The organism is Nonomuraea sp. NPDC048892 (genome assembly GCF_040649735.1).
In the GTDB taxonomy this organism is placed as follows: Bacteria; Actinomycetota; Actinomycetes; order Streptosporangiales; family Streptosporangiaceae; genus Nonomuraea; species Nonomuraea maheshkhaliensis.
Window position 1 is genome coordinate 1 of sequence record NZ_JBEZFZ010000043.1, and the last position, 54,351, is coordinate 54,351.

Below are 54,351 nucleotides of genomic sequence, written 5' to 3' on the forward strand. Positions count from 1 at the left end.
CCCCAGCCGCGATTACCAACCTCAGGCAAACCCCAGCAAGACGAAACCCCCGAACCCGTAGGTTCGAGGGTTTCCGATGTCCTGAGACATCACAACCGTCGGGACGACAGGATTTGAACCTGCGACCCCTTGACCCCCAGAACGTGGAAGTATGCGTTTCCGCAGCTCAGCCACTATCTGGGAGAGCGGCAACACGTTCATCGACCTGCAGCTTGTTCAGGTGCGCGCACACCGTGTGGTCCCAATCTGGTCCCAACACCGCTGGGCTCACCATGGCCGTCAAGCTCATCGAGACGGCGAAGCCCCCTTGCGCAGTCAACGCCCCCGTCTCTCGCTCTGGTCCGAGCCGGAGCGAAGTTCCGCGAGACCAAGCTCATCGAACGCCCCGAGGAATCATCGGCCGTCGAGGAGCAACCCACAGCTGTATGAAAATGATCCACAGGTATCGGCGATGGGTGCAGCTCGTCAGCTCGGCTTCAGGTCCGCGGCCAGCTGCGGGATGGCCAGGAACAAGACGGTCAGCATCATGAACAGCAGCATGGCGGGCAGGACCAGCACGGCCAGCCCGAGCCAGGCTCTGGCGCCGGTGTGCGCCCCCGGGGTTGTCTGAGCGGACGACATGAGCGTCCTCCTTCGGCGGATTCGGACAGTGGAAGATCCGGCACAGTGTGCGTTCGGCCATGTCCCTCGGAAGCGAACGTTCGCGTCCATGACGGCATGACGTCGCCAACAGTAGGAACGCTCAGGCCGTCGCCGAATCAGTGAAGTCGCCAGTCTTGGCCGGTGTCAGGCTGGGCGCTCGGCAAGGACCAGCCTCATGAGCTCGGCTCGCGAGGTGACGGCGGTCTTCTGGAAGACCTTGCGCAGGTGGTAGTCCACCGTCCGGGGGCTGAGGAATAGCTGGGCGGCGATCTCCCGGTTGGTCAGCCCCTCACCGACGGCCAGCGCGATGCGTAGCTCCTGTGCGGTGAGCGTGCTCAAGGCTCCTGCTTCGGAGGGCCGTACCGACTCCCCTGCCGCGCGAAGTTCGCTCAACGCACGATCGGCCCAGGTGAGCGCGCCGATGCGGCGGAAGGTCTCCAACGCGCCTCGCAAGTAATGCTGCGCCTGTGAACGTCGCCGGGCACGCCGCGACCACTCGCCGGCAAGGAGCTCGGTCCTGGCTTGCTCCAGCGGGGCGTCAAAGCCGGCGTGCAGTCTAAGGCTCTCCACGTAGTGATTGTCGGCGGTGCCGCCACTGCTGATCAGCGCCCGGCAACGGGCCGCGAGCGCGGCCGGCTCCGGCGAGATCGCCTGCTCGGCCCACCGGACGTAGCGGGCTGTGGCCGCTGCCGCTCGCTCGTGCTCGCCAGCGCGGACCAGCGCTTCGACGAGGTCGGGGACAGTTGCCGCGATCAGGTCGGCGGGCGTGTCGGTGTCCCAGTCACCGACCGCCTCGAAGTGCCGAGCGGCCTCGCGGTATCTGCCTGCGCCCAGCTCGATGAGGCCAAGTGCGCGCAGGGCATAGGACCGCGCGTCGGCCAGCCTGCGGCTACTCGCTTCAACCAGGACGTCGGCGGCCAACTGGGCGGCGTCGGAACGGCCCTGAACGGCCGCGCACCAGGCCAGCAGCCCTCGATTACGGCAGGCTGTACTCGGCTGGCCCACCTCCACGGCGAACTGGTACCCCTCCTCCGCGTACGCCTCGGCGAGCCCGAACCTGCCCCGCGCGATCTCATCGGCTGCCTTGTACTCGAGATTCCAGGCGAGCGCACCCAGCGATCCGTTCGTACGCGCCAGCCGCCCGGCATCGCGGTACAGGCGCCTGCTCAGCTCGTACTCGCCGAGCCCGCGAGTCAGGGCCCCGGCCAGAGTCATCAAGATCGGATCGGTGAGCGACTCGATCGCGGCCTCCTCGTCCGCCGTGGCAGGTGCCACATCACCGCCGGAACGGGCCTGACAGGCACGGCGCAAGAGCAGCAGCACCGCGTCCTCCGGATCGTCCGGTTCCAGCGCAACGTCCTCCAGCCAGCCCGCGAGCTCGGACCAGGCCTGCGGCCGGTTGGCACGGGTTCCCAGGTCGCCGTACATCGCGATGGTGGGCGTGAAGCGGCGCCGATCAAGGCGCAGTACGCGCGGGATCCAGGGCCTGATGAGGTCCATCGCGTCCTCGGGCGAGCCGGCGAACTCGGCCACGATGGCGCGCATCACCACCAGCGGTATCCGATCCTCCTCGCCGAGCTGAGGTTCGCGCTCCGCTCGGTCGAGCAGTCCCACCGCCTTCTCGGTGAACCCGCCCAGGGCGGCTGCGTGCGCCGCGGACCACAGCCGCCGTCCCCTGCGCGGGCCGTCCGCCGTGAGCTCAGCCGCTCTCGCCAACGCGGCCATGGCCGCGGCGGGGCCACCGCGCAGGGCCGCCTGTTCGGCCGAGCGCTCCAGCTCTTCGGCTGCCTGCTCGTCGGGTCCCACTGCGGCCTGGCCGAGATGCCAGGCACGGCGATGCTGGTCGGCCGGGCTGTCGAAGGCCGCGGCAAGCGCTCGATGGATCGCGGCCCGCCGATTAGCCGTGGCGCTGTGATAGATCGCGGACCGGATTAGCGGATGCCGGAACACCAGCCGCGTCCCGTCGTAGGCCAGAAGCTCGTCAAGCTCGACCCGGCGCAGCGGGCCGGTGTCGACCTGCAGGGTCGCAGCCGCCTTCTCGAGAATGTCGACGCCGCCCGTGCCATGGGTGGCGATGAGCTGCAGCAGTGGCAGCGACTCGGCATGCCGCGTCCGGATCCTGGCCAGGAACGAGCGTTGCAGTTCGTCGGTCATGGCGAGCGGCTCCTGCGTGCCCTCCTGGGGTTGTGGCCTTGCGGCAAGTTCGATCAGGGCCAGGGGGTTTCCGCTCGTGGCGGTCAGGAGGCGGTTCTGCTCGCTATCGGTCAGGCGCTGCTCGCCCAGGCACTCGGCGAGCAGCGCCTTGGCCGCCTCTCGGTCGAGGCCCATGAGCGGGACGCGGCGCGCGTCGGGCAGATCGGCGCCGTGCCCCTCATCGGCCCGCGCGGCCAGCGCCAGCGCGACGGACTCGTTGTGCAGACGGCGGGCGACGAACGCCAGCGTCTTCAGCGTCGGCTGATCCGCCCAGTGCGCGTCGTCCACGACGCACAACACTGGGCGGGTGCCGGCCAGCAGGGACAACAACGACAGAGTGGACAACGCCACCAGGAACGGATCAGGTGGTGCTCCATGCGCGCGTCCGAACAGGATGTTCAGGGCTCGCGCCTGGGGGCCCGGCAGCTCGTCCACGGAGCCGAGCACGGGGAACAACAGCTGGTGCAGGGTCGCATAGGCGAGATCGGACTCCGGCGCGGCACCAACGGCGTGCAGTACCAGGAAACCGGCCGCCCGCTCCTCCGCGTGGGACAGCAGGGTGGTCTTGCCGATTCCCGGCTCCCCCAGCACGATCACCCCGCCGCCGCGGCCCTCGGCGGCGTGCCGCAGCAACGACTCGATCAGATCCGCCTCGTCGTCTCTCCCCAGCACACGCCGAGCATAGAAACCCCTGGCACTTGTGACAAAGCGACCCCGAGACCGGCGACTTCGCCGATGCGCCCGCCGCAGTGCTCCGGCCCGCTGACCCCTGTCGAATGCTTTGTCGATGTGCGGCGGCCGAGCCGGGCTCTCGACGACACCTCAGTGTCCGTGACCGTGCCCGTGTCCGACGAAGGCCGCCGGGGGCCGACCCGGCGGGACGAGGCCGAGCGACACGACCGCCGCCACTCCGGCGACCACCGCGCACAGCGTCAGCCCGGAGACGAACCCGCCGACGTCGGCCGCACCGCTGGGCGCCAGGCTCGCCGCGGCCACAGTCGAGACCACCGCCACGCCGATCGAGCCGCCGAGCTCGTGAAAGGTGTTGATGACGCCGGAGGCGACGCCGTTCTCGCCGGGCGGGATGTTGGCCATGGTCGTCGTGGTGGCCGTCACGAACGCCGGCCCGATGCCGAGCGCCGCCAGCGCGAAGCCGGGCAGCAGCGTGACGTACGGATCGGCGTCCGGCGAGATACGGGTCATCAGCGCCGCGCCCGCAGCGGTGAGCACGAACGAGGCCACCGCCACCGGCCGCCCGCCGAGCCGGCCGATCAGGTGCCCGCCGGCCTGGGTGCCGATCGTGATCGCGATCGCCACCGGCAGGAACAGCAGCCCGGTCCGCAGCGGCCCGAACCCCATCACCCGCTGCAGGTAGAGCGAGCTGAGGAAGAACAGGCCCAGCATGAGCCCCGTGGCGACGAGCATGACGAACGTCCCGGAGATCACCGGCCGTCGGGCCAGGGTGACGGCACGCATGAGCGGGGCCCGTACCGACCGCTCCACCAGCACGAACAGCACGTAGAGCAGCCCCGCACCGGCCAGCGGCAGTACCATGCCGGCCGCGCCCCAGCCGGCGTCGCCCGCGGTGACGAGCCCGTAGATCAGCAGGGCCGTCGCCGCCGTGACGATCAGTGCCCCGGGCACGTCGACCGGCTCCGCCCGTCCCGGCGCGGCCGGCACGACGGCGGGGATGGCGGCGAGCACGAGCAACCCGATCGGTACGTTCACGAAGAACACCCAGGTCCAGCCCGGACCGGCGGTCAGGAGCCCGCCCAGCAGTACCCCCAGGGCCGCTCCCGTGCCGCCGATGGCGGCCCACACGCCGAGCGCCCGCCCGCGCCGTGGGCCATGGAACGTGGTAGTGATCACGGCCAGCGCGGCGGGGCTGAGCAGCGCGGCCCCCACCCCTTGCAGCGCCCGCCCGGCCAGCAGCGTCGGGCCGGTGGCGGCCAGCCCGCACAGCAGCGAGGCCGCCGTGAACAGCCCCAACCCGGCGAGCAGCGTTCGCCGCGCGCCGAGCGCGTCGGCCAGCCGCCCGCCGAGCACCATCAGACCGCCGAAGCACAGCGTGTACGTGGTCACCACCCAGGTCAGCGCCTCGCGGCCGAGTGCCAGGTCCGTGCCGATCGCGGGCAGCGCGATCTGCACCACGGTGATGTCCACGATCAGCATGAACTGGGCCAGGCAGAGCAGCACCAGCACGGTCCACCCGCCGGTACGCGCAGGCGCGTGGGGGGACGTGTCGTCAACCATCCGGAACTCCTTAACTCGAACAGCGATGTTCAAGTTAGCACGCACAGGGATACCCGGGTAGGGCATAAGAGATGTTCAGGAGGAAGCGGACACCCCGTCCGTCAGAAGCGACACCATGCTGGCGATCAGTACGCGCTCCACGTCCTCGGGAGCCAGCCGGCCCGCCTCGCGCTCCTGAGCGGCGCTGTGAATGAGCGAGAAGAACGTCGTCACCAGCCAGGGAAGCGGCAGGTCGGTGCGGAAGTCGCCGTCCCGTTGCCCGCGCTCGATGAGCCGTTCCACCCGGCGCAGAGGCCGGTCGTGATGCTGCCTGATCCGCTCGGTGGCCATCATCCGGTCGGCGGCCACGAAAAGCCGGCGGTGCCGGTCGAGGATCTCCCACGACGACCGCAGCAGGGCCGCCATGGCCTCCGGAGTCGGCGCGGTCTCCAGCGCCGGGTCCTCCAGCACCGCGTCCGCAGCATCGACCACGTGGTTCAGCACCGCCTCCACCAGCGCCTCGCGCGACGGAAAGTGCCCGTACAAGGTCACCCGTCCCACCCCGGCGGCCTTGGCGATGGCGGCGACGCTGGCGGCCGGGTCGGAGCTCAGCAGGCGCGCACCCGCTGCGAGGATGGCCGCGATGTTGCGCTCGGCGTCGGCCCGCCGGACGGGCGCGGACTGTCGTGAGGCGGCTTTCACCATGCGATCACCCTACGACGCCCACCCGCCGCGGCCGGCAGCATGCCCTGACCTGCGAGGTTCCTCAGTGCCAGAGATCGCCGGCCTTAGCGGCGCTGCTCAGTGATGGTAGGCGTGAATCACCGCATGCCCCTTGCCTCGCCCGATGATCCACTTGTTGATCGGAGTGGTGACGAGAAAGGCGACCAGCAGCGAGAAGGCCAGTGCACCCCAGAACAGCAACGAGGTCAGACCGGAGTCCATGGCACCAGGGATGATCAGCATGACGCCGTTGTCGACGATCTCCATGACAAGGATCGACAGGGTGTCTGCGGCCAGGGCGAGACGCAGCGCCGTACGCCAGTTCAGACCTGCACGGAACAGGCCGCGCAGGGTGAGCGCGTAGCCGAAGATGAACGCCAGGACGACCGCCAGGATGATGCTCGGCACGTTGTGCCAGCCGAGCGCGGTGGCGATGACCATGCCGAGCACCTCGCCGATGGCACAGCCCGTAAGGCAGTGCAAGGTCGCCGAGGCGGCCACTCCCCATGTCGCCTTCATCGGCCCGTGGTGGCCGTGCTCCTCGGATTGCTGCGCGTGACTACTATGCGGGTCGGTAGCGGGAGCGTGAGAGCCGTGGTCGTGCATCTCATGCCCACCATGGTGCATCGATTCAGACATTGGCACCTTCTAGTTTGATCAGTCACATTTGACCCGGCCAACCTAAACCCCCCGCCCGTATGGTGGCAATGTCAGACGAGCTTCCGTCACCCTCGTCTCCTATGCGGCATAGGACATGTGACAGACGCTCAGCCGTGCTGCTGGTCCCCTCTTTGACCCGCGGTGGTCATGCGGAGAACGGCCTCGACGAGCCGGCCTGGTGCCGTGGCGAAGTTGAGGCGGACGAACCCGCGCCCAGGCGGCCCGAACCTTCGCCGGACGGCAGCGCCCCGCATACCTCTATAGGGTATCGTGCAATAAGTCGTACATGTATGTACGAGATTGTCGGAGGCGTTGATGAACAGCCACATACCCATCCATTTGGACGTGAACGGACGAGTTCACGATCTGTCCCTGGATCCCCGCACCTCGCTGCTCGACTGCCTGCGCGAGCACCTGGGTCTGACCGGCACGAAGAAGGGCTGCGACCAGGGCGCCTGCGGCGCGTGCACGGTCCTGCTTGACGGCGACCGGGTCAACTCCTGCCTGACGCCGGCCGTGCAGTGCGACGGCACGGAGATCGTCACCATCGAGGCCCTGGCCGACCACGAGCTGGGCAGCCAGGTGCAGCAGGCGTTCCGCACGCACGACGGGTTCCAGTGCGGCTACTGCACTTCCGGGCAGATCTGCTCGATCATCGGCATGCTGGCCGAGCACCGCGACGGCCGGCCGAGCGCCGTGACCGAGGACCTCACCCGGCCGGCGCCGCTCACCCGCGCCGAGATCAGGGAGCGCATGGCGGGCAACCTGTGCCGGTGCGGCGCCTACAACGGCATCGTGGCCGCCGTCCGGGAGGTGGCCGGGGCATGAGGGAGTTCGCCTATGTCAGGGTCGCGTCGGTGTCCGAGGCGATCGGGCTCGCGGGTCCGGTGAGGTATCTGGCCGGAGGGACGAACCTGTTCGATCTGATGCGGGAGGAGGTGGAGCGGCCCGAGCGGGTCATCGACATCTCCCGGCTATCGTTGTCGGCCATCGAGGACCTGCCGGACGGCGGGCTGCGCCTCGGGGCACTGGCCCGCAACGCGCACGTCGCCGCCGACGACCGGATCCGCCGACGCTACCCGGTGCTCGCGCGAGCCCTGCTGAACGGGGCTTCCCCCCAGCTGCGCAACCGCGCCACGGTGGGCGGCAACCTGCTGCAGCGCACCCGTTGCCGCTACTTCTACGACCTCGGCGCGGCCTGCAACAAGCGCTCCCCGGGCACGGGATGCGACGCGCTGGACGGGCTCAACCGAGGTCACGCCATCCTCGGGGCGAGCGAGAGCTGCGTAGCCGTCCACCCGTCCGACATGTGCGTGGCACTGGCCGCGCTCGGCGCGACCGTCAATCTCACCGGCCCCGAGGGCGACCGGAGCGTACCGGTCATGGACTTTCACCATCTGCCCGGCGCGACACCGGAGATCGAGACCGTGCTGAGGGGTGGTGAACTGGTCACGAGCGTGGACCTGCCGCCGTGGCCGCCGGCCCGGGGCGCCTACGTGAAGGTACGTGACCGGGTCAGCTACGCCTTCGCACTGGTGAGCGCCGCCGTGCTCCTCCGCATCGAGGGCGGCCGGATCGCCACCGCCCGTATCGCGCTCGGCGGGGTGGCGCTCAAGCCGTGGCGCGCGTACGCGGCCGAGGACCTGCTGACGGGTGCGCCGCCGGACGAGCGGATCTTCGAGGAAGCGGCGAGGGAGGCGGTCGCGGAAGCGCGACCCCTGCGCCACAACGCGTTCAAGATCGAGATGGCCGCGCGGCTGATCCGCCGTACCCTGGTGGAGCTGGCATGACGTTCACCTCACGCGCCTTCGGCCTCGGCACCAAAGTCCTCGGCAAGGTGGCCCGGCTGCTGCCCGACGGCCGCCACGACCCCCTGTCCACCCGGCCCGGCGAGATCGGCCGTGACGTGAACCGGCTCGACGGGCCCGCGAAAGTGTCCGGCGGAATTGCCTACACCGCCGACCACGTCCCCGCCGGGCTGGCTTACGCCGTCGCGGTGCCCAGCACAATCGCCAAGGGCCGCGTCACCGCCATCGACACCTCCCGGGCGCTCGCGGCGCCCGGCGTGCTGCTGGTGATGACGCACGAGAACGCGCCGCCGATGAGACCTACGGGCGCGTACGCCACGCTCAGGGCACCGGTCGGCGCCGCCGCGATGAGCCTGCCGATCTTGAATACCGATCGCGTCTTCTGGCACGGCCAGCCGATCGCCGTCGTCGTGGCCGAGTCGCAGGAGCAGGCTGAACACGCCGCCCGGCTCGTGCAGGCCCGCTACGCGCCAGAGCCCGCCGTCCTGGCGATGTCGGATGAGGCCGCCTACACCCCGGCTCACTCGGTGCTGGAGGAGTCGAGGACGGTCGTTGGGAACGTGCGAGCCGGACTGGCTCGGGCCACGGCCACCGTGCAGGCCGTCTACAGCACGCCGGCCGAGCACCACAACGCGCTCGAACCGCACGCCACCGTGGCCACGTGGAACGGCGACGACCTCACCGTGTACGACACCTCGCAATACCCCTACGGCGTCAAGGAGATGCTCGCGAAGAAGTTCGGCCTGCCCCGCGACCGGGTGCACGTGCTGGCGCCGTACATCGGGGGCGGGTTCGGCGGCAAGACGTGCGCCTGGCCGCACGTGGCCCTCGCCGTCGCCGCCGCCTGGCTGGCGGGGCGGCCGGTCAAGCTGGCGTTGTCGCGTACGCAGACGTACCTGATGACCGGCGGCCGGGCGCCGACGCGCAGCCGGGTCCGGCTCGGCGCCGACGAGCAGGGCCGGCTGACGGCCATCGTCCACCACGCGCTGGCCACGTGTACCGCCGACGAGTTCGCCGAGGCCGCCATCGCCGCCTCCCGCCACCTGTACGCCTGCCCGAACATCTCCGCCCACCAGAAGGTGACCCGGGTGGACCGCATCCAGAACGCGTTCTTCCGCGGCCCCGGCGTCGCCCCGGGATCGTTCGCCATGGAATCGGCCATGGACGAACTCGCCTGGGAACTCGGCATGGACCCGCTCGAACTACGCCTGCGCAACGAGCCCGACCGCGACCCGGTCTCCGGCAACCGCTTCACCAGCCGCCACCTGCGCGAGGCCTACCTGCTCGGCGCGGAGACCTTCGGCTGGCACGAACGTGCCCCGCTCCCCCGGGCCACCCGCGACGGACACTGGCTCGTGGGACACGGCATGGCAGCAGCGATCAACCCCGACGCCATGCTCATCGCCGCCGTCCGGCTGCGATTGGACGCCGACGGCACGTTCACCATCCACAGCAGCACCAACGAGCTGGGCGCGGGTACCTCCACCGCCCAGACCCAGGCCGCCGCCCAGCGCCTCGGCGTGCCCATGGGCAAGATCCGCTTCCTTCAGGGCGACTCCGACGTGGCCAGGACCCGCATCCCCGGCGCCTCGGCGGCCACCACCACCCTCGCCTCGGCCATCTGGAACGCGTGCGACCAGCTCGTACGAGAACTCCTCAAGCTCGCCAAGGACACGCCGCTGGCGGGGCTCCTGCCCGGCGAGATGGAAGCGCGCGACGAGGGACTGTTCACCAGGGACGGCCGCGGCATGACCTACCGGCAGATCCTGGAGTTGGCAGGCCGCGACCATGTCGAGGTGACCGGCAAGTCGGCGCCGCCGTACCAGACCCTCAAACGCACCACCAGCACCTACGGCGCGCACTTCGCTGAGGTATGGGTCGACGAGGACACCGGTGAGGTCCGCGTCACCCGCTGGGCCGGCGCCTTCGACGGAGGCCGCATCGTTTCCCCCAAGCAGGCCGCCGGCCAGATGCGCGGCGGCATCATCCAGGGCATCGGCATGGCCCTCATGGAGGAGACCCTGCTCGACGAGCGCTCCGGCCGCATCGTCAACGCCAGCCTGGCCGAACAGCACATCCCCACCCATGCCGACGTGCCCGACATCGACGTGCGCTTCGTGGACCGGCCCGACCGCCAGACCCCTCTCGGCGCCAAGGGCATCGGCGAACTGGGGATTGTCGGAGTGGCGGCGGCCATCGCCAACGCGGTCTACCACGCCGCCGGCACCCGCGTCCGAGCCCTCCCCATCACTCCGGACAAGCTGCTCCCATAAACCTCTGGAGAGGATCACTCTCACTCGGGCCCGGCTGCTCCAGGCCGGCCAAGGCTGTCTGCGCGGCGAAACTCAGCTATCCGCCCCCTGGTCCGACTCCCGGACAGGGGTGACGGTCGGTGCCGCGGCGGGCGTGAGCGAGGGCGGGGCGAGTCTGCTGGCGACGGCCGCCAGGATCGCGGCGGCAGCGGCCGCTGCCGCCGCGGCGCCGAACGCGGTGGCGCCGGTGTCATCGGGGCCGGTGAGGTGACCGGCGACGGCGGTGCCCAGGCCGTAGCCCGCCCACATGAAGGTGTTGAGCCAGGCGAAGACCTCCGTTCGGTAGCCGGCAGGGGCGTGGTCGGCGAGCAGGGCGGGCACTGCGGCATCGCGTGGGCCGGTGACCAGGCCGACAAGCGTCATCAGTATGGCGAGCGACACGAAGCCGGGTGCCCAGGCTCCGCCGAGCAGGACGGCCGCTTCGGCGAGTGAGAGCAGGACGAGCAGGCGTCCGCCGTTGAGGGGCCAGGATCGCGCGCCGTACCCGAGGGTGCCCAGGAGGGCGCCGGCCGACAGGAGGCCCATCAGCAGGCCGGCGGAGGCGGCCGAGCCGAAGGCGGTGGCCGAGGCGACGGTGGCGATGCGCAGGCAGCCGAAGGTGAACGTGCCAAAGGCGGTGATGGTCAGCAGCAGGAGGGTGTACGGGTGGGTGAGCGGCCCGGCCAGGCGCAGTCTGCCAGGCGGAACCGGCTGGGCCTGCCGGACCGCCGGGGAGGCCAGTAACAGGGCGGTGCCGGCCAGGACCGTGGCGCCCGCGGCACTCACCACGGCCTGAGCTGGGACGATCCAGACCAGGACCGGCACGAGCAGCGGGCCGACGATGAACATCAGCTCGTTGACGGCGTTGTCGACGGCGTAGGCGGCGGGCAGGATGGCGGTGGGGACGAGGCGTGGCCAGGCGCTTCTGATGACGGATCCGGCGGGCGGGGTGGTGGCACCAAGGAGCACCGCGGCGCCGATCATCAGGGCGGGCGGGGTGAGCAGGAGCAGGGTGTAGGCGAGAGCGTGGGCGGCCAGGTAGCCGGTCAGGGCTGGGCGCGGGCCGTACCGGTCGGCGATGCGTCCGCCGAGCGGCGCGCACAGGGCCAGGGCCAGCGCGTGGCCGGTGAGGACGAGTCCTGCGGTGGCGTAGGAGCCGAGCCGGTCGACGGCGGCCAGCAGCAGGGCGAGGCTGAGTATGGGCGTGCCCAGCTTGACGAGAAGGGCGGCGGCGAGCAGGCGGGAGACGCCTGAGTGGGTGAGCAGACGGCGATAGGGCGCGAACATGACGGCTCCGTTACTATCTAACTGGATTACGCCTATGACACACAGAAAGAGTGTTACCAGTCAAGTGGAGATAGCCTGTAACGTCACCCGCCAGGCCCCGCTGATCGCCGAGCTGGTCAACCTGGCCACGGCACGCCAGCGGGGCGGCACCTCGGTACAGCCATCGACGGGCGAGGATCTGGCGGCGACGATCGCCGCACAGCTCGGCGACCGCGCCGGCGCCGCCCTGCGCGCCGATCCGGGCGCGGGGCGGCGCCTGGCCGAGCTGGCCGCCGAGTTGCGGCAGGCACTGCTGGCCGAGCATCCAGCCGACCAGGCCGCCCGCATCAACGCCATGATCCGCAGATACGGGGCGCAGCCTTACCTGGTCGAGGATGTCGGCCAGCCGTTTCACCTGCACTTCCACGGCTCGGGCGGCACCCAGGTGGAAGCGCTGGGCGGCGAGTTCGCCACCGCGCTGGCCCTCATCGTGGACGGCTACGGCCCCGACCGCTTTGGGCAGTGCGAGGCGCACCAGTGCGAGGCCGTTTACATCGACCTGACCCGCAACGCCTCGCGCCGCTACTGCAGCCCGGCCTGCACGGCGCGCGCCAAGACCGCCGCCTACCGCAGCCGCCGTCACGCCTGATCACGCCATCACGGATATCGCCATGTGGGTCGAAGTGGTGATCTTCACTCGGCTGCCGAGGGCAGGCGCCGGTGCCGGGGCGAGCCGTCCGCCGCCCTTCCCAGCAGCTGTGCAGGCTGTATCCCGGCAAACACAAGCCGCGCCACGGGACCAGTCGCCTACATCAGAGCCGGTCGAGGATCTTCTGCAACTGCTCCACCTCGGCCTGCTGCGCCGTTTCGATGGTCTTGGCCAGTTCCTTCGCCTCGGGGTTCGAGCCGCCCGACTGCTCGGTGCGAGCCATCTCGATGGCGCCGTTGTGGTGGGCGATCATCTGCTGCGCGAAGAGCTTGTCGAACTCCGCCCCCTTGGCCGCCTTGAGCTTCGTCATGTCCTCCTCAGACATGACGCCGGGCATGTCGTGCCCCATGCCGCCCTCCGGCGCGGCCTTGCCCCACTCGGTCAGCCAGCCCTTCATGGTCTGGATCTCCGGGTCCTGGGCTGCCTTGATCTTCGCCGCGAGCTCCTTGATCTCCGGGTCGGCCGCGCGCTCAGGCGCCAGCTCGGCCATCTCGACCGCCTGCTCGTGGTGCGGGATCATCATCTGCGCGAACATGGCGTCCGCGTCGTTGAACGTGGCCGAGGGCTGCGCGCTTGCGGTGGTGGCGGCAGGTGCGCTGCTGCTGCTCATTCCTTCGTGCCCGGCCATGGAGTCGCCGTTGCCGCCACAGGCGGCCGCCAGCGTGAGTGCTCCTGCGGCGATGGCGACGGACGTCTTGCGGTTGATACGCATTGCTCGTTGTTCTCTCGATCGTGTTGGAAGTCCGGACCTGTTCGCGGGCAGGCGGGACACCTGTTCCGCACGGGCCGTCGGCCTATATGCGCAACATCGAGAGAATCGCCAGACGCCGGGACGTGAGCTTCGGCGGAGGTCTGGCGACCTGGCCGGCGGACGGGTGCGTCGCGGCCTTGTCGACGCCGCGTCTTCCTTCCCTGGCCCAGGTCGCGATCAACAGCAGGATCACGAACGTCATGAGCACGGCCAGGCAGACGTCTGTCGGGTCGAACCCCGGCATCTCCCGGTCGGGAACAAAGGACTCCATGCCCGCGGCAATCACGGATGTGACGGCAGGAACGGCCTCCATGCCATGTGTGGAGGAGGAGCCGCCGTGCCCGCCGTCCAGGTGTCCGAGGGTGTGCATGCCACAGACGCCCAGGGCGAGGGCCATGAGCAGGACGGCCCGCAGCGCGTGCACTGCACGGCGCTGCCACATAGATCCCACCGCCCCTCGCAGATCATCGGCACGTCACGACACTTTTCAGTGTACTAAGGCGACTCGTAGCACCTGCCAGGAACCGGCCGGGTGCCGCCACACAGGGATGTACGGCACCCGGCCGTCAATCGTTCAACGAGAGCACCGGCGAAGGCGCTCTCGTCCAGGTTCGGTCAGGCGGAGACCAGCTCGTAGCCGGCTTCCTCAACGGCGTCGCGCACACGAGCTTCCTCGATGGGCTCGTTCGCCGTCACAGTCACGTTCCCGGTGGCCAGGTCGACGTCGACGTCCGTGACGCCGGCGGTCTTGCCGACTTCGGACTTCACCGAGCCCACGCAGTGGCCACAGGTCATCCCGCTCACGGTGTAGGTCGCACTGCTCATCATGACTCCCCTCGATCAATACCCCTCATAGGTATAAGGCAGCTGGACGATGTGCCACGGATGTTCGCGATGCAACCCCCAACCCCCTACAGGTATATGAGACGTAGCCCACGTCAAGACATATACCCCTCGGGGGTATTGTCTCCCGTATGAGAAAGCTCAACTCCATCGCCATCGCCGGAGCCTCACTGGCCGGTCTCCGCGCGTTCCAGGCTCTGCGGCGTGAAGGTTTCGACGGCACGATCACCCTGGTGGGGGCCGAGAAGTACCTGCCCTACAACCGTCCCCCACTGTCCAAGAGCATGCTCACGGGCGACGACGAGGTCACGCTTCCCGGTGCCGAGGAAGTCGGCGACCGATGGCTCAAGGGCCGCCATGCCGTGCGGCTGGACACCTCGGAGCGGCGGCTGATCCCGGACGACGGCTCGGACGTCCGCTACGACGGCCTGGTGATCGCCACCGGCGCGCGCCCGCGGCGGCTGCCCGATGCCCCCGAGGGGGTGTACACCCTGCACACCGTCGAGGATTCCCTGGCGCTGCGCGCGGAACTGGCCGCGGGGCCCGGCAACGTCGTCGTCATCGGCGGCGGCTTCATCGGGGGCGAGGTCGCCTCGACCGCGCGCGCCCTCGGGCTCGGCGTCACGCTCGTGGACGCGTCCCCGTCCCCCATTGCGCAACGTCCTGGGCACCGAGACCGCACGCTGGCTGGCCGGCCATCACCGGGACAACGGTGTCGAGCTCGTCAGCGAGACCCGCGTGACCGGGTTCGACGGCCATGGCAGGGTGACGGGGGTGCGCTTGAGCGACGGCCGCACCCTGCCCGCCGACCTGGTCATCGCCGGCATAGGCGTGGTCCCGAACACCGACTGGCTGGACGGCAGCGGGCTGACGGTGAACGACGGAGTGGTCTGCGACGAGCGCCTGTTCGCCTCGGGCACGCAGGACGTGGTCGCTGCCGGCGACGTCGCACGCTGGCCCCACAGCCTGTACGGGGGCGCACTGATCCGCGTCGAGCACTGGTCGAACGCCAACGACCAGGGTGCCGCCGCGGCTCTCAACCTGCTGTCCGGCCCGGAGAACGCCAAGCCCTTCGCCGACCTGCCCTCCTTCGCCACCAACGTGCACGGCGCCCGCGTCCAGACCGCAGGCCTGCCACATCTGGCGGACGAGAGCCTTGTTGTGACGGGAGGCCCGGACGAGGGACGCTTCGCCGTCGCCTTCGCCAAGGACGGCACCCTCACCGGCGCGGTCGCGGTGAACGCGCCCAAGGACCTGATCCGGATCAAGCGCGCCATCGTGGCAGGCGATCGCCTGAGCTCCCTGGCGTGACGAGCAGGCACTGCTGGCCACGCATCTACGATCGCCGGTAGCATTTGTGCAGACTGCGGGTGGAGGGGGCTGTCTCATGGTGCGTGGCCTAGGGGAGCTCGAGTCCACGATCATGGATCGCATGTGGGCCATCAAGCGTCCGGCCTCCGTCAGGGATGTCCTGGAGCACCTGCAGCAGGAGCGCACCCTCGCCTACACGACGGTCATGACCGTGATGGACAAACTGCACACCAAGGGCCTGCTCAAGCGCCAGCCGGTCGGCCGCGCCTACATCTACGAGGCGGTGTCGTCCAAGGAGGCCTACACCGCCGACGTGATGCGCGCGTCCCTGGCCGCGAGCGGCAACAGGGCGGCCACGCTGGTGCACTTCCTCGAGCGCCTGACCCCGGAGGAGGCCAGCGCCTTGGAGGCGGCGCTCCAGGTGTACCCGCCCGGGGGACGCAGCTCGTGATCGTGGCGATCATCCTGGCCCTGTACGGCCTCTTCGCGGCGCTGGCGCTGCCGAAGGTGCTCAAGCGGGCCTCCTGGGCCGACCGCGCGCCACGACTGGCGATCGCCATGTGGCAAGCGGCCGGAGCGTCGGTGGTCGCCTCGGCGCTGCTGTCGGCGTTCGCCGTCGCCGTGCCCGCCTCGGTGGTGGGGCACGGCCTGGCCGACCTGTTCGAGGCCTGCGCCGCACTGCTTCACGACGAGGCGGCCCTGAGCTCGGCCGGCACCCGCGCGAGTATCGCCGTCGCCGGGCTTCTCCTGATCAGAATCGCCTACACGGGCGCCGCGGTCCTCCTACGTGCGCGCCGCGAACGTCGCCGGCACGCCGAAGCGCTGTCGCTGCTCGGCCGGCACGACGGCGACCTCGACGCACTCGTGGTGGACTATGAGGAGCGCCTGGTGTACTGCCTGCCCGGCAGAAACAGCCATGCGGTCATCACCACTGGCGCGCTGCACTCGCTCGCCCACGAACAGGTCGCCGCCGTGCTCGCCCACGAACAGGCGCACCTGCGGGGGCGGCATCACCTGGTGCTCGCCGCCGCCGAGGCCCTGGCTCGGGCATTCCCTCGCGTGCCCCTGTTCGAGCAGGCCCGCGTGGAGGTCGCGCGCCTGGTCGAGTTGCTGGCCGACGATGTCGCGGCACGCCGCCACCCGCGCATCCACATCGCGACCGCGCTGGTCGGGCTCGCGACGGGAAGGGTGCCGGCGTTCGCGCTGGGCGCGGGCGGCGAGACGGCGCTGACGCGCGTCCGCCGGATGCTGCATCCGCAGGCGCCGCTCGGCCGGCGGGAGCGGATCGCCGGGCTGGTGGCGGTCACCGCGCTGCTCGTGGGTCCAGCCACGCTGGCGGTGGCGCCGGGCGTGGCCTCGTTCCTCGCCCATCACTGTCATTCCTTGCTGACCCTCTAGTCGCTACGAGTGGCGATAGTAGTAAGCAGTAGACTCGCGACATGAAGTTCGCGGGAAAGCGGCTGTGCACAGGTGCTGCCGGAATCGCACTAGCTAGTAGCACGCTCGACCGGCAATTATACGGGCTGGGGTGATGTCGTGATCTTCGCCGCCTGTACGGCGGCGCGCATCGGCGAGGTCTCCGGAGTCCGCGCAGGCGACATCGACACGGACACGTGGACCTGGACCCTGCGCAGGCAGACCACGCCGAGCCCCGGCGGTCTCGTGGACAAGGGGACGAAGGGCAAACGAGCCCGGAAGGTGCCGATCATCGCCGAGGTCCGGGATCTGGTCGTACGACGGCTGGAAGCCGCCGGTGACCCAGCTGCGCGGCTGTTCACCGGACCGAGGGGCGGCCGCATCACCACGGCCGTTCTGAGAGACGCCACGCACTGGGACGAGGTCGTGGCCGCCCTGGGCTACGAACACCTCCGTCGCCATGATCTACGCCACACCGGCCTGACGTGGATGGCCGACGCCGGTGTCCCCATCCATGTACTACGCAAGATCGCCGGGCACGGATCGCTGACCACCACTCAGCGCTACCTGCATCCGGACGCCGAGCTCCTCAAGGCCGCGGGCAACGCTTTGAGCGCGCACCTATCGGCAAGCTGGTCCCAAAGTGGTCCCAAGCTGAGGGCTGTCTAGATCATTCGCCCTGGTGGGCACCCAACGCAAAAAGGCCAGTCGACCTGGAGTTACTCCAAGATCGTCTGGCCTTTTACAACCGTCGGGACGACAGGATTTGAACCTGCGACCCCTTGACCCCCAGTCAAGTGCGCTACCAAGCTGCGCTACGTCCCGGTTGTGTCGGCCGCCCCCTGCGGGGCGGGACGTCATAACCTTAGCGCACATCGGAGGTGTACGCGTACACGGAGAGCGGGAGCGAGGGGGTCAGGTGGGGCGCAAGGCGACCATCGATCGCAAGGAGCTGGCCAGGCTCGTCGCCGAGGGCAGGAGCGTGCAGGAGCTGGCCGCTCACTTCGGGGTGAGCGAGTCGGGGGTGCTGCAGGCCAAGCGGGCCGCCGGGCTGGCCAAGCCGATGATGGACCACAGTGCCGCCCTGCCGTGGAAGCTGGCCCGCGAGCACTCCCAGTCCGGGCCGGCCACGAATCTGCGCAACCTGTCGGCGGCGGCGCAGGGCAGGCCGCCGGCGGCCGATCGGCTGAACACCGCGCTGCGGTGGGCCGAGCGGTTGGTCGCCGCGGGGCTCGACGTGCGCTACGACCCCGCCGAGGGGTTCAGCGAGGTGGCCGCTGAGGAAGGCGGGTCGCACGTGGCGTCGGTGCTGGCCGCGGCCAGGAAAGCGCTTGACGGCCGCTGAATCCGGCGTTTCGACCCGCTGGTGGAGGGCAGTCGCTGGTCTCAACACGTAGACCGGAGGCGAACAACATGACCACCTGGGCATGGGTGGCCGTCGTCGTGGTCGCGGTGGTGGCGCTCGCCGCAGTGGGTTACTTCATGCTGCAGCAGAAGCGCCGTTCCCATCTCCGCGAACGCTTCGGCCCTGAGTACGAACGCATAGTCGCCGAGCACGACAACAACCGCCGGGAGGCCGAGCAGGAGCTGCTCGACCGTGAGCAGCGGCACGCGGAACTCGATATCAAGCCTCTGTCGGAGGAGTCGCGCGACTCCTACGCCACCCGGTGGACCGAGGTCCAGGAACGCTTCGTGGACGCCCCGGGGTTCGCGGTGACCGAGGCCGATCAGCTGGTCACGTCGGTCATGGCCGAGCGGGGTTACCCGACGGAGGACTTCGAGCAGCGCGTCACCCATCTGTCGGTGGGGCACGCGGCGACGCTCGACCACTACAGGAACGCGCACGAGATCAGCGGGCGGGCCGCCAGGAAGGAGGCCTCCACGGAGGATCTCCGCCAGGCCATGGTCCACTACCGCGCGCTGTTCGAGGAGCTGCTTCACGAGACCAGCCGAGGACGGTGAAGGATATGAACAGCGACGAGCTGAAGGTGCCGTCGCAACGCCACGACGCCAACGACATCGACGACGAACAGGCCGACGAGAAGAGGGTCCATGAGGATCGTCTCGTGGCCGGTGACCGGGATCCGCTGCCCGAGGATGACGTTCGGGACGACGTTCCCGTAGCGGACGGTCCGGTTGTTCGCTCTGACGGTGCCGCTCCCCGAGACGGTGCCGCCCCGTACGACGAGGACGACGCGACCTACCGGGACCCGTACGCCACGACCGGCGGCGACATGCTGGCCGACCCCGACCCCGACCCCGGGCATGAGCCCGAGCAGTCCGTCCCCTCAGCCCCCGGCGAGGTTCCGGCGCACGCGGCCCCCGACGACATCATCCTGTTCGAGCAGGACCCCACCCAGGTGCAGGCCCGCTGGCGCGACCTGCAGGCGTCGTTCGTGGACGATCCCGGCGAGGCCGTCCAGCGCGCGGACGGGCTGGTCGGTGAGGTCGTGGACTCCCTGACCAGCGCACTGAACAACCGCACGGGCGCCCTGCGCGACCGCTGGAAGGACGCGGGAGGCGGCGACACCGAGCAGCTGCGCCTGGCGCTGCGCGAGTACAGGACCGTCCTGGAGCGGCTGCTCGCGCTCTCCAGCCAATCCTCTGCGCAGTCTTCTGGGCAGTCTTCTGGGCAGCCGTCCACGCCCACCCCGGTTTCGAGTGAGGGAATGAGGTGATCTGACATGCTCGCGATCGTCGCAGCGATCATCTTCGGGCTGGGCTTCCTGCTCGACCTGATCGGCGTACAGATTCCCGGCGGGTTCTCCGGCATGACGTTCGTCCTGCTGGGGCTGACCCTGCTGGCCCTGCATCAGGCAGGCGTCGGCACGGCCGGCATCCGCACCGGGTCCGGCAACTGGCGCGGCAGGGCCCGCCGATAACAGGCGATAACAGCCGATGAACGGACAGTGCGCCGTCCCCCCTCAACGGGCGGGGGCGGCGCTTTGTTCGCGTGGTCGCCCGGCCGTCAGGACTTGCCGGGGAAGCGCATGATGACCGTGCTGCCGCCGTTGCCCACCCGCAGCGTCAGGTCGGAGGAGAGCAGCCGGGCCACCCACAGGCCCATCCCGCCCACCGCGCCGGGCATCGGCCCCGGCTTCCAGGTGCCCTCGTCGTGCACCTCCACGACCAGGTCCCCGCCGCTCACCCAGGTGCGCAGGGCGGCGTGGTCGGCTCCGTGGGTGACGGCGTTGGTCGCGACCTCGTTGACGGCGATGACGAAGTCGCCGATGGCGTCTTCGGGCATGCCGGCGGCGCGGGCCTCGTCCTCGGCGAACTGCCGGACCTGGGGCAGGTCCGGCAGCCGGAAGTCGAGGTCTTTCACGGGCGCGCCGGGTGGCGGGCTCGTGTGGCCCGACTGAGGCTCGACGTCCTCGTTCACCCGGCGACCGTCCTTGTCAGCCGACCAGCTCGGTGCGCAGCTGGTCGAGAACCTTGCGGAGAATACGTGAGACATGCATCTGTGAGATCCCGAACTCGGCCGCGATCTCGGCCTGCGTCATGTTGCCGAAGAAGCGCAGCAGCAGGATGTGCTTCTCACGGGAGGGCAGCGCGTCGATGAGCGGTTTGACGGCTTCCCTGTCGACCATGTTGCTCAGCGTATCGTCGTCCTCGGGGATGACGTCGCCCAGCGAGGCGGCGTCGTCGTCGGTGCCGAGGGGCGCGTCGAGCGACAGGGTGCTGTACGCGGCGGAGGCGTCGAGCGTGAGCAGAACGTCCTCCTCGGTGATGTTCATCTTGGCGGCCAGCTCCGCCACGGTCGGGGACCTGCCGAGGTCCTGACTGAGGTCGGCGACGAGCCGGTTGAGCTCGGAGCGACGCTCCTGGTAAAGGCGGGGCACCCGGATGGCCCAGGTGCGGTCGCGGAAGTGACGCTTGACCTCGCCGGTCATCGTGACGACGGCGTAGCCCCTGAAGGCGTGGCCCAGGGTCGGATCGAAGCCGTTGACGGCTTTCATCAGGCCAACATACGCGGCCTGGAGGAGATCCTCCAAAGGTTCGCCCCGGTAGCGGTAGCGCCGGGCGATCTCCATGGCGAGCGGCCGGTGCATCTCGACGATGCGCTCACGCAGGCGCTCCCTGTGACTGCCGGGCGTGTCTTCCCTGACCATCTCGGCTAGGAGCTCTTCTGCGGTCATCTCCTCGAGGATGTATTGCTGCACAGCCATCGCTGCTCCTCATATGGTCGCAGGCGGGCCGCTACACGCGAAAAAGCCCATGCAGAGGCACGCCTCGCTCGACTCTCGAGACCGAAGCCCTCTGCTGGACTTCGGATCCAGTGTCCCCCATCTCGCGGGAAGTATTCCTCGATCGCGCGGTGACAGTAGGGTTGCCCCGTGACAATGCCGGAGAACGGCGGGGAGCCCGTGGCCGCCCTCAGCCTGACGTCGTCGACCGTGGACGAGATCACCGTGGTCAAGGTCGACGGCGTGCTCGACGCCACGACACGCGAGCAGTTCGCCGACTATCTCGTGATGGCGGGCTCCGACCTGATCCTCGATCTGGCCGGGGTGACGTTCATGGATTCGCGCGCGCTCGGGCTGATCGTTCATCACTGGCAGACGAGCCTGGCCTCGGGCGCCAAGTTCGCGCTGATCGGCGTCGAATACTCCAAGTCGAAGGTGATGTGGATCACGGGGCTGGCGCAGCGCCTGCCGCTCTACGACACCCTGGACGAGGCGCTGGCCGCCATCAAGTAGAGAGCCGTCAGCGTTTGGCGGACTTGCGCTGGTGCTCGTCGACCAGGAGCCGGGCCAGGTCGGCCACCTTCACCTGATGGTGCTGGGAGATGCGCCGCAGCTCCTCGAAGGCGGCCTCGGCGCTGCATCCGCTGGTCTGCATGATGATGCCCTTGGCCTGGTCGATCACGGAGCGCCCGGCGAGGGCCTCCTGGAGCTGCGCGGCGTCGGTGCGCACCTCCTCGAACTCCGACATGTTGGCCATGGCCACGCCGAGCTGCTCGGCCAGCATGTCGGCCAGGGAGTGGGCGCCCTGGGGCGAGAACGCGCCCGGCCGTACGGAGTAGAGGCCGACGACGAGCGTGGCCGGCGGCGCCTCGATGGGGACGATCAGCACGGAGCGCACGCCCCAGCGGGTGGCCAGGGCGTCGTAGCGGGGCCAGCGGGTCTCTTCGAGCACGTCGGTGATGGTGGCGCGGCCGCCGCTCTGACGCGCTTCGATGGACGGGCCCTCGCCGAGCTGGCGTTCGCCCTCGACGAGCATGATGAGCTCGCTGTGGGAGCCCGAGACCATGACCCGGTGGTCGCGCCAGTGCTCGGCCGAGGCTCCGGAACAGCCGGGGACGCCGGCGGTCAAAGCCGTGGTGAGTCCGCGCAGGACGCTTTCCGTCGAGGTGTCCTCGCCGAGTCTGCCGAGGGTGGCGAGGTCGCGGGCGAGGCCGGGGGTGATCATCGCGGTCGATTCCATAGCAACAAGGCTCTACCCCTTATGGCTAGCATTATCCCGAGTGGCGTAGCGTCAGACCATGACCATGCCGGACCTCGAACACGCGCTTGACGCACTGGCCGGGCGCGTCTCCTCGTTGCGCGAGGCGAGGGCCGCCTACCCCGCCGATCTGGCGCCCACGCTGGACGCCGCGCTCGCCGAGCTCGACACCGCCGCCGAGCTGCTGGCCGAGGCGCGCGAGGAGCTGCGCAAGGCCCCCAAGCGGGCTGGGAGCAAGAAGGACGGGACGCAGCGCGAGCTGAAGCTGCTGCGCCAGGTCTTCCGCGCCTTCCCGGTGCCCGTCGTCGTGCTCGACGGCGGCGGCGTCGTCCGGCGGATCAATCCGGAGACCTCGCGGGTGCTGGGCAGCCCGGACGGCTACCTGGTGGGCCGCTCGTTCCCGCTGCTCGTGGACGTGTCGCGGCGGGCGGCGTTCCGCTCGCACCTAACGTCGGTGCTGCAGACGGGGCAGCCGGCGGCGTTCGAGACGCGGCTGGCGCATCAGGGGCGCACGCACACCGTGCAGATCGCGCTGACCAGGCTGACGATGCCCGGCGAGCCGCAGCAGATGGTCGCGGCGGTGGCCCTGCCGACGGAGGTGCAGCTGCCCGAGCCGGGCGCGCGCCGGGCCGAGCAGACCGACGGCGCGCTGCTGCTGGCCACGGCCAAGCGGCAGGACCTGCTGGTCAAGATCGCCAGGCTGCTGCTGGACGAGGAGGCGCTGCTGCGCCCGGTGGCACTGCAGCGGGCGACGCGGTTGCTGGCGGCGGAGTGGGCCGACTGGGTGATCGCCGACATGGTGCGCGACGGGGTGCCGCGCCGGTCGGTCGTCATGGCGCCCAAGAACCATCCGCTGGGCGAGCTGGTGCGGCGGGTGGAGACCGCCGATCCGGCGACCAGCCAGGTCGTGCTGCAGGTGCTGGAGCGCGGCTCCGGCGTGGTGCTGGAGATGGTGGACGACGAGACGCTGCTCGGCTTCTGCGCCGAGGGGCCGCTGCTGACCGTGATGGGCGCGGGCTCGGTGCTGAGCGTGGCCATCGGCCGTTCCGACGGCGTGCTGACGCTCGTCCGCGGCCACGACAGGCCGCCGTTCTCGCTCGCGGATCTGGCCGTCATGCAGGAGGTGGGGCTGCAGATCGGCCTGGCCGTACGCGCTCAGAGCAGTTTCCAGAGCCGCTCGCGCGCCGCGGACGCGCTGTCGGCCAGCGTCGCCCCGCGCAATCTGCCCGACGTGCCCGGCTACGAGGCGGCGGCCGTCTACCACCCGGGGGCGTCGGTCGGCGCCGAGTTCTACGACGTGTTCCCCGTCTCGGGCGGGTGGGGCTTCGCGCTGGGCGGGGCCGCGGGCAAGGGCGAGGAGGCGGCCTCGGTCAGCGCCATGGTGCGCGGCGGGCTGCGCGTGCTCAGCGCCTGGGAGTCCGATCCCGACCTGGTGATGCGCAAGGTCAACGAGGCGCTGGTCGCGCAGGGCACCGGCATGTTCGTGATGGCCGCGGCCGGCTTCGTGAAGGGGCGCCAGATCCGGCTGTCGTCGGCCGGCCACCATCCCGCCGCGCTGCTGCTGCCCGACGGCGGCGTACGTTTCGCGGCCGGCGGCGGCGTGCCGCTGGGCATCGGGCCGGAGGCGGAGACCGGCGTGGAGGTGCTGACGATCTCCCCGGGCGAGACGCTGGTGTTCTACTCGGAGGGCCTGATCTCCTCCAGGAACGAGCGCGGCGAGCCGTACGGGGAGGAGCGGCTGGCCGACGTGCTCAGCCGATGCGCGGGGCAGGCGCCGTCGACCGTGGTCAAGGCGGTGGAGGCGGACCGGCACGCGTTCTCGGGCGGCCAGGTCTGGGATGAGATCGTGGTGTTCGCCCTCAGAGGTGTCTGATCTGTGGGGGTTTGCGAGCGCGGGAAAACTGGGTAAGGTCAGAGACAGAGTAACGACGTGCCTAAGACGCAGGCACACCTTGAAGGCTTTCCACGCTGAGGTGTGCCATGAATATCGCGATCGTCGCTTCCACCACCGGCAACCAGCGCCACCGCATCCTGTCGGTCGCGCGTGAGCTGGGCCGCGATCACCACGTCACCATTTACTCCCGTCGTGACAACGCCGAAGGCAAGCCCAAGACGCGGGTGGCCCCGGGCGTCACCGTGGAGCACATCGACGTGGGCCCGGCTCAGCCGCTCACCGGTGACGACGTGGTCCCCTACCTCAACGAGGTCGGCACCCACCTGTCGCGGCGCTGGAGCGAGGACAGGCCCGACGTGATCCACGCCCACTCGTGGACCGGCGGGCTGGTCGCCGTGGCGGGCGCCAAGGGAATGGGCGTGCCGGTCACGCAGACGTTCCACGCGGTCGACACCGCGCACAAGGAGCTGGAGCGGGCGCTCGGCCGCCGGGCCAACGCGGTCATCGCGGGCTCGGGCGACGAGGAGTCGGCGCTGATCCGGCTGGGCGTCCCCCGCAACAACATCGCCGTCGTGCCGTACGGCGTGGACACCGAGCGCTTCCAGCGCCGGGGCGCGGTGGCCACGCGCGGGTCGCGCAGGCGCCTGCTGCACGTGGGGCCGCTCACGGTCGAGCGGGGCGCGCACACGATCGTGCGGGCGCTGCAGGGTCTCGGCGACGTCGAGCTTGTCATCGCCGGCGGGCCCGAGCCCGACGACCTCGACCAGGACCGGGACGCGCGCCGCCTGCGCGCGCTGGCGGAGCAGCTCGGCGTGGCCGACCGGGTGACGCTGCTCGGCCAGGTCAAGCGGGCCGCCGTGCCCAAGCTGATGCGCAGCGCGGACGCCGTCGTGTCGGTGCCGCGCGAGGCGGGGACGGGAATCGTCGCACTGGAGGCCATGGCCTGCGGCGTGCCGGTGATCGCCTCCGCCGTGGGCGCGCACATGGACTCCATCATCGACGGCGTCACCGGGCTGCTGGTCCCGCCGGACCGCCCCGCGCGCACGGCGCGGCTGGCCCGCGAGCTACTGTACGACCCCACCCTGCGTACCGCCCTGGGCTACGCGGGCGCCGACCGGGCGCGCTCGCGCTACTCGTGGGAGCGGGTGAGCCAGGAGCTTGTCCGGGTGTACGAGGCGACCTGCGCCTGACGGCGCATCACCCCATGGACTCCGGCAGGTGGCATCGCCACCTGCCGGCACCATGTCGGGGCCCGTTCGGGTGACGAATGGGACGGGTGGGGTGTTATCTGAGCGAGATCTTTGCTTCGATGGTCCGCATGTCTCAACGCAGCCCGATCGTGGCGGCGGCGATGCTCGCGGGCCTCGCCGTCCTTCCCCAGACCGCGCACGCGCAGACCCCGGCTCTGAAATGGGGAGCCCCCGTCCTGGTGGAGAACTTCTCCGGCTCCTCGATCAACACCAGCCGATGGATGATCTACCACTCGCCGCAGGCCGAGCGTAACCCCCGCACCGGCCGCGCCTCGACCGTCTCGAACGGCGTGCTGCGTCTCAAGGGCGGCCGGTACGGCGGCAAGGACCTGTCCGGCGGGGTGGCCACCAAACTCGCGCAGCGGTACGGCCGCTGGGAGGTGCGCTTCAAGGCGGAGGCCGGGGCCGGGTACACGCCGGTGGCGCTGCTCTGGCCGACCGCGCAGGGCGAGGGCTCCGGCTACTCCGAGGTCGACTTCGCCGAGATCGTGGATCCGCGACGGCAGGGCGGCGGCATCTTCGTCCACGGCGGCCACGGCCGGGCCAGGAAGGTGCTGCGGGCCGACTTCACCAAATGGCACACGGTGGCGGTGGACTGGCTGCCGGGGCGGCTGACGTTCTGGCTGGACGGGAAGCGGCTCTGGGACTACCGCGGGCCGCACGTCCCCGAGGGGCGGAAGATGGGGCTGGCGCTGCAGAACGACGTGGTGTGCGAGCCGAAGTGCCGCGACTCCACGACACCACGGACGGTCTCGATGTACGTGGACTGGGTCAAGATCTACCGCGCCCGCTGACAGCGCCCGCTGACAGCGCTCGATAACAGGGCACGACGACAGGGCACGACAGGGCCTGGCGACCTGGCGCGGTGACGTTCCTGTCGGTTCAGCCGCGATCAGGTCACGGAAAGGCTCGGGCCGGCCGGCGTTCGCTAGCCTCACCGGCATGGTCTTAGCCGCGATTCCCAGCCCTTCCGAATCGGTCTGGCATCTCGGGTTTCTGCCGATCCGGGCGTACGCCCTCTGTTTCATCGTCGCCATCCTGTTCGGCGCCTGGCTGAGCGACCGGCGCTGGCGTGCCCGCGGCGGCGAGAAGGGCACGATCGCCGACATCGCCGTCCCAGGGGTGATCTTCGGGCTGATCGGCGCCCGGCTCTACCACGTCATCGTCGACTGGCAGACCTACTTCGGCCCGCGCGCGGTCAAGGAGCCGTACCAGGCGCTGTTCATCTGGGAGGGTGGGCTCGGCATCTGGGGCGCGGTCATAATGGGCGGTGTGGCCGTGGCGCTGGCCTGCCGCCGCCGGGGCATCTCCGTCGGCGCCATGGCCGACACGGTCGCGCCCGGCATCGCGTTCGGGCAGGCGATCGCCCGCTGGGGCAACTGGTTCAACCAGGAGTTGTACGGCAGCCCGACCACGCTGCCATGGGGCCTGGAGATCGACCAGGCGCACGGCGGCGAGCCGGGCGTGCTCTACCACCCGACCTTCCTGTACGAGTCGATCTGGGACGCGGCGCTCGGCTTCGCCCTGATCCTGGCGGGACGGCGCTTCGCGCTGCACCACGGCCGGCTGTTCGCCCTGTATGTCGCCGGTTACACGTTCGGGCGGTTCTGGATCGAGGGCCTGCGCATCGATCCGGTCGGCGGCGTGGACCACGCGGTGCTGCTCCTGGGGCTACGGGTCAATCAGTGGACCTCGATCGTGCTGTTCGCCGGGGCGCTGGTCTACCTCTGGGTACGGCGCCGCGCGGACGACGAGGAGATCGTGGCCCCCGGCACGCGGCACGTCACTGCCTCCTGAGGCCGAGAGGGCGCCCCGGCTGCTTCCCCACAGCCGGGGCGCCCTGGTGGGGTGGGCAATCGATCCCTACGGACTCCTACCCGTTCTGTCCGCCTTATATGCATTTGTCCGTTTTCCGGACTTCAACTGATCTCGAAGCGTCAGCACGAAGCGCGGCGGTGGCGATACCATCTGGCGCCATGTATCCGCCCCAGCCACCGTACGGACCACCAGGACCACCACTGGGACCACCGCCGGGACCACCCGGGCCGCCTCACGGACCAGGGCCCATGCCGCCACATGGAGCATGGAGTCAGCAGCCCGCCCCGATGCCTCAGGGGCAGCAGGGGCCGCAGGGGCAGGTCGTCCTCGACATCCAGCGCCACTGGCTCGGCTTCATGCTGTCCATGATCACTCCCACCGTCGTGGTCAACGGCCGCCCGATGCCCGGCCGCTGGGGCCGCAACGCCATCGTGCTGCCTCCCGGCCAGCATCATCTGCACGTCCATCTGCCGTACTTCCTGCCCTCGCAGATCGGCCCGGCGGACCTGACGATCTGGCTGCAGCCCGGCATGTCGCTCGACGTCGAATACCGCGCGCCCCTGTGGGCCTACTCGCGCGGCGCGCTCGGCCCGCCACCCCAGCAGTGGAACGGCATGGGCATCACGATCGCCCTCATGGCGATCCCGCTCGGCCTGCTGGCGTTCTTCTTCCTGCTGATCCTCATGTCGGTGTTGTGGGCCTGAGCAGGCTCCAGGGGCATGATGGGTCGTCGCACCGATGAGTTTCACCGCGCCCGGCGGTCTGCACATCGTCATCGAGAAGGAGCGACCCATGACCGACCCCAAGACCCACACCATCGAGGTGCCGGGAGCGACCCTCCACTACGACGTGCGCGAGCCCGAGTCCGGCTCGGGCCGGCCGGTGCTGCTGATGATCGGCTCGCCGATGGACGCGACCGGCTTCACCACCCTGGCCGGCCACTTCCAGGACCGCACGGTGGTGACGTACGACCCGCGTGGGATCGGGCGCAGCACCCGCACCGACGGGCTCACCGAGTCGACGCCCGACCTGCACGCCGACGACCTGCACCTGCTGATCGACGCGCTCGGCGCCGGGCCGGTGGACATCTTCGCCAGCAGCGGCGGCGCGGTCAACGGGCTGGCGCTGGTGGCCCGCCATCCGGAGCAGGTGCGCACGCTCGTGGCGCACGAGCCGCCCGCCGCCCAGGAGTTGCCCGACCGCGAGCGGGCGCTGGCGGCCATCGCCGACATCCGCGCCACGTACGACCGCGACGGGTTCGGCGCGGCGATGGCCAAGTTCATCGGCACCTCCGGCTGGCGCGGTGAGCTCCCCGCCGACCTGTCCGAGCTGCCCGCCCCCGATCCGGCCCAGCTCGGGATGCCGACGGAGGACGACGGGTCGAGGGACGACGTGCTGTTCGCGCAGAACCTCATCACCTGTACGCACTACCGGCACGACTTCGCGGCACTGCGGGCCGCCTCCACCCGGATCGTCGTCGGCGTCGGCGCCGAGTCGGAGGGCGAGATGGCCTGCCGGTCGGGCCTGGCCGTGGCGGAACGGCTCGGTACGGAGCCCGTGATCTTCCCCAGCCACCACGGCGGCTTCATGGGGGGCGAGTTCGGCATGCCCGGCGACCCCGACGCCTTCGCCGTCACCCTGCACCGGGTCCTCGACGAGAGCGAATGACGCGCCGGAGCGCGTGACGCCTCACGAGCCGTCAGGGTCAGAGCGAGTAACGTTTTACGAGGAGTGGTCGGGGCCGCGTAGCCGGGCGGCCTTGAGCCCCAGGTGGACGGCCAGGCGGTCGTCACCGTCCGACAGGTCCCTGTGCGTGAGGCGCTCGGCCTTGCCCAACCGGTAGTAGAGCGTCTGGCGGTGGATGCCGAGCTCGGCGGCGGTCTTCTGCACGTGGCCGCCGCGGTCCAGGTAGACCTCCACGGTCTGGGCCAGCTCGGCGTCCAGCGCGGCCGTCTCCTCGGCCAGCTCGCGCAGGTCCGTCTGGCTCAGCCGGGACAGCAGCCGGTGCACGCCCAGCTCCTCCCAGCGGGCGACGGGCGCGTGGCGGGGGAAGTGCTCGGCGATGCGCAGCGCCTGGCGGGCCTCGCGCCAGCTCAGCCAGGCGTCGGCCGGGTCGACCCTGGGCGCGCCGATGCCGGCCGCGGTGCCGTACGCGCTCTGCACGGTCTGCGCCACCTCCCCGGCCAGGTGGGCGGGGGCGAGCAGGGCGACCGGCGAGCCGGTTCGGGCCAGGACGCCGCGCGGGAGCGTCCAGAGGGCGGCCACCCGTTCCTCCGACTCGCGTACGGCGATGGCCGCCACCGGCCCGGGAAGGTCCAGCGAGGCGCCCGCGCGCACCTCGGGGTCGGGCGACAGCAGCGCGCGCAGGCCCCGCCCGAGGTCCTGCCTGCTCCTGGCCTCCTGAGCGAGCGCGGCGGCGGCCCTGGCGACGAGCGGCGCCACCGCCCGCAGCCGCGCGTCGGTCAGCCCACCCCGCTCACCCGTCCGCTCGGGCCCGTCGGCCAGCTCGCCGGGGTCCAGCAGCCACAGGTAGCCGTACGTGACGTCGGCGTGGCGCAGCGGCCAGCAGACCCTGGCCAGGACCTTGAGCTCGGCGTCGGCGGGGATCCTGACCGGCCCGCTCGCCCGCGCGATGCCGTAACGCTCGAAGTATTCGCGCACCTCTCCCGTGGCGCGCCTGCGCAGGATCGACTCCTGGCGGACCGTGTCGATGTCACCGTGCTGCGCCCCGTAGGCCAGCAGCCGGAACGAGCGGTCCTCCAGCGTCGCGGACGCCCCCAGCCGGGCGGCGATCTCGTCGACGATCTCTTGTAGGTCTGCCGTGTTGTGCATTTGTACGACAGCCTGCCACACGCGACGTTACGCCCGTCGATGGCCCCCTCTGAGCTGCGGTTTCTACACTTGGGCACATGCTGGGTCAACTGCTGCTCGCCGCCTCCAGGAGCGGTGCCGTGCGCCGTGCCGTGTCGGGTTTCCCGCCCACCAAGAAGGTCGTGGGCCGGTTCGTCGCGGGCGAGAGCGTCGAGGAGGCCCGCGACGCGGTCGAACGCCTGAGTGACGCGAAGCTCGCCGTGACCGTCGACCACCTCGGCGAGGAGACGCTGGACGCGCGGGCCGCCGAAGCGACCGCCGACGCCTACATCACGCTGCTGGAGGCGATCAGGCCGCTCGGCCTCGGGTCCAGGGGCGAGGTATCGGTGAAACTGTCGGCCGTCGGGCAGCGGCTCGACGACGCCATGGCCCTGGAGCACGCCCGCGAGATCTGCGCCGCCGCGGCGGCCGGCGGCTCGACCGTCACCCTCGACATGGAGGACCACACCACGGTCGACTCCACCCTGTCCATCCTGCGCAAGCTGCGCGAGGACTACCCGTCCACGGGCGTGGCGATCCAGGCGTACCTGTTCCGCAGCGAGCAGGACTGCAGGGACCTGTCCTCGGAGGGCTCACGGGTACGGCTGGTCAAGGGCGCCTACCGCGAGCCGGCCTCCGTCGCGCACCAGGGCCGGACGACCGTGGACAAGGCGTACGTGCGATGCCTGCGGATCCTCATGGCGGGGAAGGGGTACCCCATGGTGGCGACGCACGACGACCGCATGATCGCGATCACGGAGCTGCTCGCCGACCGGTTCGGGCGGGCGATCGGCGACCACGAGTTCCAGATGCTCTACGGCATCAGGACCGACCGGCAGGAGGCCCTGGCCGGGGCCGGCCACACGGTCCGCGTCTACGTCCCGTACGGCGACGACTGGTACGGCTACTTCATGCGCCGCCTGGCGGAGCGGCCCGCCAACGTCGCCTTCTTCCTTCGTGCCCTTGGGGGTAAGTAAATGGATGCCATCAGCAACGTCCCCACGCCGGCCAACGAGCCCGTGCTCGGCTACGCCCCCGGCAGCGCCGAGCGGGCCGCGCTGGAGGACCGCATCAAGGAGCTGGCCGGGGCCTCGACCGACCTGACCATGACCATCGGCGGCGAGCAGCGACCGGGCGGCGGCGCCGCCATCGACGTCGTGCAGCCGCACAACCACGCCTCCGTCCTGGGCCGTACCAACGACGCTACGGCCCAGGACGTGCAGGACGCCGTCGGCGCCGCGCTGGCGGCGGCGCCCGCGTGGCGGGCCCTGTCGTTCGACGAGCGGGCGGCGATCTTCCTGAAGGCGGCCGACCTGCTGGCGGGCCCGTGGCGGCAGACGCTGAACGCGGCGACCGTGCTGGGCCAGTCGAAGTCGGCGCAGCAGGCGGAGATCGACGCGGCCTGCGAGCTGATCGACTTCCTCCGGTTCAACGTGGCCTTCGCCCGCCGCCTCTACGCCGACCAGCCCATCTCCTCACCGGGCGTGTGGAACCGGATGGAGTACCGGCCGCTCGAAGGCTTCGTGCTGGCGATCACGCCGTTCAACTTCACCGCCATCGCCGGAAACCTGCCGGCCTCGGCGGCGCTGATGGGCAACGTCGTCGTCTGGAAGCCGTCGCCCACCCAGCAGCTCGCCGCGCACCACACGATGCGGCTGCTTGAGGCGGCCGGGCTGCCCCCGGGCGTGATCAACCTGGTCACCGGCAACGGTCAGGCCGTCTCCGAGGTGGCGCTGACCCATCCGGCGCTGGCCGGCGTGCACTTCACCGGCTCGACCGCGACGTTCCAGCACCTGTGGGGCACGATCGGCGCGAACATCGCCTCCTACCACGGCTATCCGCGCCTCGTCGGCGAGACCGGCGGCAAGGACTTCGTGCTCGCCCACCCGTCCGCCGACCCGGCGGTGCTCTCGACGGCGCTGATCAGGGGCGCCTTCGAGTACCAGGGGCAGAAGTGCTCGGCCGCCTCGCGGGCGTACGTGCCGCGCTCGGTCTGGAACCGCATGCGTGACGACTTCGTCGCCACCGCCGAGTCGCTGACCGTGGGCGACGTGGCCGCCGACCTGTCGACGTTCATGGGCGCGGTCATCGACGCGCGAGCGTTCGCCAAGCACAAGGAGGCGATCGACCGGGCGCGGGCCGCCTCGGACATCGACGTGCTCACCGGCTCCTACGACGACTCCGTCGGCTACTTCGTCAAGCCGACCATCCTGGAGTGCGCCGACCCGACCGACGAGATCTTCGTCAAGGAGTACTTCGGGCCGATCCTCGGCGTGCACGTCTACGAGGACGCCGCCTACGACACGGTGCTCGACCAGATGGAGGGCATCGCCCCGTACGCGCTGACCGGCTCGATCATCGCCCAGGACCGCTACGCCATCGCCTCGGCGGCCGAGCGGCTGCGCTTCGCGGCGGGCAACTTCTACGTCAACGACAAGCCGACGGGCGCCGTCGTGGGCCAGCAGCCGTTCGGCGGCGGGCGCGCGTCCGGCACCAACGACAAGGCCGGCTCGATCTTCAACCTGACCCGCTGGGTGAGCGCCCGCGCGATCAAGGAGACGTTCGTGCCGCCGACAGACCACCGTTACCCGCACATGGGTTGATCTCTCCATCACCCATCTCCGGCGAGAGCCCCCGGTCCTGCCCCCGGGGGCTCTCGGCGTTCCGGGGTAGGTTCGAGGCGCGCAGGTTTCCGCCGAGGAAGGGCAGACGCATGCACGTGGCCATCCCCCTCTATCCCCGCTTCACGGCGCTCGACGCCGTGGGCCCGTACACCGTGCTGGCCTTCGCGCCCGGCTGGACGGTCACGTTCGTGGCCGGCGAGCGTGGGCCGGTCGCCGACGACAAGGGCACGCTCCTGCTGAACGCCACGGCCTCGTACGCCGAGCTGCCCGACCCGGACGTGATCGTGGTCCCCGGCGGCTCGGGGACACTCGACGTCCTGGCCGACGAGGCCCTGGTCGGGTGGATCAGACAGGCGCACGAGCACACGCAGTGGACGACCTCGGTGTGCAGCGGCTCGCTCCTGCTCGGCGCGGCCGGGCTGCTGGAGGGGCGCAAGGCCACCACCCACTGGGCCATCCTCGACTTCCTCACCCGCTTCGGGGCCGAGCCGGTGAGCGAGCGGGTGGTGACGACCGGGAAGATCGTGACGGCGGCGGGGGTGTCGGCGGGCATCGACATGGCGCTGACGCTGCTGGGGCAGGCCGCCGATCCGGTGACGGCGCAGAGCGTGCAGCTGGCCATCGAGTACGACCCGCGGCCGCCGTTCACCTGCGGCTCCCCCGCCACCGCGCCGGAGGGCCTGGCCGAACGCGCCCTCGGCCTCATCACGTGACCCCGGAGGCACCCGGCCCCCTCACCTGACGCCGCAGCCCGCGGCCTCGTCACTCCGGGCCGGGCCCGGCCCGGCCGCATCATCTGACGCCGGAGGCGTGCGGCCTGCTCAGTCGTCGTCGTCCGGCGACGGGCGGCCTGCTCCCACCGGCAGGACGTCGAAGTGCACGATCACGCGCCCGAGGTCCTCCTGGGCCTCGGGCGCCCTGCCGTCCGACACCGCGCGGTAGCGTTCCAGCACCGCGAACACCTCCTCGTTCATCCGCGCCGCCTCCTCCGCCGTGAGCCGCAGCGAGCGCCGCCCGAACACGCTCGCCGCCACCCACTCGGCCGGGGCCGTCGCCGACTCCTCGCGCCACCTGGAAAGTTCCTCGCCGCGCTGGCGTACCAGGTCGTCGAGCAGGTATTCGACCGCTCCCGCCGCCTCTGCATCCGCCTCGGACGGTTCGCCGTAGGAGAAGCCGCCCGGCGTGATGCGCCAGTACTTCTCCTTCCCCCGCCCCATCCCCTCCGCGAGCTCGATCATGCCGTGCCTGGCCAGCTCGCGCAGGTGGTAGCTGGTCGCCCCGGTGTTCTGCCCGACCAGGCCGGCCAGCCGGGTCGCCGTGGAGGGCCCGTGCTCGTCGAGCAGGCCGTAGAGCCGCAGTCGCAGCGGGTGTGCGAAGGACTTCATGGCGTTCGCGTCGAGCGTTCTGGCGGAAAAGCTCTTGCGTCTCATACTGTGCAAGCCTATCTTTGCAAAGAATTATGTGCACACTTTCCCTTACACGATAGCGGAGCCTGCCATGTCGCGTCTTGGGCGTTCGTTCGCCTATTTGTGGTCCTCCACGGCCCTGTCCAACCTGGCCGACGGCGTGCTCAAGATCGGGGCGCCGCTGCTGGCCGTCTCGATGACCCGCTCCCCCACCTTGATCCCCCTGGTGGCGGCCGCGACCACGCTGCCGTGGCTGCTGCTGGCGCTGTACGCGGGCGCCGTCGCCGACCGGGCCGACCGCCGCCGCGTCATGGTGCGCGCCAACCTCGTCCGGGCCGTGATCCTGGCCGGCGTCACGCTCCTCGCCGTGCTCGGCCTGCTCAACCTCTGGCTCCTGCTGGCCGCCGTGCTGCTGGCCGGGGTGAGCGAGGTCTTCGCCGACCTCTCGGCGCAGTCCGTGCTGCCCATGACCGTGCCTCGTGACGCGCTGACCAAGGCGAACGGGCGGGTGTCGAGCGCTCAGATGATCGGCAACGACTTCGTCGGCGCTCCCGTGGCGGGCCTGCTCGTGGCGGCACTGCCCGCCGTCGTCTTCGGCGCGCCCGCCCTGCTGTACGCCGCCGCCGGCCTGCTCCTGCTGGGGATGCGCGGCGCGTACCGGGCGGAGGGCGGGGCCGGGACCGGCGCCGTGGGAGAGGCTGCGACCAAAGCCGGGGCCGAACGGCCGGAAGCCCGGACAGAACGGGCGGAGGGCGGCGTGGAGGCGCGCCGGCCGATGCGCGCGGACATCGCCGAGGCCCTGCGCTTCCTGTGGTCCCACCGCGTCCTGCGCGGCCTGGCGATCACGGCCGGGCTGCTCAACCTGGCCAACTCCGCCTACTTCGCCGTCTTCGTGCTGTGGGCGGTCGGCGACGGGTCCGAGATCGGGCTCGAACCGGCCGGCTACGGCCTGATGACCACGGCCTTCGCCGCGGGCGCCGTGGTCGGCTCGCTGCTGTCAGAACGGGCCGCGGGGGTGTTCGGGGAGTTCAGGACGCTGGTCGGCTGCTGGCTGGTCACCAGTCTGCTGCTGCTGGTGCCGGTGATCATACCGTCCCCATGGACGCTCTATCCGACCGCCGTGCTGTGGGGGGTGGTCGGCGCCGGGGGCAACGTGCTGGTGATCTCCGCCCGGCAGCGGCTGATTCCGGCGAAATTGCTCGGACGGGTCAACTCGGCATATCGGCTCGTCGGGATGGGTGGGATGCCTCTCGGGGCGGCCGCGGGAGGCGTCGTGGCCGAGTTCGCCGGGCTTGGAGCCGTCCTCGTGGGCGCGACTGGAGTATGTTTGGTCGGTGTCGGACTGGTGCGGCGCGCTTTGTCAGATCAAATTTCTGGGCCTCTGACCAGCACAGCTGCACTTTCCGACATGTCCGGATCACGTTAGGCACCCTAGAGCCTGTGCTGAGGTGACATGATTATCCCCGAGCTAGAGGGGATGGTATGCGGGAGATCGGCGGACGGTACCTCCTGAACGAGGAGGCCGGTCGTGGGGGTATGGGAGTCGTCTGGCGGGCGTTCGATCAGCTCCTCCACCGTACGGTGGCGCTGAAGGAGCTGACCTTGGCCGGTGAGGCCGAGATGGTCCGCCGCCGGGTGCTGCGCGAGGCCAGAATGGCCGCCGGGCTGACGCATCCCAACATCGTCACGGTGCATGACCTGATCGAGGAGGGCGGCAAGCTCTGGATCGTGATGGAATACCTTGACGGGCTCTCGCTGCACCAATTGCTGTCACAGGTGGGCACCCTGCCCGCCCAGTCGGTGGCGGCGATCGGGCAGCACCTGCTCGCGGCACTGCGCACCGCCCACCAGGCGGGCGTGCTGCATCGCGACGTCAAGCCCGCCAACGTCATGCTGACGGGTGACCGGGTGGTGCTGACCGACTTCGGGATAGCGACCGCCGAGGGTGACATCCGCATGACGACCTCGCGGCGGTTGCGCGGCACTCCGGCCTTCATGGCGCCCGAGCGGCTGCACGGCGGACCGGCCAGCAAGGAGGCCGACATGTGGTCCTTCGGCGCCACGCTCTACAGCGCCATCGAGGGCCAGCCTCCTTACCCCGGCCAGGACGCCGCCACCGTCCTCGGCATGGCGAGGAGCGGCCCCTATCCGCCGCCGCGGCGGGCCGGGGTGATGCGGCCGCTCATCGAGGGCCTGCTGCACCACGACCCCGTACGCCGCTACACGCCGGAACAGACGGCGGGGTTACTCGCGGGCATGCGCGCCAGCGCCTACCAGGCGGCCATCTGACGTTCGGCCGCCCCGCTTCGGGCCGGCCGGCCGTCACGGCCAGCTGCCCCCGACCGGCCTTCGCGGCCGGGTGACCCACCGGCCGGCCCTACCGGGGACGGCCGGTCTTTCGGCCCGAGGGGTCGGTCTGCGGGAGGTCAGTCCTTCTTGGCGCGGGCCTCGGCCTCGGCGGCGTCCATCGCGGCCGCCTCCTCCGGGGTCGGCGCGGTGCCGCCGAGGTGGGCCGGCTGCCACCACACCCCCTGCGGCACCTCCGGATAGGTGCGCTGCGCCCGGTCCACCAGTTCCGACATGCGCCGGTGCAGGTCGGCGGTGTGGTCGTTGACGTTCTCCCCGCGCTTGGGGTGCATCGGCTCGCCGACCAGGATGCTGACCGGCACGTGCCGCTGCAGCAGGTTGCGCGGCCGCCCCTTGGTCCACAGCCGGTGGTCGCCCCACAGTGCCACCGGAATGACGGGCGTGCCGGTGGCCTGGGCCATCCGGATGGCGCCGTTCTTGATCTCCTTGACGGTGAACGACCGGCTGATCGTCGCCTCGGCGAACACGCCCACGACCTCACCGGCCTTCAGCATGCGCAGCGCCGTGGCGTAGGAGCCGGCCCCCGCCTCCCGGTCCACCGGGATGTGGTGCATGCCGCGCATCAGCGGCCCCGAGATCCGGTTGTCGAACACGTCCTGCTTGGCCATGAAGCGCACCAGCCGCTTCGACGGCAGCGCGGCGAACCCGGCGAAGATGAAGTCGAGGTAGCTGATGTGGTTGCTCACCAGCACCGCTCCCCCGGTGCGCGGCACGTGCTCGGTCCCCTCCAGGTGGAACTTGATGTCGAGCACGCGAAACAGGGTCCGCGCGGCGGCGATCACCGGCGGGTACACGATCTCAGCCATGAGCAGAAGGTAACGTACTCAGGCGGGTTTCACGGACGTCGGGAGGCTGACCATGCCCCTGACGTTGCCGTGCGCGGTCCTCCTGATGCCGGCCGGGTCGATGTCGTAGCCGGGCGAGACGGCCTTCGTCAGCTCCTCCAGCGCCACCCGGGCCTCCAGCCGGGCGAGGGGGCCGCCGAGGCAGTAGTGGCGGCCGACGCCGAAGCTGAGCGAACGGGCGGTGTCGCGGCTCAGGTCATAGACGCCCGCGTCGGGGAAGACCCGTTCGTCGCGGTTGGCCGAGCCGATCAGCAGCCACATCTTGGCGTTCTCCGGGACGCGGACGCCGTACCACTCGCTCTCGCGAGTGAGACGGCGGGCGGTGCCGTGGGCCGGGGTGTCGTAACGCAGCGACTCCTCCATCCACGGCGTGATCGCCCCGCCGAAGGCGGCGGCGCGCTGGTCCGGGTTGCGCCACGCCCAGTACCAGGCGGCGCTGAGCAGGTGGGTGGTGGTCTCCGCGCCCGCGCCGATGAGCAGGAACAGGAACGCCACGATGTCGTCGTCGGTCAGTTCGTCATCCGCGACGAGGACGGAGACGAGGTCGTCGCGCGGGTCGGCCCGGCGTTCCGCGATGATCGAGGCGTAGTAGCCGGCCAGGGAGACCAGGCTCTTGAGCCCGTCGTCGGCCGCGCCGCTGTCGAGGGCGTACCCGATCAGAGCGCTGAAGTCGCGGCGTACGCCCGCGCGCTCGGACGGTGACACGCCCACCAGCTCGGAGATCACGTCCAGCGGCAGCCTGGCCGCGATGTCGCGGGCGAAGTCGAACGTCCCCCGATCCACCGCCCGGACGATGTGCTCGCGCGCGATCTCCCTGATCATGGGCTCCAGGGCGGCGACCCGGCGCGGGGTGAAGCCCTTGGAGATGGCCGCGCGCATCCGGGTGTGCTCGGGCGGGTCCATCGCCACGAACGACAGGAACCTGCGTGCCTCGGGACCCGAGGCGCCCGCCTCCAGCATGGGGCCGTGGTCGCTGGACAGCAGCGCGCTGTCGGCGAGGGCGGCCGAGACATCGGCGTGCCGGGACAGCGCCCAGAAACCGAGCTCGGCGTTGTGGTAGAGCGGCGCTTCCGCCCTCAGTCGCGCGTAGACGGGATAGGGGTCGGCGTTGGTCTCGGCGTCGAAGGGGCTGTAGACGATATCCACTCCGCTCACGCTACGACGCTTGCGCGGTCGTGAAAACGGGCAGATGTTTTGACCATGAAGAAGCTGCTCAACACGGCAGAATCCGTCGTTGAAGACGCGCTGAACGGCATGGCCGCGGCCCACCCCTCGCTGCGGATCCGCGACCACGTGGTCTACCGGGCGCAGGGCCCGCGCCGCGGGAAGGTGGGCCTGGTCTCCGGCGGCGGCTCCGGCCACGAGCCGCTGCACGTCGGTTTCGTCGGTCACGGCATGCTCGACGCCGCCTGCGCCGGCGAGATCTTCACCTCGCCGGTGCCCGATCCGATCATCGAGGCGACCATGGGGGTCGACGGCGGCGCCGGGGTGCTGCACATCGTCAAGAACTACACCGGCGACGTGCTCAACTTCGAGATGGCCGCCGAGCTGGTCGAGGGCGTCGAGGTGGCGAGCGTGCTGGTGGACGACGACGTCGCCGTCCAGGACTCGCTCTACACGGCCGGCCGCCGCGGCACCGGGGCGACGCTGTTCGTGGAGAAGATCGCGGGGGCGCTGGCCGAGGAGGGCGCGCCGCTGGCCGAGGTCGCGGCCGTCGCGCAGGAGGTGGACGAGCGCAGCAGGTCCTTCGGCATCGCCCTGACCTCCTGCACCACCCCGTCCGCCGGCAAGCCCACCTTCGACCTGCCGGAGACGGAGGTGGAGCTGGGCATCGGCATCCACGGCGAGCCGGGGCGGGCCAGGGTGCCGCTGGCGCCGGCGCGCGAGCTGGCCGGGGTGGCGATGGAGGCCGTCCACCGCGACCAGCCGCTGCGGGGCGACCTGCTGGTCATGGTCAACGGCATGGGCGGGACGCCGCTCATGGAGCTGTACGTCGTGTTCGCGGAGGTGGCCGCGTTCATCAAGGGCAAGGGAGCCCGGGTGACGCGCTCGCTGGTGGGTAATTACGTGACGAGTCTGGACATGCAGGGCTTCTCGGTCTCGGTCTGCCTGCTGGACGACGCGCTGACCCGGTTGTGGGACGCGCCGGTCGAGACGCCCGCGCTGCGCTGGGGGCGCTGATGGACACCGACCTGTTCGTGGCCTGGTTCGAGGAGACGGCCCGGCTCGTACGCGAGGAGCGCGACCGCCTGACCCGGCTCGACGCGGCCATCGGCGACGCCGACCACGGCACCAACCTCGACCGCGGCCTCACCGAGGTCTGCAAGGCCCTGGCCGACTCCGCGCCGGAGTCGCCGGCGGACGTGCTGACGACGGCGGGCACGACGCTGATCCGCCGGGTCGGCGGCGCCTCAGGGCCCCTGTACGGATCGGTGTTCCGGCAGATGGGCAAGGCGCTGCTGACGCCGGTGACGCTGGCCGGGTTCTCGGCGGCGTTCGAGGCGGGGGTGGTGGCCGTCGAGCGGCTCGGCAAGGCGGCTCTGGGCGACAAGACCATGGTGGACGCCCTCGCGCCGGCCTCCCGTGCGCTGGCGCTGGCCGTACGCGACGGCGTGAGTGTCAGGGAGGCGCTCGACCAGGCGGCCCGCGCGGCGGCCGAGGGCGCCAAGGCGACGATCCCGATGCAGGCGCGCAAGGGGCGGGCCAGCTACCTGGGCGAGCGCAGCATCGGGCACGAGGATCCGGGGGCGGCCTCGGCGGTGCTGTTCATGACGGCGCTCGCCACCGTGGCGGGATAGGCCCGTGACCGGACGGACTGTCGCGGGACGGGCTGCTGGGAAACGGGCTGTTGGGGGACGGGCTGTTGGGGGACGGGCTGTTGGGGGACGGGCTGTTGGGGGACGGGCCGCTGCTGGAGAGGCCGCCGGGGGAGGCACTGCTGCTGGAGAGGCCGCCGCGGGGCGGGCTGCCGCTGGACGGGCTGCGGAGGCGGTGTGATGGTGGGCGTGGTGCTGATCTCGCACAGTGCCGGGCTGGCGGCCGAGGCGATGGCCCTGGCCCTCGGGATCGCAGGGCAGGACGCCCCCGTGGCGGCGGCAGGCGGGACCGAGGACAACGGGCTGGGCACCTGCTTCGACCGCGTGGAGGCGGCGGTGCGCAGCGTCGACCGAGGCCACGGGGTGGTGCTCATCCCCGACCTGGGCAGCTCGGTGCTGACCGCCCGGCTGCTGGAGGTGGAGGAGCGGGTCGTGGTGGCGGACGTGCCGTTCGTGGAGGGCGCGATCGCGGCCGCGGTGGCGGCGGGCGCGGGCTCGTCGCTGGCCGAGGTGCTGGAGGCGGCCGAGGAGTCCCGCGCCTTCCGCAAGCTCTGATCAGCCCCCCCGCGAATCTGCGCCCCTCGACACCGGGGCCCTCGAAACCAGGGCGCTTGCATCGGGGCCCTTGGATCAGGCCCCCTGGTTCAGTGGCCCTTGAACGCCTCCTCCAGCCACCACGAGCCGCGTTCCCGTGTCACCTTGGCCTGCACCAGCAGCGGGCGGTCCCGCTCGCCCGCGACCCACTCCGCCACGCCCGCCAGATCGCCAGGCCCGGTGACGGTCACGGCGGCCAGGCCGTGGCCCCGGGCGATGGCGGCCAGGTCGGCCGGGGGAAAGCGGACCGTGTCCAGCGGGTGGCCGTGCGGGCCGAAGTGGTGCACCTCGGCGCCGTACGCCTCGTCGTCGTACACCACGATCACCATCGGCAGGCCGAGCCTGACCACGGTCTCCAGCTCGGCCAGCCCCATGAGCGCGCCGCCGTCGCCGAGCGCGGCCACCGGCAGCCGGTCGGGGCGGGCCACGGCTGCGCCGATGGCGGTCGCCAGGCCGAGCCCGATCGACTGGAACGCCTGGGTGAAGCAGAACCCGTTCTCGTCGGGGACGTCGAGGAACATCGACGGATATCCCATGAAATTTCCGGAGTCGATGGCGACGATCCGGTCCTGGGGCAGGAGGTCGTCGAGGGCGATGGTGAGCGTCCTGGGGTCGATCCGGCCGCCGCCGCTCTCGTCCTCGTACGGGACCGCCCGCCAGCGCCCCTCGGCCTCGATACGCCGGGCGAGCTCCGGCGAACGATAACCCTGCGCGCCGGCCCGCACCTGGGCGGTCAGCGACCTGGCCACCTCCGCCACGTCGCCCACCACGCCCACGTCGGCGGGCACATGCGTCTTGAGCGCCGCCGGGTCGAGGTCCACCTTCGCCACGCGCGTGCCGGGCGAGATCAGGGAGCCGTGCCGGGTGGTCCACATGTTCAGGGCGCAGCCCCAGCCGACGACGAGGTCGGCGTCGCGGATCAGCTCGGCCGTCAGGGGCGTGGCGAACCCGCCGGAGACGTCGAGGTCCCACGGGCTGCCGCGGAAGAGCCCCTTGGCCACGGCGGAGGTCGCCAGCAGGGCGCCGGTCCGCTCGGCCAGCTCCTCCAGCTCCCGCCGGGCCCGCCGGGCACCCCGCCCGGCGATGAACACCGGCCGCCGCGCCGTCTCCAGTGCCCGCACCAGCTCCAGCAGTCCGATTTCCGCCGGCGGCACCTCCGTGGAGGACGACGGCTCCGGCCCGGTAGCCGGCGCCTCGGTGGACGGCCCGGTAAAGGCGGTGGCGGGCTTGGTGGATGCGGTGGCGGGCGATCCGGGCGGTGCGGTGACGGACCGGCCGGTCGCTGTGGTGAGGAGGTGCGTGGTCTGGGCTGTCAGGGTGGCAGGGTCCAGGTCGGGGCAGGGGGTGGACTGGACGTCGAGCGGCAGGTTCAGGACGACCGTGCGACGATCCCCCACGGCCACCTGATACGCCCGTACCACCTGCTCCACCACGTCCGCAGCGGCCGTGACCCGCATCGCCACCGCGCCCACCGCGACGGCCAGGGCCGGCTGGTCGATGTGGAAGTTCGACTGGGGCTCCGTGGCCTCGCCGGCCAGGACGATCAGCGGCGTGCGGCTCTTGGCCGCCTCGGTGATGCCGGTCATCGCGTTGGTGAGCCCCGGCCCCTGGTGCACCGACACGATGCCGACCCGGCCGCTCATCCTGGCGTAGGCGTCGGCCATGGTGGCGGCCCCGCCCTCGTGGCGGGCGGCGACGAAGCGCACGCCGGCCGCCACGAGGGCGTTGGTGACGTGGAAGTTGCCGCTGCCGACCACCCCGAAGGCGGTCCCGGCCCCGCACGCGGCCAGGACCCGGCCCACGGCCTCGGCGACGATCAACGCTCGACCAGGGCGAGCACGCGCACGGGGCTGCCCGAGCCGCCCTCGATGGGCAGCGGCGGCGCGACCACGACGGAGCCGGTCACCGGCAGGCGGTCGAGGTTGCGCAGCTGGGTGAGGCCGTACTTGCCCGCGCCGAGCAGGAAGGAGTGGCACGGGAACGGCGGGTCGAAGGAGTGGGCCGCGCCCGCGTCGGTGCCCACGGTCTCGACGCCGAGCCCGAGGATGGGGGTCTCGGCGGCCAGCCACTGGGCGCATTCGACCGAGATGCCGGGCGTGTGGGGGCCGGTCTCGTCGGCGTTCAGGAAGGCGGCCTGGTCGGCGGAGCGGGCGTCCCAGCCGGTGCGGTAGAGCAGCCAGCCGCCCTCGGGGAGCGGGCCGTTGGCCCGCTCCCACTCCTTGACGTGGTCGATCTGGAGAAGGAAGTCGGGGTCCTTCGACGCCTCCGCGGCCAGGTCGAGCACCACGGCGGGCGCGATGAGGCTGCGCGCGGGCACCTGGGAGACGTCCTCGCCGTCGCGGGCGGTGACCCAGTGCACGGGGGCATCGAAGTGGGTGCCGGTGTGCTCGCCGGTGTGGATGTCGTTCCAGTACCAGGCCGGGCCGCGATCGTCGTACCGGCTGATCTCCTCCAGCCGGAACGGGATCGTGTTGCCGAACGGCTCGGGCAGCTGCAGGATCGGCGTCTGCGCCGTCAGCGGAGCGGTGAGGTCGATCACCTCGATCGCCCCGTTGCGCACGCTGTCCACAAAGCTCTGCAACACCGACATGTCTTCCTCCTTGGTGGGCTGAGCGCATCCTCCTACGCTCGCCCTACCAGTGCAAACGCCTGTGTTACCGGCAGGCCACGCGGTAGCCGTCCAGGTCGTAGGTCTTCTTCAGCGAGTTGAAGTTCTGGGCGTTGGACTTCGCGCAGAACTTGGACGTGGCCAGGTTGTACTCGACCTGGAACACGGCCTTGCCGGCCTTGACGAACTGGTCGTAGCCGTACGAACCGCCGTTCTGGGCGGTGGTGCACTCGGAGTGCTCCCAGCACTCCTCGTTGATCGCGAAGTCGAAGTACGGCAGCAGTTGCGGGATCTGCGCGACGTCGTTCTTCAGCGCCACCGACAGCCCGCGCTTGTGCGCCTCGTTGGCGAACCAGGCGTTGTAGGCGAGCTGGTCGGCGGCGGTGAGCGGGAAGCCGGTGTCGTTGGTGTAGCCGTCGACGTTGTCGGGCTCGACGGCGTCGAACCCGGCCGCCTTGCACATGTCGAGCCGGTCCTTCATGATCGCGCCGAGCTCGCCGGTGTAGTGGCGGATGTCCAGCCACCGCTCGCCCTCCCAGTCCTCCAGCGGGTCGCCGAGGACCGCGGCGGGGAAGCGGCCGGCGTCGGGGCGCCAGTCCTCGTACGTGCCGGCGCTGACGTAGCAGACGACGCGACGGCCTGGTTTGCCGGCCTTGAGGGACTGGACAATGGTGCCGGAGTCGGCGGCGTCGAAGCCGTCGATGTCGAACATTTGCACGTCGGGGTACGGCTTCTTCGGCAGGGCGATGAGCTGCCAGTCCCAGCTCGTGTTGAGCGCGGGCTTCCAGCAGCCGTTGCACGCGACCGGGCTGGGCAGCGCGGCGGCCCCGGAAGGGGCCTGTAAGGCGGCGGAGGCGGCCCCGCTGGCTGCTGGGGCGGTGGTGAGGGAGGTGACGACGGTGACGGCCGCCAGGGCGGCGGCGGAGATGAGAGCGGACAGACGCATGGACACTCCTCGCGAACGAAAACGGTTCGGGATCGGTGGCTACGCGTGCTGTTCCGCACTCTCCGTCCTGCGTCCTGGCCAGGGACGCCGGAGTGGCGTGGCCCATGACCGCAGGGCGTCACGCCAGCACGCTGGGGCGTGCCTCCTTTCTGCCGGTGAGCAGAATTGCGCGTTTCTGCGCTGTTGTCCAGAGTTTCCGGCAGAAAGTTACGCCTTGCTCCACTCGACGCAACCCCCGGTCTGGAACGCCTTGTCCGTGGCCAGGATGGTGACGCTGGCGGGCCCCGTCGGCATGCCGGAGGCGATGACGTCGCCGGTCGTGCTCTTCAGCCTGGCCCAGTAGCAGAGCGGGAACCCGGCGGTGGGGCCGGTGGTGCGGTAGGTGCCGGGCTGGATGTCGGTGCCGACGACGAGGGTGCGCAGGGTGGCGCCGTTCAGCGCGGGCGTCGTCGCGTTGCCGCTTCCGGGCGGGGTGGTCTGCCCGGGAGGCGTCGCGGGCGAGGTCTGTCCGGGCGGCGTCTGGCCCGGCGGCGTCTGACCCGGCGGGGTCTGCCCGGGTTGTGTCTGGCCCGGGAGCGTCTGACCAGGCGTGGACTGCGGGTCCTGGGGCGGCGTCGCGGTGGGCGCGCCGGTCTCCGGCACGCCGGTCGGGCTCTCCTCGACCGTCACCGTGACCCGCGGCGCCGGCTCCTCGGCGGACGTCGTCTGCGCGCCGAACCCGACGAGGACGCCCAGCAGGAAGCCCAGCAGGGCGGCGAGCCCGGAGACGAGCACGATGATCGGCGGGCTGCTCGTGGCCCGGGGGTACTCAGGTACCCGCTGATGGTCAGGAGGGGGCGGCCCGTACATCACGGACCAAGGGTCCCATCCCTGTCAACGATGCTGTCAACGATGCAGGTAGTCGACGAGCGACGCCTTCTCCGTCTCCAGTTCCTCGATCGTGCTCTTGACCACGTCGCCGATGCTGACGATGCCGACCAGCCGGCCGCCGTCGACCACCGGCATGTGCCGGAAGCGCTGCGTGGTCATGGTCTGCCTGAGCGAGTCGACGTTCTCCCCGGGACCGACCGTGGTCACCTCGGTGGTCATGATCGAGGAGACCGGGGCGTCGAGGATCGCGGCGCCGCGGTCGTGCAGGCGCCGGACCACGTCGCGCTCGGAGACGATCCCCTCGATGGTGATCCCGTCGGAGGAGACGACGACGGCGCCGATGTTGTGCTCGGCGAGCTGGGCGAGCAGCTCGCGTACTGTGGCCGCGGGCGTCACGGTCGTCACGTCACTGCCCTTGCCACGAAGGATCGTCCCGATGAGCATGTGCACCACCACCTCTTGCCCTCAGTGTTCCAAGCTTGCGTCCAGGCAAACAACCCCTCGGGCCCGGAGTCAAGCGGTCCCGTAGGCTGCTCCCTGTACTGGATCACGACATCAACCGACATACCACTCAAGGAACGCTCCATGGCCGAGGCGCTCAACATCGGAAGCCACGATCTGCCCGTCACCGACGAACTGGCCGCGTTCATGCGCACCGGCTGGGCCCCACAGAAAACGGGGCAGGACGCCCCTCGGCCGATCGCCCCGTGGGCGGCCAAGCGGCGGGCCGCGCTGGCGCAGCGGTTCCCGGGTGAGCGGCTGGTGATCCCCGCGGGCACGCTGAAGGTGCGCAGCAACGACAGCGACTTCCGGTTCCGGCCGCACAGCGCGTACGCGTACCTGACCGGGGCGAGCGAGTCGGACGACGTGCTGGTGATCGAGCCGTCCGGCGAGGCGGTGCTGTACGTCAGGCCGCGCGCCCCGCGCGAGGAGGGCCAGGAGTTCTACCGCGACCGCCGCTACGGCGAGTTCTGGGCCGGACCGCGCCCCGACCTGGCCGAGGCGGCGGCGCTCTACCAGGTCGAGTGCGCCCACATCCGCGACCTTGAGCTCGGCCGCCCCGCCCGGGTGCTGCGGGGTGTGGACGCCTCCGTGGACGCCGCCGTCCCCAGGGGCGAGGGTGACGCGGAGCTGGAGTCGTTCCTGTCGGAGCTGCGGCTGGTCAAGGACGAGTGGGAGGTCGGCGAGCTGCAGTCGGCCGTGGACGCGACCGCGCGCGGCTTCGAGGACGTCGTACGCGCGCTCCCCCAGGCGTTCGGCCACCCGCGCGGCGAGCGCTACCTGGAGGGCGTCTTCGGCCTGCGGGCCAGGCTGGAAGGCAACGCGACCGGCTACGACAGCATCGTGGCCGCCGGGGCGCACGCCTGCGTGCTGCACTGGATCCGCAACGACGGCCCGCTCGGCCGCGGCAACCTGCTGCTGATGGACGCGGGCGTCGAGTCCGACACGCTCTACACGGCCGACGTCACCCGCACCTTCCCGCTGTCGGGCCGCTTCGGGAGTGTGCAGCGGCAGGCGTACGAGCTGGTCTACCAGGCGCAGGAGGCGGCCATCGCCACGCTGCGGCCCGGCGCCCGCTTCCGTGACTTCCACCTGGCGGCCATGCGGGTGATCTGCGAGGGGCTGCGCGACTGGGGCCTGCTGAAGGAGAGCGTCGACACGCTCATGGAGACGGGCCTGTACCGGCGCTACACGCTATGCAGCAGCGGCCACATGCTTGGTCTCGACGTGCACGACTGCGCCAAGTCGCGGGCCGAGGTCTACCTGGACGGCGTGCTGGAGGAGGGCAACGTGCTGACCGTGGAGCCCGGCCTGTACTTCCAGCCGGACGACCTGACGCTGCCGGAGGAGCTGCGCGGCATGGGCATCCGGATCGAGGACGACCTGGTGATCACCTCCGACGGGGCCCGCCTGATGTCGTCCGCGCTCCCCCGCGACCCGGACGGGATCGAGTCCTGGATGAACGGCCTGCTGTAGCAGGAGAGCGCTGTAACGGAGCGGTCACGTTTCGTACGTGGCTGACAAGGCGCGGCCCCGCCCTCATACCTTTTCCGCAAATTCCCGCCAAGCCATGGCCTACTGGACAACCCGTCAGTAGGGTTGCCAATCCGTAGGCGGCGGAGGTGGTGATGGCCTGGTCCGGGTACGTCGGACGCCGCGCCGGCTCGGCCCTCGGCCAGGTCGGAGACCTGTTCGTCATCGTCCTGGAGGGCCTGCGCCGGAGCTGGGACGTCAGGCGCTGGTGGTGGGAGTTCGTCGACCAGTGCTGGTTCCTGGCCCGCATCACCAGCGTCCCCGTGCTCCTGGTCTCCCTGCCGCTCGGCGCGACCGTGGCGCTGCAGGTGGGTGAGCTGGCCCGGCAGCTCGGCGCCGGCTCGGCCACCGGCAGCGCCGTCTTCGTCGGCCTCATCCGCGAGGTGGCGCCGCTGGCCAGCGCGCTGCTGATCGCCGGGGCCGGCGGCAGCGCCATGACCTCCGACATCGGCGCCCGCCACATCCGCGACGAGCTGAGCGCGATGGAGGTCATGTCGGTCAACCCGATCCACCGCCTGGTCACGCCGCGCATGTGGGCGGCCAGCACGATCGCGGTGTGCCTGTGCCCGCTGGTCATCCTGGCGGGCGCGACCGGCGGCTACTTCTTCAACGTGATCGTGCAGGGCGTCACGCCTGGCGCGTACTTCGAGGGCGCGCTGTCCCTGGTGGTGGCCTCCGACCTGTACGTGACGCTGTTCAAGGCGTGGATCTTCGGCTTCATCGCGGCCGGGGTGGCCTGCTACAAGGGCATGACGTGCGCGACCAGCCCGGTGGGCGTGGGACGGGCGGTCAACCAGGCGACCGTGGTGACGTTCATGCTGGTGTTCACGTTCAACTACGTGATCTCGGCCGTGTACTTCCTGGCCTACCCGCCGAGGTCGCTGTGATGGTGACCTGCTGATGGCGACGCGGACGGCCGGCCTCAGACTCGCCCTCAGGGGTCGGGACGCCGCCGAGCGGTTCGCGGCCCTGGCCGACTGGCCGCTGTTCGTGTGGAAGGTCCTGTTCTACTCCGTCCGCGACGTCGTGCTGCGGCTCAGGTACGGCAAGGTCGTCCTGCGCCAGGTCAGCGATGTCGTGGTGGGCGTCGGCGCCACCGTCATCGGCGGCGGCATGGTCTTCGTGGTGTTCACGATGGCGTTCGTCGTGGGCGCGACCGTGGGGCTGCAGGGCTACCAGGGGCTGCAGGCCATCGGCGCGGAGTCGTTCATGGGCCTGGTCGGCAGCTTCGCCAACGTTCGCGAGATCACCCCGATCATCGCGGCCACGGCGCTGGCGGCGCAGGTCGGCTCGTCGTTCACGGCGGAGCTCGGCGCGATGCGGATCTCGGAGGAGATCGACGCGCTGGAGGTGATGGGCATCAACGCCTTCACCTACCTGATCTGCACCCGGGTCGTGGCGGCGCTGCTGGCGCTGGTGCCGATCTACCTGATCGCGCTGTTCGCCAGCTTCTTCGCCACCCGGCTCATGTGCACGGTGCTGTTCGGGCTGGCGCCCGGCGTCTACGACTACTACTTCTACCTGTACCTGCCGGTCAGCGACATCCTGTTCAGCGTCGCCAAGGTCGCCGTGTTCGCCTTCGCCGTCATCGTCATCCACTGCTTCCACGGCTTCAACGCCACCGGCGGGCCCGTGGGCGTGGGGGTGGCGGCGGGAAGGGCCATCCGCCAGTCGATCGTCACGATCGTGCTGCTCAACCTGCTGCTGTCGTACCTGTTCTGGGGCGCCGGCGGCAACATACCGCTGACGGGGTGAGGCCGGTGACCCGAGCTGAACTTCCCCTCGCCGCCCGGATGGGCATCGCGCTCGCCGTGCTGGCGGTGCTGGCCGCGGCCACCCTGTACGTGGTGCGCACCACCACCGAGTTACGCGGCACCCGCATCGACGCCGTGTTCGGCCGGGCCGGGCAGGGCCTCGACACCGCCTCGCCGGTCAAGATCCGCGGCATCACGGTCGGCGACGTGACGGGCATCGCGCTGGACGCCAAGGGCAGGGCCGTGGTGACCATGCACGTCGATCCTGGGGTCAGGGTGCCCACGACCGCGGTGGCCTCAGTGGAGCCGGCGTCGGTGTTCGGCCCCAAGTTCGTCGAGCTGCGGCCGGGCTCCGGTGAGACGACCGGCCCGTACCTGTCCGCCGGCGCCGTCATCACCGACACCGAGGAGCCGCTGGACCTGTCCGACACGCTCGGCGACGCCTACCGGGGCCTGGACGCCGTGGACCCGCGCGAGGTCACGGTCATCGTGCACACGCTGGCCAAGGGGCTGGAGGGCGAGGGCGAGAACCTGCGCGAGCTGATCGGCGACGCCGGCACGGTCGTCGGCGTCGCGCACCGGCACCGGGCGAACGCTCGACGGTTCCTGCACGACGCGGCACTGCTCGGCACGGCGCTGTCGGACAAGGGCGACGAGCTCGTCTCCATCTCCTCCGACGTCAACGTCATCACCCCCGACCTGCTCAAACGGGCCGACAAGGTACGCGCCCTGCTCCAGGAGGTCACCTCGGTCTCCGGGCAGGTCTCCCACGGCCTGGCCAAGCACCGGGGCGACCTGCGGGCCGGGGTGCACTCGGGCGAGCGGGTCGCCGCGCTCATCTACGCCCAGCTCGGCCTGGCGGGAGACGGCGTACGCGGCCTCAACCGGCTGGTCGACCTGCTCAACGAGCTGATCGAGGCGCCAGGTCCAGGCGGCAACCGCCAGTTGCAGGTGGAGGCGTTCATCGCCACCGACGTCTGCGAGCTGATCGTGGGCGCCTGCGGCCCGACCGACGGGAGGCGCTGACGTGGAACGCCTGCGCCGCCGCTGGACCCTCGTGCGGTTCGCGCTGTTCATCGGCCTCACCCTGACGCTGATCGTGGTGATCGCGGTGCAGATCGAGCGGGTGAGCACGGGCGACGGCTACCGCCTGGTCGCCGTGTTCGACGACGTGTCCGGCCTGAACGAGGGCGACCAGGTGAAGATCGCCGGAGCTCCGGTCGGCCAGGTGGACACGATCAGGGTCGTGAACGGCCGGGCGGAAGTGACCATGGAGGTGCAGAACGCGGTCAGGGTGCCGACCGACACCGAGGCCGCCGTACGCTGGCGCAACGCCGTCGGCCAGCGCGTCGTCTACCTGCTGCCCGGCACCGCGCCCGGCCGGCTGCCGCCGGGGGCGCGCCTCACGCGCACCTCCTCCGTGGTGGACATCGGCGAGCTGATCAGCGACCTCGGCCCGCTCACCCGCAGCCTGGATCCCGACCAGATCAACCAGCTCCTGACGGCCGCCGCCAAGTCGCTCAAGGGCAACCAGCACAACATCCCGCGCCTGCTCGACAACGTCAACGCGATCACGACCACGGTCAACGAGCGCAAGAAGACCATCGAACAGCTGCTCAAGGACTACGCCACCGTCACCGGCGTGGTCGCCAGGCGGGACCGGCAGATCGAGCGGCTGGTGGACAACCTGGTCACGCTGACGGAGGCGTTCGCCGACAACCGCGAACTGGTGGACGACGCGCTGGTGGAGCTGTCGGCCACCGTCCACACCTCCAACGAGGTGCTCGGCAAGAACGCCGGCGAGCTCGGCCGCCTGGTGGACAACCTGTCCGGGCTGACCGGCGGCATCAGGCGGAACGTGGGCAAGATCGACAAGACCGTCAGCACGTTCCAGCCGCTGTTCGCGCGGGCGTACTCGAGCGTCAACCGCGGCCACTACTTCATCACCGCGGTCCCCTGCGTGGCGCTGAACGCCGCCCCGTGCCCCTACGGCATGCAGACGCCTCCGCCGCTGCGCAACACCAGGATCCAGAGCGAGAAGGACCTGCGGAAGCTACTGGTGGGCCGCTGATGGCGCTCAAGTCGTTCCGCGTCGGATCCTTCAGGGACCGCAACCGGCACGCCGTCGGCCTGGTGTCGCTGGCCGTGCTCGGCGCGATCCTCGTCACCACGTTCCTCGTCGGCAGCCTGGGCCTGCTGGAGGGCGGCTACACCATGTCGGGCGTGTTCACCGACTCCGGCGGGCTGCGCACCGGCAACGACGTGCGGGTGGCCGGGGTGCGGGTGGGCGAGGTCACCGAGGTGCGCGCCGACTACGCGCAGGGCCACGTGGTGGTCACCTGGAGGGTGGACGACGGCGTGCGTCTCGGCCGGGCCACCCGCGCCGACGTCGCCCTGTCCAACCTGCTCGGCGGCCGGTACGTCAAGCTCACAGGACCGGTCACACCTCCGTACCTGGACCAGCTGCCCGAGGACCGGCGGCGCATCCCCGTGCAGCGGACCGGCGTGCCCACGCTGATCAACGACGCCATCAAGGACGCGACCCGGCTCGTCGAGCGGCTCGACACCGACGCCGTGGACGACCTGCTCGCCGAGCTGGACAAGCTGGACACCTTCAAGAAGGGGCGCGTCACCCGGCTGCTGGACAACATCGGCGACCTGTCCGACACGATCAGCAAGAGCGAGCCGCAGCTCCAGCGGCTGCTCGACAACGGCACCCGGATCATGGACGTGCTGAAGAAGAAGGACGCGCAGCTCGGGCGGCTCATCGACGCCGTCGAGGTCATGCTGGACGAGCTGCGCGCGCGCCGCGCCGAGCTGCGCACGCTGCTCGGCGACGGCAGTGACCTGGTGCAGAGCACGACCCGGCTGATCAACGAGCACGAGAAGTCGCTCGTCCAGGTCCTCGACGACAACGCGGCGATCACCACGCGGCTCAGCGGCAGCAACGAGCGGCTCAACTCGCTGCTGGCGTGGGCTGGGCCGACGTTCTCCGGCCTGTCGACGATGGGCGGCCAGGGGCCGTGGCTGGAGGCCATCGCCACCGGCCTGGGGCCGATCAACCCCGAGGTGCTGGGGGCCATCGCCAAGGACAGGAAGAGCGACAGATGACACGGCTCGTGGCGGTGCTGCTGGGGTGGGCGCTCCTGGCGTCCGGGTGCTCGGTGACGGGGGCGGAGCCGTACCGGCTGGTGGCGATCTTCCGCGCCGCACCCTCCCTGTACGAGGAGGCGCGGGTCAAGGTCATGGGCCTCGACGCGGGTTACGTGGACACCATCAGGATCGACGGGGACAAGGTGCGGGCGGAGCTGCGGATCGATCCCCAGGTGCCGCTGCCCGCCGGCGTCAAGGCCGTGGTCGCGCCGCAGAACACGCTCGGCGAGCGCAACGTCGTCCTCTACCCCCCGTGGAAGCCCGGCGACCGGCGGATCGCCGCCGGGGCGACGATCCCGCTGGAGCGCACGGACCTGCCGGTGGAGATCGACGACGCGCTCGACGCGTTCACCAAGCTCACCGACGCGCTCGACGACGAGCGGCTCGGCGACGTGGCGGGCGACCTGGCCGACGGCGTCAGGGGCCGGGGTAAGACGATCAACAACGCCATCGCCGACACCTCGGAGCTGACCGGCGTGCTGGCCGCGCAGGACCAGCGGCTCATCGACCTGGCCAAGGGGCTGAGCGACCTGGCCACCAGCCTCAACGAGCGCGAGAGCCAGGTGACGGGCGCCATCGACGCCTTCTCCGAGGCCAGCGCCATGCTGGCGGAGGAACGGCGGCGGCTGCGCGGCTTCGTCACGTCGATGGCCGGGTTCGTCCGGCGCGGCGACGTGCTCATCGAGCAGTACGCCGAACGGCTCCCCCAGGCCGCGAGCACGCTGGCCGAGCTGGTGCTGACCGTCCGGGCCAACAGCGACTCCATGGCGCGGGCGGTCAAGGGCGCGGCCGACTTCGCCGACATCCTGATCGACTCCTGGGACCGCGAGCAGCACGTCCTGAAGATCAGAATCGTGCTCAACGCGATGACCAGGGCGTGGCTGGCGCCGCTGTTCGACGCGCTGAACCTGGGCGAGGTGCCGTGCCTGCCCGCCGGGCTGAGCAACTGTCCCTTCTCCCGGAGAGGAGGCGGGCGATGAGGACCAGGTTCCCGGCCGTGCTGGCGGCGCTGGCCCTGACCGCGGGCTGCTCGCTGCAGACGCTCGGCGCGACCACCGGCGACATGACCCTGTACGCGGTCTTCGACGACGTGCAGAGCCTGGTCGCCGGGCACAGCGTGCAGATCTCCGACGTGCGGGTGGGCACCGTGACCGACATCCGGCTGCAGGGATACCGGGCCAAGGTGACGATGTCGGTCCAGTCCGCGCACCGGGTGCCCCAGGGCAGCACCGCCACCGTGGCCAAGACGTCCGTGCTGGGCGAGAACTACGTGCTGCTCAGCCCGCCGACGGGCAAGGACCTGGCCTCGGGCCCCTACCTCGAGGACGGCGCCACCATCGCCGACACCTCGGTCGAACCGGACATCGAGCAGGTCACCGCCAAGGCCGGGCCGCTCATCGAGGCGCTCGGCGCGCAGGACGTCAACGCCGTACTCGACGCCGCCTCGACCGCGCTCGACGGGCAGGGCGACGACGTCAACCGGCTGATCAGGCAGACGGCGCAGGTCACCGACGCCTACGCGGCCGCCCGCAGGGACCTCGGCACCAGCATCGACGCCCTGGCCAGGCTCGGCGACGACCTGGCCGAGGGCAGCGCCGAACTCGACCGGCTGCCCGGCACTCTGGCCGCGGCCACCGAGCGCCTCGCGCACGGGCGCGGCCACGTGAAGAAGACCATCGTCGCGCTCACGAAACTGGCCGAGCAGGCCAACCTCACCGTCTACCCGCGCCACGCCGCCCGGCTGCGCACGCTGCTGCGTGAGCTGGAGGCCATCTCCTCGTCCATGCAGCGGGGCAAGGAGGACCTGAAGGCGCTGGTGGCCAAGCTGCAGAAGTTCATCGACGCGCCGCCGATCACGGTGAACGGCCAGGTGATGATCTACGTCTGGCTGAAGGGCGTGCTGCCGTCGGTGCGCGAGGAGCCCGTGCGCAACCCGGTGGAGGACGTCCGTATGCTGCTGGAGCCGCCGCGATGAGACACCGCATCTACCTCAACCTCGGCTTCTTCGTGCTGCTCGGGATCGTCATGACGGTCTGGGCGTTCAGCACGATCATCAAGCTGGACGCGATCGAGCGGCCGTACCGGGTCTCGGCCGAGTTCGTCTCCTCCCCCGGGCTGATCCGCGGGTTCGACGTGGCCTACCTGGGCGTCCGGGTCGGCAAGATCGGTGACGTACGGCTGGCGCCGGGCAGGATCGTCGTGGGGCTGGACATCGACAGGGAGATCCGGCTG

58 protein-coding genes, 1 tRNA gene and 2 pseudogenes (1 of these 61 only partly in view) are annotated in these 54,351 nt (G+C 70.8%); 37 read left to right on the forward strand and 24 right to left on the reverse strand.

Going from position 1 to position 54,351, the window contains the following annotated elements:
• Positions 1-465 precede the first annotated feature (465 nt).
• From AB0C28_RS52965 to AB0C28_RS52995, 7 genes and pseudogenes are all read right to left on the reverse strand, one after another.
• Positions 466-621 (reverse strand): hypothetical protein, encoded by a 156-nt coding sequence (locus AB0C28_RS52965; protein WP_358084716.1) that lies wholly within the window; start codon positions 619-621, stop codon positions 466-468.
• Between the two features lie 165 nt (positions 622-786).
• Positions 787-981, reverse strand: a complete 195-nt coding sequence (locus AB0C28_RS52970; RefSeq protein ID WP_358084795.1) for a helix-turn-helix transcriptional regulator — start codon at positions 979-981, stop codon at positions 787-789.
• Positions 932-1,138, reverse strand: coding sequence for a GNAT family N-acetyltransferase (locus AB0C28_RS52975; RefSeq protein WP_358084798.1), 207 nt, complete (start codon positions 1,136-1,138; stop codon positions 932-934). Before AB0C28_RS52975 ends, AB0C28_RS52970 begins: the two co-directional genes overlap by 50 nt.
• A gap of 1,928 nt (positions 1,139-3,066) precedes the next feature.
• A pseudogene (locus AB0C28_RS52980) lies at positions 3,067-3,507 on the reverse strand (ATP-binding protein); the annotation flags it as partial.
• Positions 3,508-3,657: 150 nt separating this feature from the next.
• Positions 3,658-5,088: an MFS transporter gene (locus AB0C28_RS52985; RefSeq protein WP_358084719.1), complete on the reverse strand. Its 1,431-nt coding sequence runs from the start codon at positions 5,086-5,088 to the stop codon at positions 3,658-3,660.
• A gap of 75 nt (positions 5,089-5,163) precedes the next feature.
• The gene (locus tag AB0C28_RS52990) at positions 5,164-5,772 is read right to left on the reverse strand and encodes a TetR/AcrR family transcriptional regulator (protein WP_358084721.1); all 609 of its coding nucleotides are present in this window, start codon (positions 5,770-5,772) and stop codon (positions 5,164-5,166) included.
• Between the two features lie 96 nt (positions 5,773-5,868).
• A complete protein-coding gene (locus AB0C28_RS52995) occupies positions 5,869-6,429 on the reverse strand; it encodes a DUF4396 domain-containing protein (RefSeq protein WP_358084724.1) in 561 nt (186 codons plus the stop codon).
• Between the two features lie 336 nt (positions 6,430-6,765).
• On the opposite strand from AB0C28_RS52995, the gene AB0C28_RS53000 reads away from it, so the two are divergent.
• The 3 genes from AB0C28_RS53000 to AB0C28_RS53010 are packed head-to-tail and all read left to right on the forward strand — an operon-like array spanning position 6,766 to position 10,531.
• On the forward strand, positions 6,766-7,278 hold the full coding sequence (locus AB0C28_RS53000; RefSeq protein ID WP_357860390.1) for a 2Fe-2S iron-sulfur cluster-binding protein: 513 nt from the start codon (positions 6,766-6,768) through the stop codon (positions 7,276-7,278).
• Entirely contained in the window at positions 7,275-8,240 is a 966-nt protein-coding gene (locus AB0C28_RS53005; RefSeq protein ID WP_358084727.1) for a xanthine dehydrogenase family protein subunit M, read from the forward strand. Before AB0C28_RS53000 ends, AB0C28_RS53005 begins: the two co-directional genes overlap by 4 nt.
• The gene (locus AB0C28_RS53010; protein WP_358084730.1) at positions 8,237-10,531 is read left to right on the forward strand and encodes a xanthine dehydrogenase family protein molybdopterin-binding subunit; all 2,295 of its coding nucleotides are present in this window, start codon (positions 8,237-8,239) and stop codon (positions 10,529-10,531) included. The genes AB0C28_RS53005 and AB0C28_RS53010 overlap by 4 nt, the downstream gene beginning before the upstream one ends.
• Positions 10,532-10,603: 72 nt before the next feature.
• On the opposite strand, the gene AB0C28_RS53015 is transcribed toward AB0C28_RS53010, so the two are convergent.
• Complete coding sequence (locus AB0C28_RS53015; protein WP_358084733.1) at positions 10,604-11,836, reverse strand: MFS transporter; 1,233 nt, start codon at positions 11,834-11,836, stop codon at positions 10,604-10,606.
• Positions 11,837-11,900: 64 nt separating this feature from the next.
• On the opposite strand from AB0C28_RS53015, the gene AB0C28_RS53020 reads away from it, so the two are divergent.
• Positions 11,901-12,464 carry a CGNR zinc finger domain-containing protein gene (locus tag AB0C28_RS53020; protein ID WP_357860402.1) on the forward strand — a complete coding sequence of 188 codons (564 nt, stop codon included), beginning with the start codon at positions 11,901-11,903 and terminating at the stop codon, positions 12,462-12,464.
• 163 nt (positions 12,465-12,627) lie between these two features.
• On the opposite strand, the gene AB0C28_RS53025 is transcribed toward AB0C28_RS53020, so the two are convergent.
• The 3 genes from AB0C28_RS53025 to AB0C28_RS53035 form a co-directional block, all read right to left on the reverse strand.
• On the reverse strand, positions 12,628-13,236 hold the full coding sequence (locus tag AB0C28_RS53025) for a DUF305 domain-containing protein (protein WP_358084736.1): 609 nt from the start codon (positions 13,234-13,236) through the stop codon (positions 12,628-12,630).
• An 82-nt stretch (positions 13,237-13,318) separates the two neighbouring features.
• Positions 13,319-13,717, reverse strand: a complete 399-nt coding sequence (locus AB0C28_RS53030; protein ID WP_357860408.1) for a DUF6153 family protein — start codon at positions 13,715-13,717, stop codon at positions 13,319-13,321.
• 173 nt (positions 13,718-13,890) lie between these two features.
• Positions 13,891-14,100 carry a cation transporter gene (locus AB0C28_RS53035; protein ID WP_358084801.1) on the reverse strand — a complete coding sequence of 70 codons (210 nt, stop codon included), beginning with the start codon at positions 14,098-14,100 and terminating at the stop codon, positions 13,891-13,893.
• A gap of 149 nt (positions 14,101-14,249) precedes the next feature.
• Between AB0C28_RS53035 and AB0C28_RS53040 the strand changes: the two are divergent.
• The 5 genes and pseudogenes from AB0C28_RS53040 to AB0C28_RS53060 form a co-directional block, all read left to right on the forward strand.
• Positions 14,250-14,723: pseudogene (locus tag AB0C28_RS53040) on the forward strand (FAD-dependent oxidoreductase); the annotation flags it as partial.
• Between the two features lie 46 nt (positions 14,724-14,769).
• Entirely contained in the window at positions 14,770-15,429 is a 660-nt protein-coding gene (locus AB0C28_RS53045) for an FAD/NAD(P)-binding oxidoreductase (protein WP_358084739.1), read from the forward strand.
• Between the two features lie 76 nt (positions 15,430-15,505).
• Entirely contained in the window at positions 15,506-15,880 is a 375-nt protein-coding gene (locus tag AB0C28_RS53050) for a BlaI/MecI/CopY family transcriptional regulator (RefSeq protein ID WP_358084742.1), read from the forward strand.
• Positions 15,877-16,827 carry a M56 family metallopeptidase gene (locus tag AB0C28_RS53055; RefSeq protein WP_358084745.1) on the forward strand — a complete coding sequence of 317 codons (951 nt, stop codon included), beginning with the start codon at positions 15,877-15,879 and terminating at the stop codon, positions 16,825-16,827. The genes AB0C28_RS53050 and AB0C28_RS53055 overlap by 4 nt, the downstream gene beginning before the upstream one ends.
• Positions 16,828-16,965: 138 nt before the next feature.
• Positions 16,966-17,514 (forward strand): site-specific integrase, encoded by a 549-nt coding sequence (locus AB0C28_RS53060; protein ID WP_357860417.1) that lies wholly within the window; start codon positions 16,966-16,968, stop codon positions 17,512-17,514.
• 82 nt (positions 17,515-17,596) lie between these two features.
• Here AB0C28_RS53060 and AB0C28_RS53065 read toward each other — a convergent pair.
• Positions 17,597-17,670, reverse strand: a tRNA-Pro gene (locus AB0C28_RS53065).
• Positions 17,671-17,764: 94 nt separating this feature from the next.
• On the opposite strand from AB0C28_RS53065, the gene AB0C28_RS53070 reads away from it, so the two are divergent.
• The 4 genes from AB0C28_RS53070 to AB0C28_RS53085 all read left to right on the forward strand — a co-directional run bounded on the left by AB0C28_RS53070 (position 17,765) and on the right by AB0C28_RS53085 (position 19,727).
• Complete coding sequence (locus tag AB0C28_RS53070) at positions 17,765-18,190, forward strand: hypothetical protein (RefSeq protein ID WP_357860420.1); 426 nt, start codon at positions 17,765-17,767, stop codon at positions 18,188-18,190.
• 68 nt (positions 18,191-18,258) lie between these two features.
• On the forward strand, positions 18,259-18,807 hold the full coding sequence (locus tag AB0C28_RS53075) for a hypothetical protein (RefSeq protein ID WP_357860423.1): 549 nt from the start codon (positions 18,259-18,261) through the stop codon (positions 18,805-18,807).
• A gap of 5 nt (positions 18,808-18,812) precedes the next feature.
• Positions 18,813-19,523: a hypothetical protein gene (locus AB0C28_RS53080; RefSeq protein WP_358084747.1), complete on the forward strand. Its 711-nt coding sequence runs from the start codon at positions 18,813-18,815 to the stop codon at positions 19,521-19,523.
• A 6-nt stretch (positions 19,524-19,529) separates the two neighbouring features.
• A complete protein-coding gene (locus AB0C28_RS53085; RefSeq protein ID WP_357860429.1) occupies positions 19,530-19,727 on the forward strand; it encodes a hypothetical protein in 198 nt (65 codons plus the stop codon).
• A gap of 86 nt (positions 19,728-19,813) precedes the next feature.
• Here the strand turns inward: AB0C28_RS53085 and AB0C28_RS53090 are convergent, their stop codons facing one another.
• On the reverse strand, positions 19,814-20,227 hold the full coding sequence (locus AB0C28_RS53090) for an ATP-binding protein (RefSeq protein WP_357860431.1): 414 nt from the start codon (positions 20,225-20,227) through the stop codon (positions 19,814-19,816).
• Positions 20,228-20,243: 16 nt separating this feature from the next.
• Positions 20,244-21,014 carry a SigB/SigF/SigG family RNA polymerase sigma factor gene (locus AB0C28_RS53095; RefSeq protein WP_357860434.1) on the reverse strand — a complete coding sequence of 257 codons (771 nt, stop codon included), beginning with the start codon at positions 21,012-21,014 and terminating at the stop codon, positions 20,244-20,246.
• A 174-nt stretch (positions 21,015-21,188) separates the two neighbouring features.
• On the opposite strand from AB0C28_RS53095, the gene AB0C28_RS53100 reads away from it, so the two are divergent.
• Positions 21,189-21,545: an STAS domain-containing protein gene (locus tag AB0C28_RS53100; RefSeq protein WP_357860699.1), complete on the forward strand. Its 357-nt coding sequence runs from the start codon at positions 21,189-21,191 to the stop codon at positions 21,543-21,545.
• A 7-nt stretch (positions 21,546-21,552) separates the two neighbouring features.
• Here the strand turns inward: AB0C28_RS53100 and AB0C28_RS53105 are convergent, their stop codons facing one another.
• Positions 21,553-22,272, reverse strand: a complete 720-nt coding sequence (locus AB0C28_RS53105) for a GAF and ANTAR domain-containing protein (protein ID WP_357860437.1) — start codon at positions 22,270-22,272, stop codon at positions 21,553-21,555.
• A gap of 58 nt (positions 22,273-22,330) precedes the next feature.
• Between AB0C28_RS53105 and AB0C28_RS53110 the strand changes: the two genes are divergently transcribed.
• The 6 genes from AB0C28_RS53110 to AB0C28_RS53135 all read left to right on the forward strand — a co-directional run bounded on the left by AB0C28_RS53110 (position 22,331) and on the right by AB0C28_RS53135 (position 28,920).
• Positions 22,331-24,163, forward strand: coding sequence for a SpoIIE family protein phosphatase (locus AB0C28_RS53110; RefSeq protein WP_357860440.1), 1,833 nt, complete (start codon positions 22,331-22,333; stop codon positions 24,161-24,163).
• Positions 24,164-24,270: 107 nt separating this feature from the next.
• On the forward strand, positions 24,271-25,374 hold the full coding sequence (locus AB0C28_RS53115; RefSeq protein WP_357860443.1) for a glycosyltransferase: 1,104 nt from the start codon (positions 24,271-24,273) through the stop codon (positions 25,372-25,374).
• 128 nt (positions 25,375-25,502) lie between these two features.
• Entirely contained in the window at positions 25,503-26,228 is a 726-nt protein-coding gene (locus tag AB0C28_RS53120; protein WP_357860446.1) for a glycoside hydrolase family 16 protein, read from the forward strand.
• Positions 26,229-26,376: 148 nt separating this feature from the next.
• Complete coding sequence (gene lgt, locus AB0C28_RS53125; protein WP_357860449.1) at positions 26,377-27,231, forward strand: prolipoprotein diacylglyceryl transferase; 855 nt, start codon at positions 26,377-26,379, stop codon at positions 27,229-27,231.
• A gap of 308 nt (positions 27,232-27,539) precedes the next feature.
• Positions 27,540-27,956: a hypothetical protein gene (locus tag AB0C28_RS53130; protein ID WP_357860452.1), complete on the forward strand. Its 417-nt coding sequence runs from the start codon at positions 27,540-27,542 to the stop codon at positions 27,954-27,956.
• A gap of 88 nt (positions 27,957-28,044) precedes the next feature.
• Positions 28,045-28,920, forward strand: a complete 876-nt coding sequence (locus AB0C28_RS53135) for an alpha/beta hydrolase (protein ID WP_357860455.1) — start codon at positions 28,045-28,047, stop codon at positions 28,918-28,920.
• 54 nt (positions 28,921-28,974) lie between these two features.
• Here the strand turns inward: AB0C28_RS53135 and AB0C28_RS53140 are convergent, their stop codons facing one another.
• The gene (locus AB0C28_RS53140; RefSeq protein WP_357860458.1) at positions 28,975-30,084 is read right to left on the reverse strand and encodes a helix-turn-helix domain-containing protein; all 1,110 of its coding nucleotides are present in this window, start codon (positions 30,082-30,084) and stop codon (positions 28,975-28,977) included.
• A gap of 77 nt (positions 30,085-30,161) precedes the next feature.
• Here AB0C28_RS53140 and AB0C28_RS53145 point away from each other — a divergent pair, with 77 nt between their 5' ends.
• The 3 genes from AB0C28_RS53145 to AB0C28_RS53155 all read left to right on the forward strand — a co-directional run bounded on the left by AB0C28_RS53145 (position 30,162) and on the right by AB0C28_RS53155 (position 33,439).
• Complete coding sequence (locus tag AB0C28_RS53145; RefSeq protein WP_357860461.1) at positions 30,162-31,079, forward strand: proline dehydrogenase family protein; 918 nt, start codon at positions 30,162-30,164, stop codon at positions 31,077-31,079.
• Positions 31,080-32,705 carry an L-glutamate gamma-semialdehyde dehydrogenase gene (gene pruA / locus AB0C28_RS53150; protein ID WP_357860464.1) on the forward strand — a complete coding sequence of 542 codons (1,626 nt, stop codon included), beginning with the start codon at positions 31,080-31,082 and terminating at the stop codon, positions 32,703-32,705.
• 110 nt (positions 32,706-32,815) lie between these two features.
• Positions 32,816-33,439, forward strand: coding sequence for a DJ-1/PfpI family protein (locus AB0C28_RS53155; protein WP_358084750.1), 624 nt, complete (start codon positions 32,816-32,818; stop codon positions 33,437-33,439).
• A 108-nt stretch (positions 33,440-33,547) separates the two neighbouring features.
• Here the strand turns inward: AB0C28_RS53155 and AB0C28_RS53160 are convergent, their stop codons facing one another.
• Positions 33,548-34,156 (reverse strand): winged helix-turn-helix domain-containing protein, encoded by a 609-nt coding sequence (locus tag AB0C28_RS53160; protein WP_358084754.1) that lies wholly within the window; start codon positions 34,154-34,156, stop codon positions 33,548-33,550.
• 67 nt (positions 34,157-34,223) lie between these two features.
• Between AB0C28_RS53160 and AB0C28_RS53165 the strand changes: the two genes are divergently transcribed.
• Together AB0C28_RS53165 and AB0C28_RS53170 are read left to right on the forward strand one after the other, a co-directional pair.
• Complete coding sequence (locus AB0C28_RS53165; protein WP_358084756.1) at positions 34,224-35,558, forward strand: MFS transporter; 1,335 nt, start codon at positions 34,224-34,226, stop codon at positions 35,556-35,558.
• Positions 35,559-35,614: 56 nt separating this feature from the next.
• Entirely contained in the window at positions 35,615-36,421 is an 807-nt protein-coding gene (locus tag AB0C28_RS53170) for a serine/threonine-protein kinase (RefSeq protein WP_106244829.1), read from the forward strand.
• Between the two features lie 137 nt (positions 36,422-36,558).
• Here AB0C28_RS53170 and AB0C28_RS53175 read toward each other — a convergent pair whose 3' ends face one another.
• Positions 36,559-37,305 carry a lysophospholipid acyltransferase family protein gene (locus AB0C28_RS53175; RefSeq protein ID WP_357860476.1) on the reverse strand — a complete coding sequence of 249 codons (747 nt, stop codon included), beginning with the start codon at positions 37,303-37,305 and terminating at the stop codon, positions 36,559-36,561.
• Between the two features lie 18 nt (positions 37,306-37,323).
• Positions 37,324-38,499, reverse strand: coding sequence for a cytochrome P450 (locus AB0C28_RS53180; RefSeq protein WP_357860479.1), 1,176 nt, complete (start codon positions 38,497-38,499; stop codon positions 37,324-37,326).
• A gap of 45 nt (positions 38,500-38,544) precedes the next feature.
• On the opposite strand from AB0C28_RS53180, the gene dhaK reads away from it, so the two are divergent.
• From dhaK to AB0C28_RS53195, 3 genes are all read left to right on the forward strand, one after another.
• The gene (gene dhaK / locus AB0C28_RS53185; RefSeq protein WP_357860482.1) at positions 38,545-39,525 is read left to right on the forward strand and encodes a dihydroxyacetone kinase subunit DhaK; all 981 of its coding nucleotides are present in this window, start codon (positions 38,545-38,547) and stop codon (positions 39,523-39,525) included.
• Positions 39,525-40,142, forward strand: a complete 618-nt coding sequence (gene dhaL / locus AB0C28_RS53190; protein WP_357860484.1) for a dihydroxyacetone kinase subunit DhaL — start codon at positions 39,525-39,527, stop codon at positions 40,140-40,142. The genes dhaK and dhaL overlap by 1 nt, the downstream gene beginning before the upstream one ends.
• Positions 40,143-40,340: 198 nt before the next feature.
• Complete coding sequence (locus AB0C28_RS53195) at positions 40,341-40,715, forward strand: phosphoenolpyruvate--protein phosphotransferase (protein WP_358084804.1); 375 nt, start codon at positions 40,341-40,343, stop codon at positions 40,713-40,715.
• Positions 40,716-40,804: 89 nt separating this feature from the next.
• Here the strand turns inward: AB0C28_RS53195 and AB0C28_RS53200 are convergent, their stop codons facing one another.
• The 5 genes from AB0C28_RS53200 to AB0C28_RS53220 all read right to left on the reverse strand — a co-directional run bounded on the left by AB0C28_RS53200 (position 40,805) and on the right by AB0C28_RS53220 (position 45,622).
• Complete coding sequence (locus AB0C28_RS53200) at positions 40,805-42,574, reverse strand: thiamine pyrophosphate-binding protein (RefSeq protein ID WP_358084759.1); 1,770 nt, start codon at positions 42,572-42,574, stop codon at positions 40,805-40,807.
• On the reverse strand, positions 42,571-43,344 hold the full coding sequence (locus tag AB0C28_RS53205; protein ID WP_358084762.1) for a cyclase family protein: 774 nt from the start codon (positions 43,342-43,344) through the stop codon (positions 42,571-42,573). The genes AB0C28_RS53200 and AB0C28_RS53205 overlap by 4 nt, the downstream gene beginning before the upstream one ends.
• 64 nt (positions 43,345-43,408) lie before the next feature.
• On the reverse strand, positions 43,409-44,308 hold the full coding sequence (locus AB0C28_RS53210; RefSeq protein ID WP_358084765.1) for an endo alpha-1,4 polygalactosaminidase: 900 nt from the start codon (positions 44,306-44,308) through the stop codon (positions 43,409-43,411).
• Positions 44,309-44,515: 207 nt separating this feature from the next.
• Positions 44,516-45,160 (reverse strand): hypothetical protein, encoded by a 645-nt coding sequence (locus tag AB0C28_RS53215; RefSeq protein WP_357860499.1) that lies wholly within the window; start codon positions 45,158-45,160, stop codon positions 44,516-44,518.
• A gap of 33 nt (positions 45,161-45,193) precedes the next feature.
• On the reverse strand, positions 45,194-45,622 hold the full coding sequence (locus AB0C28_RS53220) for a CBS domain-containing protein (RefSeq protein WP_357860502.1): 429 nt from the start codon (positions 45,620-45,622) through the stop codon (positions 45,194-45,196).
• Positions 45,623-45,763: 141 nt separating this feature from the next.
• Here AB0C28_RS53220 and AB0C28_RS53225 point away from each other — a divergent pair, with 141 nt between their 5' ends.
• The 9 genes from AB0C28_RS53225 to AB0C28_RS53265 form a co-directional block, all read left to right on the forward strand.
• Positions 45,764-47,155 (forward strand): aminopeptidase P family protein, encoded by a 1,392-nt coding sequence (locus tag AB0C28_RS53225; RefSeq protein WP_358084767.1) that lies wholly within the window; start codon positions 45,764-45,766, stop codon positions 47,153-47,155.
• A gap of 152 nt (positions 47,156-47,307) precedes the next feature.
• Complete coding sequence (locus AB0C28_RS53230; RefSeq protein ID WP_357860508.1) at positions 47,308-48,099, forward strand: ABC transporter permease; 792 nt, start codon at positions 47,308-47,310, stop codon at positions 48,097-48,099.
• A 13-nt stretch (positions 48,100-48,112) separates the two neighbouring features.
• Entirely contained in the window at positions 48,113-48,967 is an 855-nt protein-coding gene (locus tag AB0C28_RS53235) for an ABC transporter permease (RefSeq protein WP_357860511.1), read from the forward strand.
• A 5-nt stretch (positions 48,968-48,972) separates the two neighbouring features.
• The gene (locus tag AB0C28_RS53240) at positions 48,973-49,992 is read left to right on the forward strand and encodes an MlaD family protein (RefSeq protein WP_357860513.1); all 1,020 of its coding nucleotides are present in this window, start codon (positions 48,973-48,975) and stop codon (positions 49,990-49,992) included.
• Position 49,993: 1 nt separating this feature from the next.
• Positions 49,994-51,037: an MlaD family protein gene (locus AB0C28_RS53245; RefSeq protein ID WP_357860516.1), complete on the forward strand. Its 1,044-nt coding sequence runs from the start codon at positions 49,994-49,996 to the stop codon at positions 51,035-51,037.
• Complete coding sequence (locus tag AB0C28_RS53250; RefSeq protein WP_357860519.1) at positions 51,037-52,077, forward strand: MlaD family protein; 1,041 nt, start codon at positions 51,037-51,039, stop codon at positions 52,075-52,077. The genes AB0C28_RS53245 and AB0C28_RS53250 overlap by 1 nt, the downstream gene beginning before the upstream one ends.
• Positions 52,074-53,099 carry an MCE family protein gene (locus AB0C28_RS53255; RefSeq protein ID WP_357860522.1) on the forward strand — a complete coding sequence of 342 codons (1,026 nt, stop codon included), beginning with the start codon at positions 52,074-52,076 and terminating at the stop codon, positions 53,097-53,099. The genes AB0C28_RS53250 and AB0C28_RS53255 overlap by 4 nt, the downstream gene beginning before the upstream one ends.
• Positions 53,096-54,094, forward strand: coding sequence for an MCE family protein (locus AB0C28_RS53260; protein WP_358084769.1), 999 nt, complete (start codon positions 53,096-53,098; stop codon positions 54,092-54,094). The genes AB0C28_RS53255 and AB0C28_RS53260 overlap by 4 nt, the downstream gene beginning before the upstream one ends.
• Positions 54,091-54,351: the beginning of an MCE family protein gene (locus AB0C28_RS53265; RefSeq protein ID WP_358084772.1), read on the forward strand. It continues 1,164 nt past the right edge of the window; the window shows 261 of its 1,425 coding nt (coding positions 1-261); the start codon lies at positions 54,091-54,093; its stop codon lies off the right edge, out of view. The genes AB0C28_RS53260 and AB0C28_RS53265 overlap by 4 nt, the downstream gene beginning before the upstream one ends.

Bases quoted from the DNA above. Each gene is read 5' to 3' on its own strand.
- AB0C28_RS52965 (WP_358084716.1), bottom strand. From the start codon at position 621: ATGTCGTCCGCTCAGACAACCCCGGGGGCGCACACCGGCGCCAGAGCC.
- AB0C28_RS52985 (WP_358084719.1), bottom strand. From the start codon at position 5,088: ATGGTTGACGACACGTCCCCCCACGCGCCTGCGCGTACCGGCGGGTGG.
- AB0C28_RS52990 (WP_358084721.1), bottom strand. From the start codon at position 5,772: ATGGTGAAAGCCGCCTCACGACAGTCCGCGCCCGTCCGGCGGGCCGAC.
- AB0C28_RS52995 (WP_358084724.1), bottom strand. From the start codon at position 6,429: ATGTCTGAATCGATGCACCATGGTGGGCATGAGATGCACGACCACGGC.
- AB0C28_RS53000 (WP_357860390.1), top strand. From the start codon at position 6,766: ATGAACAGCCACATACCCATCCATTTGGACGTGAACGGACGAGTTCAC.
- AB0C28_RS53005 (WP_358084727.1), top strand. From the start codon at position 7,275: ATGAGGGAGTTCGCCTATGTCAGGGTCGCGTCGGTGTCCGAGGCGATC.
- AB0C28_RS53010 (WP_358084730.1), top strand. From the start codon at position 8,237: ATGACGTTCACCTCACGCGCCTTCGGCCTCGGCACCAAAGTCCTCGGC.
- AB0C28_RS53015 (WP_358084733.1), bottom strand. From the start codon at position 11,836: ATGTTCGCGCCCTATCGCCGTCTGCTCACCCACTCAGGCGTCTCCCGC.
- AB0C28_RS53025 (WP_358084736.1), bottom strand. From the start codon at position 13,236: ATGCGTATCAACCGCAAGACGTCCGTCGCCATCGCCGCAGGAGCACTC.
- AB0C28_RS53030 (WP_357860408.1), bottom strand. From the start codon at position 13,717: ATGTGGCAGCGCCGTGCAGTGCACGCGCTGCGGGCCGTCCTGCTCATG.
- AB0C28_RS53035 (WP_358084801.1), bottom strand. From the start codon at position 14,100: ATGAGCAGTGCGACCTACACCGTGAGCGGGATGACCTGTGGCCACTGC.
- AB0C28_RS53050 (WP_358084742.1), top strand. From the start codon at position 15,506: ATGGTGCGTGGCCTAGGGGAGCTCGAGTCCACGATCATGGATCGCATG.
- AB0C28_RS53075 (WP_357860423.1), top strand. From the start codon at position 18,259: ATGACCACCTGGGCATGGGTGGCCGTCGTCGTGGTCGCGGTGGTGGCG.
- AB0C28_RS53080 (WP_358084747.1), top strand. From the start codon at position 18,813: ATGAACAGCGACGAGCTGAAGGTGCCGTCGCAACGCCACGACGCCAAC.
- AB0C28_RS53085 (WP_357860429.1), top strand. From the start codon at position 19,530: ATGCTCGCGATCGTCGCAGCGATCATCTTCGGGCTGGGCTTCCTGCTC.
- AB0C28_RS53095 (WP_357860434.1), bottom strand. From the start codon at position 21,014: ATGGCTGTGCAGCAATACATCCTCGAGGAGATGACCGCAGAAGAGCTC.
- AB0C28_RS53100 (WP_357860699.1), top strand. From the start codon at position 21,189: ATGCCGGAGAACGGCGGGGAGCCCGTGGCCGCCCTCAGCCTGACGTCG.
- AB0C28_RS53105 (WP_357860437.1), bottom strand. From the start codon at position 22,272: ATGGAATCGACCGCGATGATCACCCCCGGCCTCGCCCGCGACCTCGCC.
- AB0C28_RS53110 (WP_357860440.1), top strand. From the start codon at position 22,331: ATGACCATGCCGGACCTCGAACACGCGCTTGACGCACTGGCCGGGCGC.
- AB0C28_RS53115 (WP_357860443.1), top strand. From the start codon at position 24,271: ATGAATATCGCGATCGTCGCTTCCACCACCGGCAACCAGCGCCACCGC.
- AB0C28_RS53120 (WP_357860446.1), top strand. From the start codon at position 25,503: ATGTCTCAACGCAGCCCGATCGTGGCGGCGGCGATGCTCGCGGGCCTC.
- lgt (WP_357860449.1), top strand. From the start codon at position 26,377: ATGGTCTTAGCCGCGATTCCCAGCCCTTCCGAATCGGTCTGGCATCTC.
- AB0C28_RS53130 (WP_357860452.1), top strand. From the start codon at position 27,540: ATGCCTCAGGGGCAGCAGGGGCCGCAGGGGCAGGTCGTCCTCGACATC.
- AB0C28_RS53135 (WP_357860455.1), top strand. From the start codon at position 28,045: ATGACCGACCCCAAGACCCACACCATCGAGGTGCCGGGAGCGACCCTC.
- AB0C28_RS53140 (WP_357860458.1), bottom strand. From the start codon at position 30,084: ATGCACAACACGGCAGACCTACAAGAGATCGTCGACGAGATCGCCGCC.
- AB0C28_RS53145 (WP_357860461.1), top strand. From the start codon at position 30,162: ATGCTGGGTCAACTGCTGCTCGCCGCCTCCAGGAGCGGTGCCGTGCGC.
- pruA (WP_357860464.1), top strand. From the start codon at position 31,080: ATGGATGCCATCAGCAACGTCCCCACGCCGGCCAACGAGCCCGTGCTC.
- AB0C28_RS53155 (WP_358084750.1), top strand. From the start codon at position 32,816: ATGCACGTGGCCATCCCCCTCTATCCCCGCTTCACGGCGCTCGACGCC.
- AB0C28_RS53160 (WP_358084754.1), bottom strand. From the start codon at position 34,156: ATGAGACGCAAGAGCTTTTCCGCCAGAACGCTCGACGCGAACGCCATG.
- AB0C28_RS53165 (WP_358084756.1), top strand. From the start codon at position 34,224: ATGTCGCGTCTTGGGCGTTCGTTCGCCTATTTGTGGTCCTCCACGGCC.
- AB0C28_RS53170 (WP_106244829.1), top strand. From the start codon at position 35,615: ATGCGGGAGATCGGCGGACGGTACCTCCTGAACGAGGAGGCCGGTCGT.
- AB0C28_RS53175 (WP_357860476.1), bottom strand. From the start codon at position 37,305: ATGGCTGAGATCGTGTACCCGCCGGTGATCGCCGCCGCGCGGACCCTG.
- dhaK (WP_357860482.1), top strand. From the start codon at position 38,545: ATGAAGAAGCTGCTCAACACGGCAGAATCCGTCGTTGAAGACGCGCTG.
- dhaL (WP_357860484.1), top strand. From the start codon at position 39,525: ATGGACACCGACCTGTTCGTGGCCTGGTTCGAGGAGACGGCCCGGCTC.
- AB0C28_RS53195 (WP_358084804.1), top strand. From the start codon at position 40,341: ATGGTGGGCGTGGTGCTGATCTCGCACAGTGCCGGGCTGGCGGCCGAG.
- AB0C28_RS53205 (WP_358084762.1), bottom strand. From the start codon at position 43,344: ATGTCGGTGTTGCAGAGCTTTGTGGACAGCGTGCGCAACGGGGCGATC.
- AB0C28_RS53210 (WP_358084765.1), bottom strand. From the start codon at position 44,308: ATGCGTCTGTCCGCTCTCATCTCCGCCGCCGCCCTGGCGGCCGTCACC.
- AB0C28_RS53220 (WP_357860502.1), bottom strand. From the start codon at position 45,622: ATGCTCATCGGGACGATCCTTCGTGGCAAGGGCAGTGACGTGACGACC.
- AB0C28_RS53225 (WP_358084767.1), top strand. From the start codon at position 45,764: ATGGCCGAGGCGCTCAACATCGGAAGCCACGATCTGCCCGTCACCGAC.
- AB0C28_RS53230 (WP_357860508.1), top strand. From the start codon at position 47,308: ATGGCCTGGTCCGGGTACGTCGGACGCCGCGCCGGCTCGGCCCTCGGC.
- AB0C28_RS53235 (WP_357860511.1), top strand. From the start codon at position 48,113: ATGGCGACGCGGACGGCCGGCCTCAGACTCGCCCTCAGGGGTCGGGAC.
- AB0C28_RS53250 (WP_357860519.1), top strand. From the start codon at position 51,037: ATGGCGCTCAAGTCGTTCCGCGTCGGATCCTTCAGGGACCGCAACCGG.
- AB0C28_RS53255 (WP_357860522.1), top strand. From the start codon at position 52,074: ATGACACGGCTCGTGGCGGTGCTGCTGGGGTGGGCGCTCCTGGCGTCC.
- AB0C28_RS53260 (WP_358084769.1), top strand. From the start codon at position 53,096: ATGAGGACCAGGTTCCCGGCCGTGCTGGCGGCGCTGGCCCTGACCGCG.